Genomic DNA, 57,671 nt, shown 5'->3' with positions numbered 1-57,671 from the left:
GTTTTTTTAAAAAGTTTATTATCTCTATGTAATTCGTCCGGTCATTTATTAATAGTGGACATAGCTTATCTATAAGGAGGTGATTTTATATGTTATCTAAAGAAGACAAATTACGTCGCATCCTAGGGGCCTTGCCAGGCATCTATGATGTTGAAGCTGGAGCTACAGTTCCAAGTTGTGAGCGGTTTTGTCGAAACGTCTGTCAATCACTTTTCCCATTCCAGCAAACTCAATGTATCAATGACTGTTTAGCCTGTCAACAAACGGGAGCACGTCCACCAGCACGTCCACCAAGAAGAAAGAGATAATGTTAGACGATAAAGTAATAAGAGTAGAGAAAGAAGTTTACTTCTCTCTCTACTCTCTTATAATGGGTTTATTTGCAATTTTCATATTTACCATTGTCGCTAATTCTTCTTTGGTAACATCACGGAAACTTCGAAATGCATAGCCTTCATTTTCAGATACTTGATGATGTCTGGCAATGCCTTAACCAACTGACCGTTAGTAGAAACATCATGGAACAATACGACGATAAAATCTTTATTTCTTGCATTCGTAACTACATTTTCGTAGATTTTATCCGCATTATTGACCGCTGTCCCGGCATCCCCCGAAGATACGTTCCAGTCGATGTAATAGTACCCCTTCTTCTTGATATCTTCTGTTAATTTTGGCATAAATTCTTTTCCACCGTATTGAAAAGAACTGTGGTTGGAAGAACCTCCAGGAAATCGAATGATAGATGGAGCGTCAAATCCGAGAATTCTTTTATAAGTGGCTTCGACTTTCGTTAAATCGTTATAATACGTATCAAACGAGGTGTAAATCGAGTAGTCGTGTGAATAAGAATGCGTTAAGACCATATGGGAATCCTGATAAGCCCGTTTAACAAGTTGAGGGTGTTGTTCCATCCGTTGTCCAATCATAAAAAACGTTGCCGGTACTTGATTCTCTTTCAAGACATCAAAAACTTTAGGTGTAAGAGTTGTCGGCCCATCATCAAATGTTAAAAATACTTTTTTAGTAGCAGAGCGTGAGTCCTCTTTAGGAGGAATCGGCTTAACTGATGGGGTTTTCTTTGCCTCCAGCTGTTTCTTTAGTTCTTTTATTTCATTTTCTAACTGCTGGTTCCTCTTATTTAGTTCGTTGTTTTGGCTTTTAAGTTCATTGACTTGATTTTTCAATTGTTCCACTTGTTTCTCGTAACCTTCAATCGCTCCTAGTTTTTCTTCTATTGTGGATTGATGTTGTTGTAATTGATCCTCAAGTTCTATTAATCGATTATCATTTTCCTCTAAGTCTTGTTGTAGCTGCTCTTTTTCATTATTCAATCTTTCAATTTGTAACTTTAAGTCCTCTTTTTCTTCTAATAGACTCGCTACTTTTTCTTCGTATTCTAGTAGTTCATTTTCTAAATCTTCTACTTTGGATGTGGATTGACTTGAACATGCGGCTGCGACTGAAATTATCATCATTATAAGGAGAATACGAAATAAATTCATGATCTTTAGTCCCTTCTTTTGATAGGCTTATACTTTCCTTATACCCTTTTTCAATTTTCTAAAAAAGTAATTTTGAAAGAGTTTTAGATTTAGGCAATAAAATAAGAATATTTTATGTACGACGTAATAGTTTAGATTATGTGACCTTTCTTTTTCTTGTGACTGTCCGTTCATAGAAAGATAGTGCGAATTATAAAAAAGGAAACCGAGGGAAGGAAAGCGCTTACATAATCAAGAATTAATAGAGTGAAACTTTCTTTTTAGTAGAAGGAATGTACATTAGGAGGGATTTATATGGTATATCAAAAGCCAAACACGGATGGTTCTCTAGTAAATTTTAAAAAGCGTTATGACAATTACATTAATGGGGAATGGACAGCCCCTGTGAACGGAGAATACTTTGAAAATATCACACCTGTCACTGGTCAGGCATTTTGTGAAGTCGCTCGTTCATCTGCTGAGGATATCGAATTAGCTCTAGATGCGGCTCACGCTGCAAAGAAAAGCTGGGGGGCTACTTCTCCTGCTGAGCGAGCAACTATTTTAAATAAAATTGCAGATCGCTTAGAAGAAAACTTAGAAATGCTAGCTGTGGCTGAAACGTGGGAAAATGGTAAAGCCGTTCGTGAAACGTTAAATGCTGACCTCCCTCTTGCTATTGACCACTTCCGTTATTTCGCTGGGGTTGTTCGTAGTCAAGAAGGCAGTATTTCACAAATAGACAATAACACGGTGGCTTATCACTTTCATGAGCCTCTAGGTGTCGTTGGACAAATTATTCCGTGGAACTTTCCTATTTTAATGGCCGTTTGGAAACTTGCACCTGCTTTGGCGGCTGGTAATTGCGTCGTATTAAAACCGGCGGAACAAACACCAGCTTCAATTATGGTTGTCATGGAACTCATCGAAGACCTTTTACCTAAAGGTGTTGTTAATATAGTAAATGGTTTTGGCGTTGAAGCGGGCAAGCCGTTAGCTTCTAGCGACCGAATTGCAAAAATTGCATTCACTGGAGAAACGACGACAGGTCGTCTCATTATGCAGTATGCATCTGAAAATATTATCCCTGTTACACTCGAGTTAGGTGGAAAATCGCCGAATATCTTCTTCCCAGACATCATGGAAAAAGATGATGCGTTCTTAAATAAGGCGATTGAAGGTTTTGTAATGTTTGCTTTGAATCAAGGCGAAGTATGTACATGCCCTTCTCGTGCTCTTATTCATGAATCAATTTATGAACCGTTCATGGAGCGTGTACTTCAACGTGTTGAGGCGATCAAAACGGGTAATCCGCTAGATCCAGATACGATGATGGGTGCCCAAGCGTCACAGGAACAATTAGAAAAAATCCTCTCTTATTTAGATATTGGAAAACAAGAAGGTGCCCAGTGTTTAATTGGCGGTGAGCGTAATGTATTAGAGGATGACCTCAAGAATGGTTACTATGTAAAACCAACTGTCTTTAAAGGTGACAATAACATGCGTATTTTCCAGGAGGAGATTTTTGGTCCAGTGGTTTCTGTCACTACATTTAAAGATGAAGATGAAGCTTTATCGGTTGCTAACGATACACTGTACGGTTTAGGGGCTGGTGTTTGGTCTCGTAATATTAACACAGCGTATCGTTTCGGGCGTAACATTCAAGCGGGTCGCGTTTGGACAAACTGCTATCATGCTTACCCTGCTCACGCGGCATTTGGAGGCTATAAAAAATCCGGGATTGGACGAGAAAATCATAAAATGATGCTAAGCCATTACCAACAAACGAAAAATATGCTCGTCAGCTATAGCGAAGACGCACTAGGATTCTTTTAAAATCGAGGGAGGTGTCTTCTATGGTAGAAAGAGTAAAAGCGACGGAAGCAACGGTTGAACTAATAGAAAAGCTAAAAAAGCGCCATGGTGACCTTATGTTTCATCAATCGGGCGGGTGCTGCGACGGGAGCTCGCCGATGTGTTATCCGAACGGGGAGCTTCGTATCGGAAGTTCTGATGTACTGCTTGGTACAATTGGAGGATGTCCCTTCTATATTGCGAAGGACCAATACGAATATTGGAAGCATACTCAATTAATTATTGATGTCGTCGAAGGCCGTGGCGGGATGTTTTCTTTAGAAGGACCTGAAGGAAAGCGCTTTTTAACTCGGTCACGTGTATTTTCATCTGAAGAACGGCAACAATTAGGTATTTAAGCTGGGGTATAAAAAAAGAGGATGGCTCAAGTGTACCTTTATTACACTTTGAGCCATCCTTTTCTTATGACCAAGAAGACATGCCGCCTTTAACATTTGTCAGTTTAGTAAAACCGAGTCGTTTCAATCGTTTACTCGCTTTATTACTTCTCATGCCACTTTGACACAGTAATACGATTTCTTTTTCACGGTCTAATTCGTTATGGCGTTTCTTTATTTTTGATAAAGGAATGTTTTGAAATCCTTCAATGTGATTTAATTCATATTCTAATGCCGAGCGTACGTCGATCAATTGAATGTCTTTTCTCTTTACCAGCATTTTTACTTCCGTATTACTAATTTGTTTCACACCTTTAGCAGGTAGAAAATTTCGGGCCGTTAAAATAATTAAAACTACAACGATAACCCATTTTAGTATATCCAATTAGATCTTCTCCTTTTAACAGAGTTCTGCAAATTTTTTCTCTTTGTTGTCAGAATTGCTTATATAATACCCTGTCACATGAACCCCTTTTTGTTTTAAAAATCGGATACATAGATTTTTCGCTACAACATCATTTGATATAATAATGACCTCACTACCTATGAATGGTTGATAGTATCTTTTAATATAAGCAAATGGTATATTAGTAGCTCCTGTAACCGGATCGTGGCTAGCGATATGGTAGTCACGAATATCTAGTTTTTTTGTTTCTTCCTTAAGGTGCTGAAGATTCGTGCACTTTACTCCTCGTACTGGAACCACACGTCTGTAGAACCATACTAGAATAAAGAGTAACATGAATGCTATCGTAATTGTAACCATTTCATGGTCCTCCTGTGTAACAAAGCTGCGTCTACTATTTTACTATATTATAAGAGGATGTTCAAAAAGTCCGGGAAAAATCTCTTTCGTTAGAAGACCTTCGACTAAGAGCCCCACGTCCTGTGGGAACGTAGAAGTCACCACATCCTTGTGGTAGCTCGTCAGCTTGCTCTTCCGCTCTTCACGTATTAAACCCATACGCTCCAGTAGTCAGATACTGCGCTTCCTCGAACTTCTCGGATCTTTTTGTTCTCCTGTATGAACATATATTATAAGATAAATTCATTTGTTAAGTAAAATATATATATTGGTAGAAATACGCAGCTCCGTTTCAATTTATTATTGTGAGGGATATACTCATTGTCGGATTTTCACTTATTAATTGTCCGTTTTCTTAATTTATTGTCCGATAACTTCTTTTTGTCTATTAGCTACAAATTGTAATCTATTAGAATTGTCATTGAATTCAGAGTGAATAAAAAATACCCATTACCGTTTTAGATAGATAGCCGGATAATGGGTATTTTTTGAGTGCGTAGATCATTTTGTGACAAGCGGGCCGTCCCAAGATAGGATACCACCTCTTACATTTGTTACTGTTGAATAACCTTGCTCAAAAAGAAAGTTTGCTGCTTGCATACTGCGGTTGCCACTTCTGCAGAAAATAACAATCTCTTGGTCTTGCGGTAGCTGCGTGTATTCACTAGCAAGTCGACTTAGTGGAATGTTTGTCATTCCTTCTACATGAGCTTCTTCATATTCATCAATCTCACGGACATCAATAAACACCGCATCATGGTCTGTTTTCATCTTTGTTTTAAGTTCAGTTGTAGTGATTTCTCCAATTTGATTATTTGATGTTCCAAAGAACATAAATATCACTCCTACTCCAATTACCAATGTAAGAACGGCTAACATGGTTTTCTGTTTCATACAAGAACTAGACCTCACAATCGTTGATTTTGTTTCGGCTTAGGAAACTTTATTTATACTTTAGGATAACATGATTTACGATTTGAATGTCTCGTCATGCTTCTAAAAGTCCGAAATCCTTAACTTCCAACGTTGTTTTTAAGAAAAAGATTACTAGATAAATAGGTTGACGTTTCCTTCTTCTGCTTCTGCAAGGTATGTTGCTACACCAGCATACTCGATACCATCGATTAATTCTTCTTTTTGGATTCCCATTACATCCATTGACATTGTACATGCAACCATTTTAATATCCAGCTCTTTCGCCATTTCGATTAACTCATTTAAAGAAACGACATTGTGTTTTTTCATCATATGCTTCATTAACTTCGATCCGGCACCACCGAAGTTCATTTTAGATAAGCCTAGTTTTTCAGGGCCTCTTGGCATCATTTTACCGAACATTTTCTCTAAGAAATTCTTTTTGACGGGGATATGTTCATCTTTACGAAGTACATTCAATCCCCAGAAAGTGAAAAACATCGTTACTGGTTTCCCCATAGCCGCTGCACCAGTTGCGATAATAAAACTAGCTAATGCTTTATCTAAATCACCATCGAATACAATCATTGTTGCTTTCTTTTGTTCCATTTAGATCTCCTCCTAATATACACTCTTATAGGTATTTTCTATATTGTTATATTATACCCTTGCAGGTATTATGTCAACCAAAAAATATAATAGTTATATTCTAATTCCCTGTCTATTTTCCATTAGCGTACGTTTTTTACATATCCTTTGCGTTTACAGTTCTCTCTTGATACTTAATAAATTCAATTTCCCCATTTTCAATATGGTAAACAACAGGAATAATGGGTATGTGTTGACCAAACTCTTTATAAATTGGGTGCCCATTCAATCGTTCCACTTGCTTGAGAAGGTGTGTCTCTGATAGTTGCCCAGTGCACATTTGCGTACTATTCTCATTGATAAATGACTCCCGGATCCCCTTCAGCCATGGTTTTAAAGCTTCTTCGTTATTTCCGTTTACCGCAGCATCAATCCCTCCACAATGAGTGTGGCCGATGATTAGAATTCCTTTTACTTTTAAGTGCTTTAAAGCGTAGTATAAGCTTGCAGAAAAGCTTTCATCGTGTTCATTTACTTGATTACCAATATTACGGTGAATAAATAATTTCCCGAGCGGCATTTGTGTAATGACCGAAGGACTCACTCGTGAATCACTGCAGGCTAACACGAATAATTCCGGTTCTTGCCCCTGAACCATTCTATCGAAGAAATGAGGGTCTACTTTTCTCATTTCTTCAAAAAACAGTTTATTGTTTCGTTTTAATTTCCTCTCCATTTTACTCACTCCTTGATTGTGGCTAGTGCTTCATCAATTGAATGAGACTCGATTTTCCCCTTGTATTTTTCATACCATCCCGCTCGCTTTAAAACATCTCGGACAGGTCCTTTAATATCACACAATAGGATATTCTTCCCAAGACTTTCATAAGTGGTGAATAGTTCGTTTAAATGTTCAATGGCGACAGCATCCATGTCATTTACACCTGAAAAATCAAGAATAACAGTATGAAGTGAAGGTTGCTCTAAGAACTTTCGTTGAATCATGTCTTCGATTTTTGTAATGTTTGCAAAATACATCGGCGAGTCGATTCTTAATATGGAAACATTCTCTTTTTCAACAGCTTCTGGATATCTTTTGATATTACGATAGACATTCGCCTCTTTTACATAACCTAACTCAGCAACATGAGGGTTTGCACTCCTCCATATAAAAACAATAAGAGAGAAAATAATACCAAGGAAAATACCAGTTTCAATTCCTAACGTTAATGTGGCTCCAAATGTAATTAACAAAGTAGCACCGTCTATACGTTTGATCTTAAATAAGTGCTTCGCTTCTTTCACATCGATTAATCCATAGACAGCTACCATAATAATCGCAGCGAGGACGGCAGTCGGCATGTAGTAAAACCAAGATGTAAAGAATAATAGCGTTAAAATGATTAAAATTGCAGTAATAATGGCTGCAAGTCCTGTTCTGGCACCAGCACCGTAATTAACGGCTGAACGTGAAAAACCGCCAGTGACTGGATACCCTGAAAAAGTTGAGGCTGATACGTTAGCAAGCCCTAGACCAATTAATTCACGATTTGCATGCACTTTATATTTCTCTTTTGTAGCAATGACTTTTGCCATAGCGAAACTTTCAACAAACCCGATGATCGCGATTGTGATCGCGATAGGCATTAACGCGCTAATGGCCTCCATACTCCACGCCGGTAAGGAAACAATCGGTAAACCGCCTGGTACTTCACCAATAATACTTACTCCTTTTTCATGAAGGTCAAATATATAAACAAGAAGTGTACTATAAACAACGACCACAAGTGGCGCTGGAATTTTCGGTATCCATTTCTTCATCACGATTAAGATAATAATACTAGTAATACCAATTAAAAACGTATAAAAATTCATGCTATTGATTTGTAAGAACGCTCGATATAATAGTTCAAATACATTTTCAGTTGAGGGAAGGTTAATCCCCAGTAGATGTTTTAATTGGCTGAGACCAATAACGATGGCTGCTGCCGAGGTAAAACCACTAATAACAGCATGAGAAATAAATTCGGTTACAAATCCGAGTTTCAATAACCCAAGAACCAATTGGATGACCCCAACCATTAAAGCAAGTAATAATACAAGTGAAATATACTCACTTGAACCTGGTTCAGCCAGCCCTTGGACACCCGTTAATACAAGAAGTGACACCATCGCAACAGGTCCCACTGCAAGCTGTCTTGAAGAACCGAAAAGAGCATAAACAATAAGCGGTATCGTTGATGCATACAGCCCGATAACAGGTGGCAAACCAGCAAGCATCGCATAGGCCATGCCTTGTGGAATTAACATGATGGCAACAATTAATCCCGCTGATAGATCACCGCGTAAATCATGTTTTTTATACGTCAACATCCACTCAAGCCCTGGAAATAACTTCTTGAGCATTTGGTTTTTCCTCCTTTCTAATGAAGGAGAAGGTGACTCTCTAGCGACCTCACCTTCTCTTTTGCACTAAAAATAGATGCATCTCATTTAATAGGAGCTATTTTTAGTAAAGGTGGCCTAATCGATAGTTTGAGTCACCCTCAATTTAAACCTTATTAAGCTTTCTTAATCCAGAACTTAAAAACATCACCATCTTCGTCTTGGTGGACAAGTTCATTTCCAGAAGCTTTACACCAAGCTGCGATATCAGCTTTTGAGCCTTTATCTGTTGCATGAACTTCTAGGATTTGACCTGCTTCAAGTTCGTCAATTGCTTTTTTTGTACGTACGATTGGCATTGGACAAGCTAACCCTGTTGCGTTTAATACTTTATTACTATTCATAAATAATCTCTCCTTTAAATTTACTGGTAATTAAGTTTAAAAAATGCTTTATTTTTGATTTCTTATAGTTGTTTAGTTGTTTTCTACTTTTCCAGTCCATTCAGACATTCCAGGCTTAACGTTCATTACATTCTCAAAACCGTTATCTGTTAACAGCTTTGCAGCCATTGCACTTCTGCTTCCTGTACGGCATACGACATATACAGTATCATGTTGATTTAATTCACCAAGGCGTTCTTCTAGCTCGCCAAGCGGAATAGATTTAGAGGTAGGAATGCGAGCGAAAGCATGCTCAGCAGGCTCACGAACATCTAATATCGTTACTCCCGCTTCACCAATTTTGCTTTCTAATTCTGTATTTGATGTGACATGAGGAAAGTCAACTTCCTCCTTTGTCTCAGAAGGATCCGCTTTTCGTAAATAATGAAGCAGCACATCCCCCTCTTCGTTCGTACCTAAATATTGATGGCCTGTTGAGTTAGCCCATGCTTTCAAGTCAGCTAACGACCCTTTATCTGTAGCTTGAATTTCAAGTACTTCACCTGAATTTAATTGATCCATTGCTTTTTTTGTACGAACAATTGGCATCGGGCATGCTAACCCTTTTGCATCTAACACTTGATCTACTTTAATTGCCATGTTGTTACCTCCTTTTGAATTATACCCTTACCCCTATACATATATTACAACCGAAACTTATTGTAGTCAACACCTTTTACCTATAGGGGTATATTTGTATTAAAAAATTTTTTCTGACTAATAGAGACTGACCTTCTCCTGATCTGGAGAGAGTATTCTATTTCATAAAAAAAGCTGCAATTTGAAACAAAATGAAGATGGCTCCTACCAGGAACCAGAGATAGACAGCTGGTCATATTGGTGGTTTCGTGAATTGCTTTTTATCCTCTGCTGTCTTCTTTGGCTTCATGCCTCACTGGTGTGTTGCGCACGGATCTTTTTTATCTTTCATGAAGTGGTGCCTCCCTTGCTTAATTAGTGAGTGTGGTGAACCGCACAACGATTTGGTCCAATTTCCAATTCTTGTTTACGCTCTGCGTCAGCTTGCTCAACACCACGGTTGATTGCAATTATATCTTCAAAGTTCGGTGGTTTCACAGAAGAAGCAGATTGTTCTACGTGGTCTAGGAATGTATCTTTAGTCATCGAGAACATTTTTTCATTACGTTCACGAATATTTCCTAATAGATCACCAATATACCCTTTGTCATTCACTTCTTCTACATAGTCAGCGTAGTGACCCGGAAGAACGATAACATCATCAGCAATCGCTGAAACTTTATCATAAATCGTGTGGTATAAATCATCTGCCCACTCACGAACTTTATTACCTAAGTCAGGACGACCTAATCCACTAACGAAAATGGTGTCCCCTGAGAAAAGTAATTTGTCATTAACAAAGAATGACACACTACCAGGCGTATGTCCTGGTGTTTTTACAGCTAGAACTTCTAACTTAATGTTGTTAAATTCAATACGATCGTGGTTTTCTAATGCTTCAAACTCAAAGATTGCTCCTTCACTCTTCATTAAGAAATATTTCGCCCCTAAATTTTCTGCTAATTCATGGCCTCCTGAAATATGATCTGCATGTAGGTGAGAGTCTACAATATGAGTAATAGTTGCGCCTTCTTTTCTTGCTGCTTCAACATATACATCTGTAAAACGGCTTGGGTCAACGATTAGTGCTTGGTCATTAGATGTGACCATGTATGAAAGACAACCTTTTCCAATACGAATAAATTGGTCTACTTTAATTTTTTCATCTTCATAAATCCGAACTTGGTGAAGATGTTCGCTCCATGCTTTCATTCCATCAACTAATGAGTAAACTCTGTCGAAACCTGCTTCAACTATCATTTCTCCTACAAATGCAGATGATCCACCTTTTGCACATAACACAACAATGTCTTTATCTTTTGGTAGGTGATCTACAATCGAGTCAACCCCATCAATTAGTTCAAAATAAGGTACATTAAGATGTGAAAAAGTTTCCCCTTCTATTTTCCAATCTTGGAAATCTGACTCGTTTCGAACATCAAGAATAAATAGTTCTTCTTTTTTTACAATACGATCCATAATTTCTTTTGCAGTAATATCTTTTACATTACTCATTGGTTGCCTCACTCCTCACACTGTTTTATACCCTTGCAGGTATGTCGCTTGGTTATATCTTATACCTAATGGGGTATATATGTCAATAGAATTCATTAAATTCTTTTTAAACCCAACTCCTATTGCTCATAAATGAATTATCACTACTTTCTAAATCTATCCCCAACACCATTTGCGCTCCTTCATCAGCTCTATGAAGGACACTTCCCCTGCTTTTCTACCCTGCCTTGTCCTTCATCACCTCTTTGAAGGTCCATCTGTAATTGAAATATTGGCTATAGTGGATACATTTTTCCTAAATGGAGACCTTAATTTATAAATATATATATTCCAAAAAGATTTCATTATAAATGTAAAATTTATGAGAGATAAAAAAGGATTGGTATGAACCATGGTCTATTTACTATTACTCCTAGGGTTTATCCTTTTAATTAAAGGTGCTGACTATTTTGTTGATGGGTCTTCAGCCATTGCTACGCTATTACGTGTTTCTCCTTTATTAGTTGGTCTGACGATTGTCGCCTTCGGTTCAGGTGCACCCGAAGCCACTGTTAGTATTATTGCCGCTTTAGAGGGTAGTACAGATGTAACAGTTGGGAATGTCGTCGGTAGTAATATTATTAATACAGCTTTAGTGGTTGGTGTAACTGCAGTAATATTTCCTTTAAAAGTTGAAAGTGCCACCATTAGAAAAGAAATTCCTCTGGCTTTCTTGGCTAGCATTGCATTACTTGTTTTAATCAGTGATCAATTTCTGCAAAATGCACCAGAAAATATGATTACAAGAAGTGATGGTATCATCTTTTTATTGTTTTTTTCCATCTTTTTATATTATGTTATTGAAGCCGCGAGAAATAGTCGTGAAACATTAACTGAAGACAATGGAGATACTCAAAAGCCAACATGGGGGAAAAACATCCTCCTGGCGATTGCAGGATTAGCAGCCATTATTATAGGTGGATATTTAGTTGTTGAAAGCAGTACGGAAATTGCAATTCGATTTGGAATGAGTGAAACATTAGTCGGTCTAACAATTGTTGCGATCGGATCTTCACTGCCGGAACTTGCCATATCCATTTCTGCAGCATTAAAAAAACAAAGTCAAATGGCTTTAGGTAATATTGTTGGAAGTTCCATTTTTAATATTTTATTTGTGCTCGGTGTTGCTTCAATTATCACACCGCTCCCCGTCGATCCAAAAATCTTTTTTGATGTCAATGTTATGATCATTCTTACCGTCGTTTTATTCATCTATTCTCGAACAGAATATACCATTGGAAAATTAGAAGGTTTGATCCTGTCACTCGTTTATATTATTTACTTGGTATTAATAATCATTAGAAATTAAACTGGAGTAAGTAACTCTGGTTAAAAAGCAAAAAAGGCTGTCTCATTTTATGAGCAGCCTCTTCAATTTGAAAGATACAGTTAAGACATCCATGTTGTAAAGTTTGTGAAGCTTGTTTTTTTCACTTGTGGAGTTTTCATATCGGGGTATCCAAGATAAATAAACCCTACTATTTCTCCTCGTTCAGACATACCGAAAAAGTCGTTCACTTGTTTCTCATAGCAAATCGCTCCAGTACGCCATATTGCTCCTAGGCCAAGGGCATGCGCAGCAAGTAACATATTTTGTAACGCTGCATGAACTGCGGCATACTCCTCTTGAATCAGTACATTCTTTTTAGAGCTCGGCTCGACCCCAACCGTTATGATAACAGGCGCTCGAAGCGGATTTTTCTTGGCTCGCTCTAGTTTCTTAACCACTTCTGGTGTAGAAGGATCTTCGGAACTCGCTTTTGTAATCTTTTCAAATACTTCTCCTAACTCCGCACGACTATCACCTGTTAGAACGAAGAAGCGCCACGGCTCAGTGCGAAAATGGTTAGGTGCAAACGTTCCTGCTTCTAATATTTGTTCTATCAGTTGATTTGGAACAGGTTCCTCTTTAACAATACCTATACTTCTTCTCGTTTTAATCGCATCAAACAACTCCATGCATTCCACTCCTTCAATTGAGTTATGAGCCCAGAAATACTTCTTCATTTATATGAAAAGCTCCCCAGACGTGTTAAAACATTAGACGTAATTTGATATTTCCAGGGGAAGCGCAAGATCTGACATAGATCGCGAAAGGATTCTTTTTTATAAATGTCCACTTTTGTTCGGCCTTTATATATCGTATTAAGAAATCTACTAAAAATATACCCCAAACGATCTAGTGGACAAATTGATTATATGGATGATTCGTCCAGATTGCCATGATCGTCAGCACCACTAAGAGGATCATCGTGCCTTCATAAATTCGCTGGAAAATAACCATATGTTTTTGTTTCACACCTTTATTATATTGTAGTGACCAATTACATACTACTAAGCTAGCAGTTTAAATTTCAATAGAAAAGCAGTTAAAAAAATACCTTACACTACCCTTATACTTTCTTAGGATAATTTCTCCTAAATTTGTAACGTTTGGGATTTAAACCAACTTTACTATAACATTTCTTAACTTATCTATCTTTCAAAGATAAGTAGATGATTAGTTGGAAAGAAAATCAAATTGTGACAATATTGTTAAAGGTATTGCAAAATAGTTAGAAAATTTGTAAAATTTAAATTAGTTATCGGGGCTATTTATATAGTTTTGATTTCAAAATTTATGAAAAAGGAGGTACAGTGATGGCTGGTATGAATACTGGGAAATTGGCTCATGACCATGCGTTACAAGTTTTAGAGTTGCTAACACATGAGTATTGGACGAGTGAATTGATGGAAAAAGTTAAAAATGAGCTGAGAGTTTCTTATGAAAAGCTTAGTGAGCACTTATGTGCTGGGAAATGTGCTTGCGGAGATCAAAAGTCAGATGTGAACTTTTATCAAACGCTATATGAAGATATGCAAGAAGCATTATCTTCACAATCCATGTCGGTTGTTCCTGTACTTCAAGACCAATTACTTGAGTACTATCAATCTAAGGATCAGTCGCATCGGTGTATTCAATCGTTGTTGAATACTAAACATAAATGGGTGGATGAGATCGACTAAACGAAAGATAACCAGAAATGGCTTAGGCTGTCTCTGGTTTTTCTTTCGTTTAGGTTTGTTTGTATTTGGAATTGGAATTCGCTAAAATCACGTTGAGGTGATCTTTTGGATATTTTGCTCTGGGGATTTATTAGTGTGCTATTTGTATTTAGTTTTATTGGACTCATCTACCCGATCATTCCATCTGTCGTGTTAATTTGGCTAGGTGTTGTTCTCTATTATTTCTTCGGTTCAGCTGCGGTTGTTTCCTGGTGGACTTGGGCAACGCTTGGCGTCTTAACAGTGGTGTTGTTTTTAACCGATTATTTAGCAAATCTCTATTTCGTTCAGCGCTCTGGCGGTTCAAAATGGGGAATTCGCGTAGCAACAGTTGGTGTAATTATTGGTTGCTTTGTCATCCCGCCATTCGGGATCTTGATCGTTCCGTTTATCCTTGTCCTTCTCACAGAACTCATGCAACGAAAAGCGTTAAGTGACGCTTTGAAAGTAGCATTAGGTACACTTATTGCCTTTTTGAGTGGTACATTTGCGAAAGCTCTTTTTCAGTTGGTTATGATTGTAGTGTTCTTAATCGATGTGAATTTTTAGCATATGTTACAGTTTGCGTTATAGTAAGCAACTTCTATTTTGATCCAAATACTTGCCATTATAAGTACTTCTGCCAAAATCTCAGCTTTTGAGAAAACATAATTTCAGCGATTTCACGTGAGATCCACGTGGCCCCCAGTTCTTTCATGGAAAACGTCGCATGCTTGACCATATTATTGCTTAACACGATGATCGTTATGTCATCGTCTAAGTATCTTTCAAAATGGCTTACGTAACCACCGGGATGTGTTCCGCCGTGAGCAATACTCCGTCGGTCGAATTGATTTTTAATGAGCCACGGATAGCCGACAGTTATCCATTTACCGGAATAGCTCGGTTCCTCCATCATGTTTACCGACGCTTCGCTTAAAATATAATTTTCCTTTAACGCACGGTCTAATCTATATAAATCTTCTACGGTGGAATGAACTTCACCACATGCATACAATAAGGACGGGTGAAAGAAAGTGCCTTGTTTTCCTTTAATATGATTTTTAGCTGTATTTTCTAAGTTTTCTCGTTCAAAACACGAATTTTTCATCCCAGCAGGTGCAAATATATTTTCTTTTACATATTGTTCATAAGAAGTTCCTAGTACTTGCTCAATGATTAATCCTAGCATTAGAAATCCAGTATTGTTGTAAGAAAACTTCTTTCCGGGTATGAAGCGCAGCCCTTTGTTATGGACAATATTAATGATTTCTTTCGGTCTATACTCTTTAGTGTTATCAATTGCTTTACCGATCATTAAGTAGTTAGGGATACCTGACGTATGGTTGAGTAAATGATGAATGGTGATGTTTTCATTTTTGTATTGCGGAAAGAATAGACCTATTTTCTGACTTAATGAAAGAATGCCATGCTCAATCAATTGCAGGGTTGCAATGGCGGTCATAGGTTTACTTATTGCAGAAGCAGTAGAAAAACGTGTATCGATCGTGTTTTTAATTTGTTTTTCAAAATCAGCGAAACCATAAGCTTTATGGACTAGGACCTCCCCTTTTCTAGCAACAAGGATACAGCCAGAAAAAAGGGGTTTTTTAGATAGATATTCATCAATTTGCTTAATCATTGGGCACCCCGAACGTTAGTGAATTAGATTTATTTATTGCTTATTTCGACAGTAAATGAATTTTATCCTCCAGTTACAAAGGATGTCAGCAAATTAATTAGTTACGCTCAGCCTAGATTTATACTTTAGAAAAAGCAATCCCGCCTTTTCTCGCCCGAATATTAGAGTTGATCATTTCGTACAAATGGCTTTTGTAATAGTGGGTTTATCTCCATCTCCGCCTTTATAGTTTCCAACAAAAATCTTCGTAGCCATTACGACACATCCTCATAGAAGTTAATAGTACAATGTATTAGAAGATTGTTTTTATATTCCAATTCTTAGGCGCATTAATTACGGTCTGCATAAAAAATCAAGGTTATGGTAACCTTGATTTTTTATAGGTTTATGGGTTTAATTTTTAAATAGTGAGAAACCTTTGTAACTTTTTGATATGGCTCTGTTTTTGTAAATCCGAGTGCATGGTAAAAATCGACAGCCTCTGCAGTATCGGTGTATAGAACGAGTGAATTGAAGAAACCTCCTGCATCCGCAATAAGTCTTACTTCAACCTTTTCGATGATTACCACCCAACTTCATCTTTTTTTGAACCATTGATTCGAACCATGCCCAGGGAAGAAGGTTCTTCATAAAAATTGTCGCTCGGATCCCTTTTCCAACTGGATAGCGAAGTTTTGTTTTTTTCGACCGACAGATATTAGCGATAACTTCGACTACTTCATTCGGGTCATCTGCTCGTTCCCCGGTTTTCTTTGCCACAGAGTAAACTTTTTTCATAAACGCGTCATAGTCGCCATCAATATTTGGGTCAATTTTACTCAAGGATTTTTCCCAAATTTCAGTTTTATACGAACCTGGTTCGACGATGCTCACTTGAATGCCAAAAGGCAGTAATTCTAGCCGAAGGGACTCACTAAACCCAGATAGTGCAAACTTTGATGAAACGTAGGGACCTAAACCAGGAAAACCAACGTGTCCGCTAACGCTTCCAATATTAATGATCTTACCGTTTCGCTTCTCACGCATCATCGGAAGAAATGCTTTTGTTACGGCAATGACACCGAAAAGGTTTGTATCAAACTGTGCCTTCCACTCTTCTAGGTCCAAGAGCTCTGTAATTCCTCCGGCACTAAATCCAGCATTATTGATCAGAATATCTATTTGACCATATTGATTTTCAACATGCTGCCTGACGTGTTCAATTTGATGAGGGTCCGTCACGTCTAATGGCAGTATTTCAATCCGATCTGTTAACTTCTTTTGCTCTGCTTCCTTGAGAAGCTCTGTTTGTTTGGATAGGTCACGCATCGTGGCGATGACTGTATATCCTTGAGATGCTAAGTCAAGTGTGGATAGGTACCCAAAACCACTATTCGTTCCCGTAATTAATACGATTTCTTTATTCATGATCGGCTCTCCCTTACAGTTATGGTCTATAGGTATTCGATATCGTTCCTATCATTGTCCTTTATTTCGTCGAATTTTGTTTTTCTGCGATAATCTCCTTCTACTACCAATAGCTTGTTTGATTAAAATTCTAAATCGAAATAAATACTATTTACAATCAAGACATGTTACGATAGACTATAAACCGTAATAATTACGTTTATAATGGAAGCTACTTCCCTACACCGTGGTTGAGCTTATAGGAGGAATATTAGAAATGAGAGTACCAGTAACAGTTTTAAGTGGATATTTAGGAGCAGGTAAGACAACCTTACTAAATCATATATTACAAAATCGTGAAGGCTTAAAAGTAGCTGTCATCGTTAACGATATGAGCGAAGTAAACGTTGATGCAAAACTAGTTAAAGATGGCGGCTTTGTTCGTACCGAAGAAAAACTTGTTGAAATGCAAAATGGCTGTATTTGCTGTACACTGCGTGAAGACTTAATGAAAGAAGTGGAACAATTAGTCGATGCTGGCGGTATTGACTACATTGTCATCGAGTCTTCAGGAATCAGTGAGCCTATCCCTGTTGCTCAAACGTTCACCTATCTAGATGAAGAAATGGATATTGATTTAACGTCAAAATGCCGTTTAGATACGATGGTTACTGTCGTTGATGCCAACCGTTTCTGGGAAGATTACGCATCAGGTGAAACGTTATTAGACCGTAAACAAGGTACAGATGAAACGGATACGCGTGATATTGCTGATCTCTTAATAGATCAAATGGAATTTGCCAATGTGATTATTTTAAATAAGACCGAAATGTTAGAGGAAAGCGATACAAAAGAACTAATGGACTTCTTACGCAAAATGAATGCCGATGCCAAGATCATTCCTACTTCACATTCCAACGTTCCACTAACAGAAATTTTAAATACAAACCGTTTTGATTTTGATAAATCAAGTCAATCGCCTGGTTGGATTAAAGAATTAAACGAAGAGCATACACCAGAAACTGAAGAATATGGAGTGACTTCGTTTGTTTACCGTCGCCGTAAGCCGTTTCATCCAGAGCGTTTAATGAATTGGCTTGAAAATTGGCCAGTTGATGTCGTTCGAGCCAAAGGCTTCTTCTGGCTTGCATCAAGAAATGATATGGCAGGTCTTCTCTCTCAAGCAGGTTCTGCCGTAACGATTCAAGGTGCCGGTGAATGGGTGGCTGCATACACAGAAACTGAAAAACAAAAAACACTGCAAGAAGAACCAGAATTACTTGAAAAATGGGATCCAGTATTTGGTGACCGTATAATAGAACTTGTTCTTATTGGAATTGATATGAACCACGCTGAAGTAGAGGCTTCACTTGATGAATGCTTGTTAACGGATGAAGAAATGAACATGGATTGGACAACGTTTAACGATCCGATTCCTCGTTTTGTTGAAGCTTAATCTTTAAAATGCCTAAAATGGAGTAACTCATAACGGTTTGTACTGTACGATATCATAGAGACTGTTTCTGTTTTTAATAAATGGGAGCATGTCTCAGTGATTCAGTGTACACACTAACTAATGAGTTACTCTTTTTATATATTTATACGATCTAAAGGTCTATTCACAAGTAAACTTCTTTCGCTAAAAGCATAATCGTTTACCCCAGCCTCTATTCTTTGTAAAATATCAATAACTGATTCGTGACGTATACTAGTAAATAAATTCAATTATAATCAAATGTGGTGAAACAGATGCTTATTTTAGCGATCATAACTTGTCTATTTTGGTTCGCTGTTTTAATCGATGCAACACTAGGAATGAGGAAACTTGAGAAGTTAGAAAACGTAGAAACAAATGACACAATCAAGCTGAACCCGCCGTTAGTTTCCATCATTGTTGCTGCTCGGAATGAAGAAAAGGATATTGAAGGAAGTTTGCAATCGCAACTTCAACAAACGTATAAAAATATAGAATGGATCGTTGTCAATGACCGCTCCACTGACCAAACCGGTGCAATCATTAATCAAATCAGTAATACCGATAACCGAATCCAACCGATTCATATCGAGCACCTAGACGAAGGTTGGCTCGGGAAAAACCATGCTTTATATCAAGGGTATTTAGCTTCAAAGGGAGACTATCTCCTTTTTACAGACGCAGATGTGTATTACAAACCAGATACATTAGAAAAAGCACTCTCTTTTATGATTCCACACCAAGTTGATCATTTGACGCTCGCTCCGAATATGAATGTGAAACGATTTTGGGCGAAGGCATTCGTAACCTTTTTTCTGTTCGGTTTCTCCTATTTTAAACGTCCTTGGAAAGCCAATGATGATAATAGTAAAATAGCTATTGGGATCGGGGCTTTTAACCTGTTAAGAAGAGATGCTTACGAAGAAATAGGTACACATCAAGTGATCCGTGAACGTCCTGATGATGACTTGATGCTTGGCATTCAAATAAAAAGTTCTGGTAAAAAACAACGTTTCGTCTCTGCGTTAGAACATCTAGAAGTAGAATGGTATGCTACATTAAAGGGAGCCTTGATTGGATTAGAAAAAAATGCATTTGCTGGTCTATATTATCGGTATACAATGGTTGTGTTCGCTATTTTAGGTGTTTTTATTTCACAACTCCTTCCTTTTCTTGCTGTATTTTTTACGACTGGTCTTACTAGAATCGTCTATTTGTTCACGATCGCACTATTGTTTCTTTTATATCATCGAACGGCTAATGTTATGGCGAAAAATGCACTTAAGTACTTTTTGGTATTTCCCATTTCAGTACTACTGTTTATTTACTGCATTATCCGTGCAACGATTTTAACAACCGTACGGGGCGGGATTATTTGGAGAGGCACACATTACCCATTAGCGGAGCTACGTAAACCAAAAAAAAAGTAAAACTAAAAAGCGAGGTGTTCCTTCAGTGAAGGACAACCTCGCTTTTTCTTAGGTCACAAGAATGAGTATCATTTAATGATCTTAATTTTTAACAATCACACAATACAATAGCGTATACTAAACTCTTTTACTCGCTTTCGTGACGCATATAAGTTGTTTCGTAGATATATTCAATATCTTGATCTGTCATGTGTGACATTGTTTGCTTCTCCAACCCTTTTACCATTTCAATATAACGGATCATATTCTCACGTTCTTTTCTACTCATTCTTAATTTCCCCTTCCTGTATTATAACAATGTTTTATTTGATTATTATTATATAACAGCACAGAATAAAGTCAACACTGTTTTTTGAATTTTTTTATATTTTATTACAAATAGGAAAAGAGGCTTGACCTATAAAGAAAATCTGTCACTCCTACCGCAAAGTACTGCATACTAAAGTCACACTGCAGCAGTATTTTTCAGTAGGTTACAAACTCCTTTTGAGTCAGCCTCTTCGTTTTTCCGATTTATCCAATTACTCATTTCAATAAATAATTTTGCTTGCCAATATCCAATTTCCATAAAGTTTTCAGCAATATGAACACCTCTGATGAAGAAGCGTGGGTCATATCGCCGTTACCCATATAAATACCGACATGGCCTACTCGACCATCTGTATATAAATCTTGGTTTGTAAAAGAAATTAAATCTCCTCGTTCTAAGTTTTGAACACTTGTCCCGAGACTCGCTTGTTGTCTAAATGTTCGCGAAAATATCAATACCGTTTTGTTGAAACACTAATTGGGTAAAAAAGGAACAATCAAACAAATTAGGTACTTCATCAAGAGTTGCTCAAAATTTATAACATAACCAATATAATGTTCCGGTTGTTATATAACACAATCTCTTGCTTGGTCTTCTGTATTTGTATATCGTTTAGGCACTGGCTGTATTTCTTTTGCAGGTTTCATTTCCTTTGCTTGTTGACGAGGAACAAGTTTGATGACGTCACCTCGGTAAATGGTGTTACCCTGAAGTCCATTGATGTTTTTTAATGCACTGACTGTACAGCGCGAAGAATTAAGTAGCTGTTTAGCTATGGTCCCAAAGCAAAACAACCTTTGAGAAAAGAGTCTCTAAAAAATTATGACATATCTACAAGTGGTAACTTTATAGTAAATGTCGTTCCCGTTCCTACTTTAGTAGAAACAAAAATCTCACCATTGTACTGTTTAACTATTCCATAGCATACCATCAATCCAAGACCTGTTCCTTTTTCTTTCGTTGTATAAAAGGGTTCGCCAATTTTATTTAGTATTTCAGATGGTATGCCTTTTCCATCATCACTAATTGATACAACAACGTTTTGATCACTAATAGAAGTGTCCACAATCATTTTCCCGCCATCATCCATAGCATCTATGCCATTTTCGATTATATTAAAAAAAACTTGTTTCATTTGTGCTTCATTGCACAGTACAAAACAGGTACTTTCTTTTGTATTACAGAAAATTTGAATATTTCTCTTCTGTGCATCTTGTTGAAAGATCTCAGTAGTTTCACGTAAGATTGTACTAATGTCATGTAGCTTGACTTGTTGAGATAAAGGCTTACCTAATGTTAATAATTCATTAGAAATCAATGCAATTCGCTCTAGTTCACTTTCAAAAATTGAATAATGATCTGGGTAATGGATAGAACCTTCCTTCCATAATTGAAGGAAACCTTTAATGGTCGTTAACGGATTATTAATTTCGTGGGCGATCCCTGCTGCTAATTCGCTGATAAAACTTAGCTTTTCTGATTGAATGTGAAGCTGCTGTGCCTCAAAAAGAGAATTGTATTTTTGTATTGTCTTTTCCAGTACTTTTTTAGTAAATGTAATGTCATGAAATTGAATGGCATATTCGTTTTCTGAAGTAGATATTTCTACATTAAACCACTTTAGTGTCCGCTCACATAATAGCTCAAATTGTACATTTTCTCCCGTTTTTATAACTTCTTGAAATTTAATGTATAAGGGGGTATGAGCAAGTGCTCTAGCTTCTTTCCAGATCACTTTGTTCGTCAATGACTCTTTTGATGTTACAAATAACCTTTCTGTTGCTTTATTCAAGTATTTGCATTCACCGTACTCATTTAATATGAAAAAAGGGTCCTGCAAATTGTCAATAAAGGCGTCTAATCTTCTTTCTTTGTCGTCAACCTCATTCATGAATACATTCCTTTCCAATTCATTCCTTTTTTTTCATATTAACGGGCAGTAACTCCAACATATGGACGTTGATATAAAATACGCCCATTGTGGAGATAACTGCCCGTAAAAATAATTGTACTACTCCAAGTTGTAAGATAGATGATAATGTGAATTTAAAATGGTTGATAATATGCTAATGTTATTTACTCCATCTTTCAATTCAACAAAAAAGTACAAACACCTTCATTATAGAACAAAAATAGGACTAAAATAGGAGAAAGCACGTTAAATTAAATAACATGATTTCTCCCGGTTTACACTTCTGTTTTTTCTAGTTTTGATCTATGTTCAACTCTAGCACAACTGGACAGTGGTCACTGCCTAAAATGTGACTATGAACTTGAGCATCGATGATCTTTTCTTTCAATGCTTCAGAAATAATAAAATAATCAATTCTCCAGCCGATGTTTCGCTCACGCACTTTGCTCATATAAGACCACCATGTGTAAGTGTCGGTTTGATCTGGATAACAGTGCCTAAATGTATCGACAAATCCATTTGTAAGTAGTGTTGTCATTTTTTCTCGCTCTTCCTTCGTGAAACCTGAATTTCCATCGTTTGGTTTTGGGTTTTTTAGATCAATTTCTTGATGGGCTACATTTAAATCTCCACAATAGATAACAGGCTTCTTTGCATTGAGTTCGTTCAAGTATAGGCGAAGTTCATCTTCCCATTGAAGTCGGTAAGAAAGTCGCGACAAGTCTCGCTTTGAATTTGGTGTATAAACATTAACTAAATAGAACGTATCAAACTCTAATGTAATGATGCGGCCTTCCTGTTCATCATCATTTTGACCTACTCCATAAGTTACAGATAGTGGTGTCTTCTTCGTAAACACAGCTGTTCCAGAATACCCTTTCTTTTCGGCATAATTCCAATATTGCTCATACCCCTCTAATTCGAGGGTAATTTGCCCTTCTTGACATTTTGTTTCTTGAAGACAAAAAATGTCAGCGTTCATATCTTTAAAATAGTCTAAAAAACCTTTGGTAACACATGCTCTAATTCCATTTACATTCCAAGAAATAAGTTTCATAGCTTCTCCGTCTCCTAGTTGTTTTTCTTTATCTATATATTAGCTTGTAAACAAACAAGCTTCTTTATTAACTGATAGAGTTCCTATTATACAGGAAATTGAAGATTTTGCACGGCTAGAAGCCTCCTTGCTATGTGTGCAGCTAAGAACAAAAAAAGCATAATTTCCAACTTAATCGCGGAAACTATGCTTCATCTTTAAATATCGAGTTTAATTATTATTTAAGTATGTCGTTAAAACGTTTGTAATATGTTCGATGTCTTTTGGCGTCTTAGATTGAATTACATAATGATCACCTTCTAAATGAGCAGAAACATTATGTACACCTTGCTGACTTAAAAAATCCAACACATCATCAACACTTTCATTTTGTGTTAATAATACTTTTTGTCCGACAAAATGACGATTGACGTAAATATCATACATGTCATGAGCATTCTTTACTTGCGTTTCAGCATCAGCTACACGAAAAAAAGGAAAGTTCAAATTCGTATTGTTGTTAAACATGGACTTCACTCCCTATTTTGATGTTGCTGTTAGTATGCAGCACTTACCCCATTTGTATAACAGCTTACTTCTTCCTGTAACTAGATAGTTGGGCGTGAGTATTTTTCTTATAGCTGACTTCTCCCTTTATCTGGATATATTTGGTGCGTAAATTCTTCTTCTGGCTCAGTTTTTCCTGTGTAACTGAAAAAAGTGATGCCAGGTACCTGGCATCACTTTTTTCTTTTTTTATAAACCTTCTTCTTCAAACCGTTTTAAGTCATTTTTATGTCCAATGACGATAAGGATGTCATTTAAATGAATGAGGTCATCTGGTAATGGAGAAACGATAACTTGTTCTTTTCGTTTGAAGGCTAAAATGGTACACCCGTATTTGGCACGGATATCTAGCTGAATAAGAGAACGGTTTGCTACTTTTTCTGTCGCTAAAAGCTCGACAATACTATATTCATCGGATAATTCAATATAATCGATAATTTTTTCTGATACAAGATGTTGCGCTATTCGGATACCCATATCTTTTTCAGGGTGGACAATTCGATCTGCACCTATTTTCTCCAAAACCTTATGGTGATAATCGTTTTGCGCTTTCACCCAAACGTTTTTAACGCCCATTTCTTTCAATAATAATGTACATAGAATACTAGATTGAATGTTTTCACCGATAGCCACAATGACATAGTCAAAATTACGGATCCCTAAACTTTGAAGGGTACTTTCTTCTGTTGCATTCGCGATCACTGTATGGGTTGAAAAATTCGTAAACTCATTGACTTTGTCCTCGTTTGAGTCAATGGCTAGTACATCGTGCCCCATCTTGTAAAGCTCTTTACATACAGATCCCCCAAAACGCCCTAAACCAATAACTGCAAATTGTTTCCTCATGTTCCTCTCCTTTAAACACACAAAACGTATAATATTGTAAATTTACTCCTAGATGTTATTTTTGTCAATGTAAAAAGCAAAAGGAAGTAGCCGCATTGCGACAAACTTCCTTTTTATGAATTAGTGATGTGCGTGATGGTCACCGTGCGCTGAGATGATTTCGAGCTTTTCGTCAATAATCCCTTGTGTTTGGTAAGAAACTACATCTGTTGTCCCTAATAAATAGGCATGATTATAAGGACCTTCTGTCGGCTCTAAATCAAACATTGGTTTTAATAATGTTAAGAAATCATACCATTCATCCGTTATCTCACCTTTTTCTAACCATACCATAGGTGCATGTTTACCTAGGTGAGCAAAAGGTGCTGCAAGAATAGCAAGTTCAGGCGATGCAGTGGATGCTATCATAAGGCCGTGCCCAGGCTGATTAACACCCCAGCCAAAGTTTGTTGTGCGATCTTTAAATTTTGCAAATTCAATTGAAAGTTCGACCGGTGTTTCACCTGAGATTGTAGTAACAGTTCCATATTCCTCTAACTGGGTGATAACCTCTTGTGAAATAACTTCTTCGGAACCAAGTACATAAATTTCTGCGTTACCATTTCGTCGCTCTAACGCTTCAATCGTTTCTTGAGGAAGCTCTGAATGCGTAACATAAAGTACCGGTTCTGACATATGAGAAATCCAGCTTCCAGCAGGTATAGAATGGAGCATTGCTTCCTCATCCATCGAGCTGATAATTACCCCATTTGGCGTGCCGTGGGTCAGTTCAGCATAAATTTGATCAATCTCATTTGCAAATGCTGCTGCTTCAGTTTCCGTTGTTTGATCCACTTTATAATCAACTAGCTTGTCTAACTCTCCGTCATTAACCGTTCCCATGACCATTACTTGAGTACCAGCAACATTTCCTTTCGGTTGCAAGCGGTTGATTTCAGTAATCACTCTGTCTGAAATAACGCCATTTTCTGTATAAAATAACGGACCATCATTTGGATGGTGAACAAGGTTTAAACTAGCAAGTGATAATTGCCAGCTTTCAAGCGGGGCTAAAATGACTGTACCTGGCTGATTTTCCTCATGCGTTGCAGGCCAAATCATTTGTGACGTCATAATTGATAATTCGAGTGGATCATCCGAAGGTAGCCGTGTGATATTTTTTGTATTAAAATGTACCAAGTTTTCGGATGCTTTGTCATTAAAATGGGTTGGCGCAGTAAGCGTGTCACTGTGAGGGCCACCACCGTGTTCTGTCTCATCATGTTCATGACCGTGATCCTGTTCCTCGTCCATTTCTACGTCTTCTTGAACTTCTGTTTCATCAGGCGTTGGACTGGCTTGATCGTGATCGTCATGATTAGCGCAAGCTCCTAAAACAGTGATGAGTGCCGCAATCGTAACAACAGATAGTGTTCTTTTAATCTTTTTCATAGATTGTCCTCCTATGTACTATAAGTCGGTTCTTTTATAATGTACTAAAGAAATTTGAAGAAAGTTTGCAGAAAGTATTATTCGCAATTATTAGAAAAAACAGTAAGGGGACTTGTCCCATTCAGCATTTTACTTTATAAAAAAATGAAAAAGAGGTGCTTAATGCACCTCATTTATGAATAGTTTTTCTACTTTATAACTACATTATTCGGTAATAGGCAATTGATCTAAAAATTGTTCCACAACTGCTTTCGAATCGAGTCTAGTGGCGACATACGGCGGTTGGTTTCGTTTCATCGCTTCAAGAGGGAGTCCTAACCATAACAAGCGCTTGTCAATTATTACAAACGGAAAAGGAATTTCTTCTCCTACCCACTCAAAAGGTTGATTGATTTTTTGTTCATTGCTTGAAAGAATTGTTATTTTTACGTGGCTTGGGATCGTTTTGAATTGCTCGCTCCATACGTTTGGTAAAACCGTATCGTTTGGTAACGATAGGACAATCGATTCACTTGCCCTTTGAATATCACGAAAAACATGTTCTAACTTCAAGGCATGAACCCATTGAAGACGTGGGTGTTGATTTTTAATCCACGTCCCGATTTCTTGTGGTGTAATTAGCTGCTGGTGATCTGTCTGGTATTCGACCAGTTGTCTCAATGTTTTTCCTCGGAATACGCGTTGTTTTATAAAAGCAGTATTACTTACATGAATGAATTTCCCTTTTGTGCGGGTGATCGCAACATTTATGAGGCGTTCACTATCCTTTCCAATCAAAAGCATCCCTGCTCGTTCTTCAGGAAACGTATCAACCGAATCAAAAATCATAACATCCCGCTCACTTCCTTGGAAACGATGCACGGTGGCAGAAATAATATCAGCGACAGCCTGCTCTTTCTCATAAATATCCTTAAGTAAGAGTTCCATCATTTGTGCTTGAGCCCGATAAGGAGTAACATAACCAATCGATTTCGCCTCATCAATAAATGCTTCATGAATGAGTTGGAACGAGAGGAGTAACTGCCACAGATTAAACCGAGATTTTGAGTTCTTCTCTTGCAGCCCGTACTCGCCAGTGTAACTTGTGTCAACTAATATAGAAGCTTGCTTCGGAAACGGTTGTTGGCTCACGATCTTTTCGCGTTGTTTAACAACGGATGGATGATCACCTACATGGCCCTGATAAATATATTGGTTTGTAAAAGCTGAAATCTCCGGATGCATTCGGCGTTGTTCTTTTAAAAGATACAAATGTGGATGAAGTGTACCTTCATTTACAACATCAACAATGCCAGCACGGTGAAAAATATCTTCCTTTAACCACTGATCAACCAATTTATGCCTAGCTGCAGCAATGGGTGGTAACTGTTTAAAATCTCCACATACGACAACTCGCTTTCCTAGAGAAGTGGCAAAAGCAGTTTGTGGGATATGAGCCATACTTGCTTCATCGACGATAACAACATCATATTCTTTTTCATAAATTGTGGCATCTGTAGCGGCTTTCGCTAATGTCGTACAAACAATAGATGCTTGTTTTACATATTGAATTTCTTTTTGACGAATTTTCTCCAACACTCTCGCAATCTTCGTTTCAATTTCAAGTAATTGGTCTGTATCTCTTTTACTAAAAGACCTGGCTAAATCTTGTTTTAATCCTCGCCGTTCCGTTAAAAGAGTTTCTCGTTCCTCCGCTAATTGAGGCTCACGCTTTTCGATGAGTTGAGTGGTCGTTAATGATTCATAAGCTTGAAGTAAGTCCCCGACTTGTGAACCATACCGAAGGATTTCTCCTTCCTCAAATCTATTTTTCTTTTGAATAAAAGTTGCGATCTCACTCGAAAGGACATCAACAGCCTGATTACTGTGTGACAAAATCAATACGTTTCTTGCGTTAAAATACATATTAGCAGCAACTCGCGCTAATGTGTAGGTTTTACCGGTTCCAGGAGGTCCCCAGACGAAGGTTACCGGATTTGCTTTCGTTCGTAAATACAACTCATGGGCAGCCGTCTTCGTTGGTTCGGCCGGCTGTTTCGCTTCCATTGTCGGATCCATCAACCTTTTTACTCGCGCTCTTTTCTTTTTGTTCTTCTTGATCTCTTCTAGACGTTCGATCAACTCATCGAGCAGTTCCCACGGATCATATAATATAGCGGCTTCTGGTATAAGGTCTCCGATCGTTTGCTCAACGGATAGTAAGATGCTTTTCCCTTCGGATGAGAGAATTCTGCCGTCTTGTTTCACGTTTCCCCATTCTAAACGGACGTTTGAACCGACCGGAACGCGTAAAGGGGATGTCGTTTCAAAATAATAGGTACAAAAATCATCACTTGATAATAGATGGCCTTTTACAACTCGATACTTATTGCTTCCATACTTTTTTAAGTGTTGAATTTCGATCTGAAGTGCTTTCTGCCATTCTTTTAAATAAGTTACCGTACTCGTCATTGATCTCTTCCTTTATGTGGTTGTCCATGAATTTATTAAGTGCAGTGAGAAGAGACTTTTTTAGATTGATTGCTCTTTTCAAATTAAAAGTTAATCTAGAAAATGGTTGAAAACGCAGTCTCTTGGCTTCAAAAATATAATCGTAACATAATTAATGAGCTTTCACTAGACATCCTGATTCAGCAACGACACTACGAAAAAAGCAGTTGAATTTATGCTTTGTCCCATTTATTTGAAAACTGTCACTATTCTTATTTTGTATAGTTTTTGCATATGTTTTGTGTTATTTCCATATAATAATTAACGTCTCCTAACTCACACATCACGAACTGGCCCGGGCTGATACTTAGGGTTAGGGGACGACCAATATATGTATTATTTTTAAATGAAACAGATCTGTGTTATTCCGGCAGAAAAAAATTAATTAAAAAACGCGTTCCTTATGAAGCGGTAGACGCGTTTTCTTATAATGGTTAGATTTTTTTACTTTCATTGACATGCGCGTCGAGATCTTGTTGGAAATCTCCTTTATACTCCACTAAATCAATATGACATCCTGGTCCGATCCGAATGTTCTGACCGCGGACAATTTTTGCGGTCGTATATTCAAGATCTATATCATCGCCTTCAATTAATTCTGCATTTAACTCACGACTCAGGGATTTGATCAGTTTATCTAACCCAAAAAAGCTACTCGCTTTTTTAACAACAATCGTTTCACAACCGATTTCTTTTACTCGAGAACGTCCGTGTAAGCCTATCGTTATTTGATCAGCATTTAATAAGCCTTCAATTGAAAATCCGCCATCTAATTGGACTTTTTCTGCTTGACAATCTCCTCCAACTTTTACGGTTCCTTGAAGGAAGAATTGTTCCCCAGTCATACCTTTTCCTATAGTAGCAGCGCCCTTCACTTCAATCATTTGAAAATCAACCTTGCCTTCAATTGACGATGTGCCGGACACTTCAATTCGATTCCCTTGTACATCACCGTAAATCTTAGTGCTGCCTTTGACTAAAATAGTCTCGCCAATCAAATTTCCTGTCACGTTACTAGAGCCGTTCGATTGGAAGTCACTACATTGTATGTCTCCATTGATCTTTCCATTTCCATTGATTTTAACTTGTTGAAAATGCCCTCCTGCCGTACTGCCGTTGCCTGATATCGTCAAGTCTCCCGTGTATGTTTCATTCATTTTGTGATCACTCCTTGATTTTTTAATGTGCTGGTTTATTTCAATAAGACATATTACAATTGATACTTCTTAATTTCTTTTACTGTACAATCAGGCCTTTCTTGTTTTTTAAATGTTGTACTGTATTCTACAACGTCGATCGTACAATGCGGTCCAATGATGACATTTTTACCTCGAACAACCTTGGCTGTCGTATGCTCTAAATAAATGTGATCCCCTTCAATGACCTTAGCTTCAAGACGGTGGCTTCCTTTGAAAACGTTAATCAATTTACTGTCTACTCTAATAGTTCCACCGCCAATTTCATTTACTCGACTCGTTTCGTGCTGCAAGTTAATTGAAAGTCGGCCGACATTTAATAATCCATCTACCGTCACTCCGCCTTTTACGGTCATTTTTTCAAGTTCCACATTTCCCTTAACGTTTAGCCACCCTCTTATATCAGCACTTTCTCCTGTAAGATCTTCGGTAACATCGAGGTTTCCGAAAATTTTAATCCGTTTGCCATTTAGGCTTCCACGAATTGAGGTTGATCCGAATAAATGATATTTTTCTATTTTAGCTTCACCAGTAATTTGGCTATCGCCGAACACTCTCATGCGATCACACTTAAAGTCACTCGTAATATTCCCTTGCCCCATAATGATTACTTTGTAAAATTCTCCACCATAAGAGCTGCCTTCACCATAAATCTTTATATTTGGTTTACTAGCTTGTTCCATCCTCTACCCCCCAATTAATAACTTGTCTTTTAATTTCTCCTGAATTTTTTCGACCTTAATTTGTATAGCAATCTTTGCCGATTTTTCTAAGAACACTTCATCGTCTTGTGCTGTCAACAATAAAACAAAGGTAACACCCATTTTTCGAATAACAAAAAGGGTCATCTGTTGGTGTTGTGTCCTTAGAAAATAGTCATTCAAAGTTTGCAGAATTTGCCTTCCTTCCATTAAGCTTATTTCTCCGCTTCGTAATGCTTCATCTAAAATATAGACAGAAAGAATAGCTTCGTATAAAAAAATTTCAGTTCTTCCTGTCTGTTCTTCATATAAGTCAATAGCAGTTATCGAAACAATGTTACGTTCTATTAACTGCTCTCTCGTTAATGTTATATCTGACGGCCCATCAGTAAACATTTGGGCCAGCTCATCTAAGGATAGGCCTGCTTTCATATTAATAATCTTATCAATTCGTTCAAGAATACGTTCTTTTGGAAAGAAGGTTTCCTGTCCAGTAAATGTTGATTTTCGGATAAACCAATCTTCTGGAACTAATTTCTTGCGCTTCCATCGGTATAATTGACCGTAGGAAATGCCCGTTAGTTTTAATAAATCTTTTTTTGAAATCAGTTCTTCCTCCATTATGATCACCTCTAAACCTTTAACTTAACAATAATGTAACATAACACTGTTACGCTGTAAATCCCTTTCAGTCTACTACTTATTTTTATAGAATGAATATTGAACGACTCCTCTCATACACTTCAATAGAACTGTTTTACTAGCGGAAAAGTTATGAATTGTTTGTCTTTAGGAAGGAACTGGACCTTTGATTTTTGTGGCATTTAGGCTTATAATTACTCTTTGGGAAGGAGGTAATGATATGGCAGATGTACAACAATATGTGTTCTTTGATTTTGAAATGCTTTGTTCTAATCGTGGTATGCCTTTTGAAGACATGGAGGCAATTCGTTTAGGTGCTGTTAAATATGACTTAGCTTCTGAGAATATCGTTTATTTCGATGAGTATATTCGTCCACAAAACTTTAGACCACTCTCTTCTTTTTGTAAAAAGTTAACAGGGATTTACGATCAAGATCTAGTTGATGCAAAGGATTTTCCGACAGTTTTTGAAGAGTTTCTGACGTGGGTTGGCGGAATTAAACGGACACGGTTCTTCTCTTGGTCTCCAAGTGATATTTCGAGGTTAAAACTAGATGCGGATAGGCATGATATTTCTTCGAGAACGGTTAAAAAAATTGTCCAACGTTATGTAGATTTCCAAGCTATTTTTACGAAACGGGTAACCAAAGAAAATGTTTCAGTCGAACGTGGTCTAGATTTTTATGGACTAACTTTCAGTGGCCAACAACATAATCCAATGCATGACGCCTTTAACACGCTTCAAATCTATTTAAGGTTTGTAAACGATCCAAAAGCAAGTGATTTAATCATGTTAAAACAATTTATTTTCCAAGAGGCTGAATATCTTCCGCGAAGCCGAAAAAAATTAAATCAAGAAATTAGTAAGCAATTAGAAAAAGATGTTCATTCCTTTTTAATGGAGTTAAAAGAAATTTATAAAATGAAAGACGCTTCTAAATTAACAAAACGAGCACGACGACTTTCTCAAAAGTATGAAAACATCCTAATTAATCGATCTGGTCTGTTCGAAAAAGATGTAATGGATAATATTCGATTGTTAGTCGATTTTCATCATGAACTTCAATTATCGTTTGAAGAACATATGAGTCATGCTTCGAGAATTATGATTTTACCAGAAAGTATTATTCAACCAATGAATGAGCTTTCACTGAAGCGAGGATGCTAAGCCATCTAGCTTCATACATAAGTACGCTATCTATACCATATCCTTATCTGCACAATTCTTCCAATCCATTCACACTTAATATATTACCATTAATGGGATGGAACACTCCAGCTATACTCCACTATCGCGATGCATCCATAAAAACGGGTTGATCCGTACTCCATTTCACTAAAATAGCTCCGTTTAACGGTTTATTTCTATCTTCCCCCATTTTTCAAATCCTATTTAAGGCAAATCCTAGCTATGTATGAAAGCTTCCCCTAGCATAGATCTAAACATAAAAGCTGAACATAACTAATGTTTGAAACATCATCAAACAAATTACGGAGGGGGATTTCAATCATGAACATGTTCGGAAAAAGACGTAATAACAATCGTAATGGTTTAATGCTGTCTTTAGTAGGCTTAGGTGTAGGTGCTGCAGCTTATGGAATGATGCGCGGCCGAAATAATAATAATAACAACAATATGAACATGAACAACATGATGGATACTGTAGGTCGTGCGATCCGACAAGTTCGTGACTAACGTTTGAACGGCTTGAACAGCTTATCTAAGATAGGCTGTTCATTTTTAATGTAAAACTAATGATCTGAGGTGAATGAAATGAAAAAAGAACAACACCTTGAAAATGAGCCTCAAATTGCTACTGGAATTGATGATGATGAAGAATTAAGCCAAAAAGCAACTAAAGAGGAAATTGAGCGAGGAGACTATACACGGGTTGTCTCTTTAAGATACGATGAAGATCCAAGATTATAATGAGATAATAATCATAAACGAGGGGACTCACGACTCACCCTCGTTTTTAGTGTTGATAATTCTTGTTTTCATTAAAACTTCTAATCAGGAACATGCTCCAACGAACAAAGGAATACTTAACTTTCATTGTAAGTATTGTATGGTACTCTTACACTCCAAGAGTTTTTCACCAAATTCCGTTAAAAATTCCACTGAAAAGCTTGATCATTTTACCTAAAAAGAATTATGATAAAACAAATACATAATGAATTTTTAGTAAGAAACCCGTTAGAAGAAGTTACATTTCGGTTAAGGAGGAAATTAAATGAACATACCAAAATACCCTGAAGGCTTTGATGAATGTGATCGTAGCAAACGATTATCAGAAGAAGATTTAGATAAGAAGATCAATGGAGAAATTGAAAATATGATCCAGTATATGACTCGTAATGATACAGAAAACTATTCAAAAGCATTTGAAGATGTTTTAATTATGATCGACCGAATTTATGAAGATGACCAAACATATTACGAGATTTCCGTCGCAAAACAGCACAGCCGAGCGATTGTAAGGTAAAATTTCATTTTAGATGTGCCTTACTTTTTGTATTTTCGAGCAGTAAAAACTGACTTCCTAGAAACCGTTAACACTCAAGTTGATTAGTCCACAATAAACAATGTGAAAATCAGCATGGAGAGCTAACACTAGGAAGTCTTCTTTATTTTACATCCGGTTTAATTGTACTCACTTTGAACTTTTCATTTTCTAATATCTCAATATGCTTCTCTGTTGTTGAAGCAATGGCCTTTGTATGTTCGACCAATTGAATGACCGTTCGATGTGCTTGTTTCGCCCCTCTAATAAGCAAAGGTACTCCAATAAAATCAATACCAAACCGTCTTGAGAATAAACCACCAAAGGTCATAGCAACTGGAACGGTTGGTGAACAATTAGAGAAAACGATTTGATCAATTTCTTTCCCATCGTCTTGCAACAGAGAAATGAAGGAATGAAGAGCTGGTATCACAGCAGTTGATTTTCCTCTGCCTACTGTATACACCTTATGTCCATTTTCATCTTTCCCATGATAAATAAACCTTCCGAAATCTCCTGGTGTCAATCTATTGAAAATATCAATTCCTAATATTTCCTCTCTTGTTGGTTCTCGATCTTTCGGCAGTTTATCGAGATGGTAAGCAGCCGCTAATGCCGAAGAGTGTGTTCCTGCAAAGCAATTATAAACATAAAGCAAAGCAACGCTCCTCCTTCATGTAAATTGATCAGATATTATCTCATCTTGAATACGATAGGATTGTCATATACCTTGTAAAGTGCCTAAGTTTAAAAGAAATTATACTTAGGAAATAACAGATGTAATCGGGTCTCTCATTTCCAAAATGCACTACTTAACAAATTGCATACACGGTAAATTAAATCGATAAACTAAGTTTGATAAGTCATTTTCAAAATAAATTATAGGGTGGGAAAACAGATGTCACAATCGAAAAGTCAAGAAGACCGCCAGTTTAGAAAGCGAAAAGAAGCACAAAATCCCCATGGAAAAATAAGATCATTAAAAGAAATCGCAGCCGAAACACCACCTAAAGAATAAACAGTTCTTAACTAATGACCGACATTTAATTCAACAACTAAAGCTTGATTTTAGACCGTCGATATTTTCTTACAAAGAAAAAACAGGCGGTCTCCCGTCTGTTCCAATTGTCATTCGTTTTTCTCCTTCGACTTGTTAAGCTTGGCTAACATTATTTTTAAATTATGAAAAGCAAATTGATCTGCTGCTTTTTCATGAGGAATATTTCGATACCTTTTCTTTTCTTCATGTGTATGACCGTACTTCATCTCTTCTATAAAACGCTCGTAAAAATACTCGCCCCGATTAAAATAATCAAATAAACGATCCCTTTTATCTCGCCCTTTTCCTCCAAGCAATCCGTGACAGAGATGTCCAACTTCATGTAAACAAATAAAAGCCGCGTACTCATAACAAGAAACGGACGATGTTTTCATGTCTAATAGATACTCTTTATTTTTATAATCTTCAGCAATTGCCATAATGTTCATATAAATGACTGGTTTGAAGTCTCCTTCATCATCGATTTCTAATTGTCCTGGATAGTTAATCGGAGCATCTGAAATGTAAAATGTAACATCATCAATAATGCTTTGATAAATCGAAGTCTCTAACCATCTGATCGTAGCACGAATTCCGTTTAACGCCTCAATGATGTGTTGTTTCTCAATTTTATATTTCTCACGGATCGCATCTTCTGTTTCAAACATAAAGTCTAATGCTTCTATCTTTTTAAATGCCCGACACCTCCCCTTTAATCAACCCGTAAAGCTAGTTTAGAAAATTCTATTCACAGCTTGATTAAGTTATGTTAAATGGAACAGATCTTCTTCTTAAGGAAAATTTCTTGTTAACTCAGATGCATAAATTGAAAAAAATTACAAAATCTATAAAAAAATTTACAGAAGGAAACAAATATGGATAATCGATCGGCTACACAAAATGCACGGTATTATCGAGCATATGTAAGTTCTTTCAATACGAATGTAATACACCCTAAAAATCCATGGGTCCCTGTTTGGTGGTCTGCGGCTTTTCCTGGCATGGGGCATTTAATGCACGGTGCGTATATTAAAGGGTTTGTTCTTTTTATCTGGGAATTTGTTGTAAACGTTAATTCTCATATTAATGAAAGTATGGTTTACTCATTTACTGGTCAGTTTGACTTAGCTAAAGAGGTCATTGATACGAGGTGGGTTTTACTGTATATACCTGTGTACATTGCTTCCATTTGGGATAGTTACCGAAAGACGATTGATATTAACAAACTTTACGTATTAGCTAATAAAGACAAGGCTCCTATTACTCCCTTTAACCTTGGTCCTATGGGATTAAACTTTTTAGATAGACGACAGCCGTGGTTAGCGATGGTTTGGTCGATGCTCATGCCTGGCATGGGCCACCTTTACTTGAAGAGGATGCCGACTGGTTTCTTTCTTTTGTTTTGTTGGATGTTATGTACATACTTTTCTAACATTCTCCCTGCTTTTCATTTTTCGTTATTGGGAGAGTTTGCACTCGCTACTGCAATTCTCAACCCGCAATGGGCATTGTTTATGCCATCTCTTTATGGTTTTGCCATTTATGAATCCTATTCATTGGCTGTAGAATACAACAAATTGTATAAGATGGAGCAATCGGAATACTTGAAAAAAGAATACCAAACACTGCAGTTACATTGGATGGATAGAAAAGGGTGAAAATTTGTATGCTGGTCATATCCTCATTTGAACAATCTGCATCTTTAGAAATCGCGATAGCGAACCTAGAACAAAATGGGATCTCAAAGGACAGAATTTTAGCTGTGCCCTTTGATAAACGACGAGAAGACCGAAAATTATTTGATAGTATCCATCGTTCTGATGGGGTAAGTTTATTTGACGTATCTGCAGCTCTAGGAACCGCTTTTTCGGTATTAGGTGCGAGTTTTGGCTTTGTCTTATATTGGGGTCCGATTATTTGGGGGTTAATCGGCTTTGCAGTTGGTGCCTTTTTAGGGTTTATCATTGATTATTTTTTCACTAAAAGACATTCTAAAAATCGTAAAGAAATCAAATCACCCGTAACAGAGGTGGTTTTAATTGTTGAATGTGAATCCGCTCAAAGTCATTTGGTAGAAGATATTCTTTGGACTAATCTCGCTTTAGGTGTCTCTCAAGTACCAAAGTTAAACAACAACTTATAGGTAAAGGAGAAAACAATGAACCAAGAACACGTGATTGATACGCTTAATGAGTTTTTACAAGGACAATACATGGGTATTCACGCCTATGAACATTTAATTGAAAGATTAGAGGACGACCAAGTCAAAAAGCAGTTTCAAATGATCCAGCAAAACCATAAGGAGCATGCAATGCAAGTAGCCGAGCGCATTCAAAACTTAGGTGGAACACCCGTGGATAATGAGGGGGTAATCGGTTCTATTCAAGGGTTCATGAGCCAATTTACATTACCAGAATCGACCGAAGACATTATCGATTCCGCAATTAAGGGAGAAAGTGATTACGGTATCGGCATGTCAGAAAAAATCGTTAGAGGAGATCTAGACCCTGAAAGCTATCAGCTCATAGAACAGATCTTCGATGAAGACCGTAAACATGTGGAATTTTTAAGAGATTTACAACACTAAGTCGAGTTTTAATCGTAGCGAATCGGTAAAAGGTGTACTTGCTTACTTACACACAAAGAAAAAAGAAGCAGAGGATCTTAATGCGTTGCCCTCTGCTTCCTCTACACGTTATTACGAGTAAAGTTATGCGGTTTGAACTTCAGAATTGATTTCTACTGTTGCTTTTTGAATTCGTCGATTCCGAACTTCCTCTATGGAAATTCGAAAATTTTCGTATACCATCGTCTCTCCCTTTTTTGGAAGATAACCGAGCGTATCTGAAATCCAACCACCCAAAGTATTTGAACTTGTATCTGGTAGCGTAACCTTAATAGATTCACAGAATTCCTCTACTGAAATTCGTCCGTCTAGTCGCAGTTTTCCATCTTCGAGTACTTCAATTAATTGTTCGTTTTCATCATGTTCATCCCAGATCTCGCCAACAATTTCTTCTAAAATATCTTCAATTGAAATGATACCTGCTGTACCCCCATATTCATCAAGAACTACAGCTAAATGAACTTTGCTTTTTTGTAATTCCTTTAGGAGATGAGAGATTTTAACCGAACCTATAACAAAGTGCGGTTTTCGAATGATGTCACTTAATAAAAACGACGGTTCCTGCACGTATTTTGTAAAAAAGTCACGGTGAGAGATAATTCCGATAATATTATCAATCGAACCATCATAGACAGGGACACGTGAATATTTTTCATTAATAAACACATCTTTTATTTCATCAATTGGTGTATCCATCGACACCGAAATAACATCCGGTCTAGGTGTAAGAATGTCCTTAACGACAATATCATCAAATTCAATTGCATTATGAAGAAGTTCCCGTTCTTGAGTGTGAAATGTCCCTTCCTCTTCTCCAATTTCGACTAAGGCCTTTACATCCTCTTCTGTAACACTTGGCTCTTCTCCTTTATCTCCCATTAGTTTATTAACCCCTAATTTGAGTTGCACAAAAAGCCATGTAATTGGATAGAAGATTTTCATGACTGCCCTCAAAGTGGCAGAGATTGCAAGTAAATATTTTTCTGCATACTGCTTTGCTAACGATTTGGGTAAGATTTCACCAAACACTAAAACTAATACGGTTATAACAACCGTCGTAACAAGTAGTGTGCTGCCGTTACTGCCAAACATGTCAGTTGCAATCTTAGTCGCAATCGTCGCCATCGCTATGTTAACAATGTTGTTCCCAATTAAGATGGTTGATAAGCTTTGGTCGAAATTTTCTGCCATTTTTAATGAGCGTATCGCTTTTACATTATTTTGCTCAGCTTGATTTCGTAACCTCACTTTGTTTACGCTTGTAATCGCAGTTTCCGACGCAGAAAAATATCCAGATAACAATAACAATGCCCCTAATAAGATTATCGAGTCATAGGGTATACTGTCCAAAATTCCATCACTCTCCTGAAATGTATTACTACTAATATATATTAATCATGCAATAATTAGCAATGTTTTTTACATAAAGATTAAATGATTTTCATAAATATGAACATTTGTTCAGTCTTGTTTCCACTTACATATTTTTATTTAAGAGATAGCAACCTAAAACGAAGGAGGTGTTACAAAAATGGATAAAGATAAACAAGGCAGTCAAAACATGCCGGACTTTGATAAGCTTTCGGACCGAATGATTGCCGAGCCCACAGACAGCCCAACATTTGTTATGAAAACAAATCTTGACCCAAAAGATCCTACCGAAGATAATCCGTACTTCAATGAAAAAAACAAACAACAAACGGAAGAGTTTTGTGATTACTTTGGTGAAGAATAATTGATTGCTATCCTTAAGCTGGGGAGTTACCCTAGCTTTTTTACATGTTGTATTAAAATGAGTGATAATCTTGCTGTAATAGACAGCTGTTTAGCTATCCCCTTCCAGATAACCTCATCTTACATCGATGAATTTTGTCATAAAAATAATGATTGCCAATATGTAACAACTCAAACTATACTCGATGTATAAGCATAAAGAATATACTAGAGGAGAAAATGTTATGAAGTTTAAACCGGGAGCTATTATAACCACCTTTTTACCATCGGTTATAATGATCGTATTATCCGTTTTATCTTTTTCAGCTGTTCATGCGAATTTTAAAGGTTTATTTATCCTTTCATTAATTTTAATTTTCCCAATCTTGTATGCCCTTCAAGGAGTTGCTTGCGCTTTTGGAAAAAGTTCTTTACTAGTATCGCTGCTCGTTACGACGTTAACGTTTGTATTGATACTTATTATTTATTTAAATTCATCTGCTCTCATATACATTTTAATTTATAACATATCTGGATTCATTAGTTACGGCATTGTAAAGTTTTTTCGCAGTAACATTAACTAAGGGTCTTACATGCAATCCAATAAAAACGTTAAAAAGCCAACATGGTTGTTGGCTTTTTAACGTTTTTTTACTCTGTAAAAAGTTCCTGATGTGGTACTGACGAGTTCCCCATCTTCATTAAAAATGTCACATTCAGCAAACGTAACATTGTAACCATTCTTAGAAAAATGGGCCTTAGCAATTAATTTCCCGCTTGTAACAGCCTTCATGTGAGTCGTTTTTAATTCAAGTGAAACATATGGGTCTTCCTTAAAATGTGAATGCAAATGACCAATGGCTGTATCCGCCAAATACGTAAAAATCCCACCATGAACAGTACCTAATGGATTAAACATCGCTTCACTTACTGGACACTCAATTGCACATTCCCTTTTCTCATCGTCATATGAAAATTCAAAATTAAAAAATTGAAAAAGGAACACTTTCTCATACGCCAGTTCAGTTTTTTCAACCGCTCTTTCCGCCTGTTTTAGTATCGCTTCTTTGTCCAACTTTTCTTCCCCCTATAGATCAATTCAACTCACTTCTTCTATGTTTTACATTCTAGATTGAAAAGGGAAATTCCTTCTCACTTTAAGATACAACTCTATTAAATAAGTAACTAACTTGATTGAGTTGCTGGTAAATACACTTTGGAGGAAGCTTAAGAATACGTGACACCCTCTCCCTTGAAGGTGGGTGTTTTCTGGCTGATATCTTAATAATAAAATAAAAAGAGACTGCTTAGATAGTCACTGAACCTGAATTTGATAACACTAATTCAGTTCAGGAATATGCTTTCAGTCAGTCTCTTTATTATAAAGTTAGGGTTTTAAAACGACTTTAATACAGTCATCTTGATGGTCGTTAAATATTTTATAGGCTTGGCTGGCATCATCTAGTGAAACCTTATGGGTAATTATTTCTTTTGGATCATATTCACCGTTGACAATTTGATCATATAGCATCGGCATATATGGTATTACTGGGGCTTGTCCCATCTTTAACGTGATATTTCTTGCAAAAAAAGCTCCTAACGGGAACAGGTTATAATTTGACCCGTATACACCTGTAAGATGTACCGTTCCATTTTTTCTTACCGCCTTAGTTGCAATTTGAATAGGTCCTAAAGTTCCTCCTTGAAGCTTTAGCTTTTGTTCAATGAATTCAAGCGGCGACTTTTTACCGTCCATACCAACACAATCAATTACAACATCTGCCCCGCCTTTTGTAATTTCTTTTAGATGTTCTCCCATATCCGGGAACTTGGTGAAATCAAATACTTCGACATTGTTCATTTTTTTAGCGTGATTTAATCGATAATCCAAATAATCGATGGCAATTACCCGCTTTGCCCCTTTCATCCACGCATATTTCTGTGTCATTAATCCAACAGGCCCGCACCCGAGAACAATGACCGTATCACCCTTTTTTACACCACTATAATCGACGCTCCAATAAGCAGTCGGTAAAACATCTGATAAAAATAACAACGACTCGTCCTCTAATTCACAGGACTCTGGAATGACATATGGCGTAAAATTCCCAAACGGCACTTTTAAATATTCAGCTTGTCCTCCAGGATGATCTCCAAACTTTTCAGTGTACCCGAAGTACCCGCCCGAGTCGTAATGTGGATTGGAGTTATCACATTGACTCGTCAAATCATGTTCACAGTAAATACAGTGCCCGCATGCAACGTTAAAAGGCACAACAACTCGATCCCCTTTTTTCACTTTTGTCACTTCAGGACCGACTTCTTCAACGATACCCATTGGCTCATGCCCAATAATATACCCATCCGGTAACGGCATATTGCCTTGATATAAATGAAGATCTGAACCACAAATCGCGGTGGATGTAATCTTCACAATAATATCATCTTTCTTTTCTATCGTTGCATCAGGAACATCTTTGACAACAACATTGTTAGGTCCTTGATAAGTTACAGCTTTCATCATTTCACCATCCCAATTTTTTAACCCGTCTATAATCTTTCGTTTACTTACTGTCATTACTGTTAAACTTTATGTGCATATACGTAAAGTGTACCCATTTCTACTTTTTGAAATTTGGTTAAAGATTAGTAACTTTTGGGATAAAAAGTGGGTTATTACTTTCCTATAACAATAAAAAACCCCATTTTAATAAAATGAGGTCTTGTCCTAATTTCTTATAGTACTGTGTCCGAAAAGTTTTACTTCTTCAAGTAGTCAGCCTCGCGTTTTTCCAAGAATGCATGAATACCTTCTTGACCTTCCTGACTGATTGCTCGCTCAGATAATGAAGTGGCTTCAATTGCCATTTGAGACTCTAATGTTTCTTGCAACGAATGAGCAAATAATTTCTTAGTTGCTCCGAAAGCATGGACAGGTCCTTGCGCTAGGTTTTCTGCTAGCTGCATAACAACATTCATTAACTCAGCTTCAGAAACGACATCGTTTACAATTCCCCACTCGTTCGCTTCTTGAGCATTTAACATACGGTTCGTATACATTAATTCTAGCGCTCGCTTCATTCCGACGATACGAGGTAGAAAGTAACTTCCAGAACCATCAGGTGTTAAGCCAATTTTATTATAAGCCATGATAAACTTGGAGTTGTCAGATGCGTAAACGAGGTCACACGCACACGCTAAACTCATACCTGCACCTGCTGCAATCCCATTGACAGCTCCAATGAACGGCTTGTTCATTCTAGCAAAATAAGAAATCGCTTGGTGCAAATAAGCAGTAACCGTTTTTAAATGCGCACCAATATCTTCTCCTTCTTTAGCAAAGCTTTTTAAATCTCCCCCAACAGAGAACTTATTTCCTGCTCCAGTAATAACAACTGTACGAATTTCATCATTTTCTGAACAATGAATTGCTGCTTCCATTAATTCTTTAGCCATTTGAAGATCTAAGGCATTTCCGGCTTCCGGTCGGTTTAAAGTTACGACTCCGACATGATTTTTTACAGTTAATACGACACGTTGGTTTTCCATTTTTGTTCCTCCCTGTAAAAGTTACTTACCATTTAATTCTAACAAACTTTGTATACAAAAATAAGAATTTTACAAATTTATTTTCAATCATATCTATTTTTTTATTTGAGACCCTTTGCTTACTGAGAATAGCCCTAATCGGCTTAAGCCCAGAGCATTGTCTAAGCGTTTTTGAATAGGGGACAGCTATTTTATGTGTGGAGAACATTTTTAACGGACTCACAGGCCGTTATTTATGCTAAAATCAACATTTTTGAACTTTAGAGGACTCCAAGGCCCTTATTTAATCTAATTTTACTTCAAAACAGCTATTTTATAGCGAATAAGGGCTTCTCAGTCCGCTTAGCTACTCAAAACACAATTTCGCCTTGTATAAGGGCCTCTCAGTCCTCTTAACCTTTCGCTTCTTCTGGAAGTGTCGAGTCTGTTGTTATTTTATTTATTAGTTTGTGCAGTTTTTTCGGTTGTCAAAGAGCTGTGTCCCATTGGCTTTGATAATCGAAGTTTAAAGGTATCCCCATAAATGTTATTAACATGTGCGGCGATGTCTCTCGTCATTACCTGAGTTGGTGAAATTTATATTTAATACATTAAGCCACACTTCGAAAGTTAAACTCATTGTATCTCGAGTACAAGGAAAATGATAATGTAATTATTAGAAGAATAATTCAATAATTATAAAAATTACCAAAACAAATTGTTATAAATTTCCTTTTAAAGAAACTTGCATTACACTATTCGAAACTGCTATTATAAGTACAATTATTTTTGCTCCATTCAACATAAAGAACAATGCTTACATAATAAGTACACAGTTTCAAACGTGTTATTGGACAAAAATAGTAATACTATCGTGGTATATAACCACTATGGAGGCATATACACATGGCGGAAGGAAAAGTAAAATGGTTTAATGCAGAAAAAGGTTTTGGATTTATCGAAGTTGAAGGTGGCGACGATGTATTCGTACACTTCTCAGCGATCCAAGGTGATGGGTTTAAGTCATTAGAAGAAGGTCAAACTGTTACGTTTGATATTGAAGAAGGCGCTCGTGGACCACAAGCTGCTAACGTTCAAAAATAAGTAAAGCAGGACTCCTTTTGGGGTCCTTTCCTATTTCCCCCAAGCATATGAACACAGAACCTTTAGAAGTGCTCTAACCTTTGTGGTTCCAAGTATGGACCTACTCAGGCTGTTGCAGCTTCAATAACAAAAGGCTAAATCCATGCGACGATGAATTCAGCCTTTTGGTATACATGAGTTTTAAAAAATAAGATGTGCTATTAATACGATAATAGGGAGCGTAATTAGCGTTCTCTCAATAAAAATAATAACTAAATCGCTAAAATTAACAGGTAATTTTGAGGCCAGTAATAATCCCCCAACTTCAGACATGAATATCAACTGCGTAACCGAAACACAGGCAATAACAAAACGTGTAAAATCACTTTCAATTCCACTTCCGATAACAGCCGGTAAAAACATATCCGCAAAACCTATGACCATCGTTTGTGCTGCTTGAGCGGCTTCAGGTACCTGCATTAAATTTAGAAGCGGCACGAATGGAGCACCGAGAATGGAAAATAGTGTTGTATATTCAGCAATAATTACTGCAATTGTTCCGAATGCCATAACAACTGGTAAAACACCAAACCACATATCAAGAACGTTCTTAAGTCCACCTTGAACATGAGAGGAAAAGCGATTCGTACTAGACGTTGCTCTTTGGATTGCTTTCTTTAATGCAAGAGCAAATAGATTTTGACCTTTTAATTCACTATCTTCTATGCGTTGGTTATTTTCTACGTAATACGTATCTGGTTTTCGCGATAACGGCGGAATTCTCGGAATAATAATGGCAGCAATAAAGCCAGCGACCGCAATGGTGAAGTAATACTGTAAAAATAAATGCTCTAACTCCATATAAGCTAATATGACGATACTAAACGTAATGGAAACGACTGAAAATGTCGTTCCGATTACTGCTGCTTCCCTCTTCGTATAGTAGCCTTCTTCGTATTGTGTATTCGTTAGCAATACTCCGATTGTCCCGTCTCCCATCCATGAAGTTAAGCAGTCGATCGAAGAACGTCCTGGAAGGGTAAAAACGGGTCTCATTATTCTATTTAATAAAATTCCAAAAAACTCTAACAATCCAAAATTTAAAAGCAGCGGTAAAAACAGACCTGCAAATAAAAATACTGTAAACAGCAAAGGAATTAATACAAATAACAATAATCCCCCCGTGTCTTCAGACCAAACCCATTGCGGGCCAACCTCGAACAACGTCATCGCTGCTAAAATAAAACCGATCACTCGAATGACAAACCATGTTAGATGGACATCAAACAAAGCTCTCAAAAGTTCACTTTTCATCAGCCTTTTTGGTTTAAATAAAGTCACCCAACCCGTGAGAAGTGCAACAAAAAATAAGATAAGTGTTACTAATGCAGGAAGTACATTGATTAACAACCCTTCAAGTTGTTTCGCTAAAAATGCAACTGGGATTGTAATTGCTGCGTCTTCTCCAAATGGTAAAGGTGTCATAAAAAGAAATATACCGAGCAACGATGGTATTATAAAAAGCAAATAACCTTTTAACGGCAAGGTTTTTGCGTTTGATTTCTTCTTCTGCATTCCATTGTCACTAGATGTCAAAACTAGCCCCTCCTGATGTATAAAAATAAAGTCGAACTAATATTATAATAGTCTTTTGCCCAGAAGGGAAGTAATTAATGCAACCGCGACGTCACCCGTTTTATTTTTTATATCTAAAATAGGATTTACCTCCACAAATTCTGCGGATGTAATTAAATTTGATTCAGCTAACATTTCAAGTGCGAGATGACTTTCACGATAGGAAACCCCCCCGATAACAGGTGTCCCTACACCTGGTGCATCTGTCGGATCAATTCCATCGAGATCGAGACTTAAATGTACACCGTCGGCTCTTTCAGATAAATATTCAATTGTTTCTTCAATGACTTTTGTCATACCAAGGCGGTCAATCTCATGCATCGTATATACTTTGATTCCTTTTTCTTTGATTAAAGCTCTTTCGCCTTCATCAATCGATCTAGCTCCAATAATGACAATGTTCTCCGGTTTAACTTTAGGACCATACCCGCCGATCTTAGTAAGTGAAGGGTGCCCGATCCCTAAATTAACAGCAAGCGGCATACCGTGTATGTTTCCTGATGGAGAAGTATCGGCAGTATTCAAATCCGCATGAGCATCATACCAGATAACACCAAGATTTTGATAACGCTTACTTAAACCAGCAATTGAACCGATACTCATACTATGGTCACCGCCTAATAGCAGTGGAAAACTTCCTTCTTCTTGGATTTTTTCTACTTCCTTTTGAAGCTCTTCACTCACTCGTATCACTTCATGTAAGTTCGTCAAGTTCACAGGAACCGATTCTTTGACTCGTGACCTGTCAATCTGTAAATCTCCGTAATCTCTTACTTCATAGCCAATCTCTTCAACTTCTTCTATTAATCCAGCATATCGTAATGCGCTTGGCCCCATATCAACGCCACGGCGCTTTTGTCCTAAATCCATGGGTACTCCAATAATCGATACTTTTTTAAATGTTGTGTTCATAAAAAGGTTCACCTCTCCCAACTTTTTGGCTCTTTTTATTTTATTAATGCAAAAATCGTGCCAGCTCTTGCTAATGTCAGATTATGCATAATACTATGAATATAGAATAAACTTTGCTTTATACATAATATACATCAATGTATATTTTTGCGCATTGCAAAAAAACTGATCATGCAATAGCAAAAATATTTTGCACCAAAGGATATTATGTTCCCCTTACACCTTTTGTTAAAAGTGCTCAAATTCTAACCAAAAAAGCAGCTGCTCTTTTCGTCGATGCAGCTGCTTTTGAAGTTATTCATTTTATTTACTCATTAGTACTGTCAATATTATTCCCACTTAAGCTCAACCGGAAGTACTTTTTTTATTTCTTCAAAATGAGATTGTCTTTGATCCTCAGTCATCCATAAGTGGATGTTACCATGATCTTCACGGCTGCGAATGAGACGTCCCATTCCTTGTCGAAGGCGGAGTAACATATAAGGTGTATCAATATTTGTCATTGGATCTTCCACATGCTTTCGTTTCGCTTGAAAAACAGGGTCATGCGGCGGAAACGGTAGTGATGAAATAATGACCTGTGTTAAAGACTCTCCTGGAACATCTAAGCCTTCCCATAGGTGATACGCACAAAGAACAGTTGATGGATTTTGCTGAAAATGTCGTACAGATACACTTATTTCCTGGTCTCCTTCATAAACGATATCAAAACTCCAGGATTGTTGGTCCGACCATTTGCGGAAACGATTCATTTCTTCTACCGATGTAAATAGTATGAGTGAGTGGCCTTCATTATTAGTTAAAGCTGCCCCAATTCTTTCCCACTTTATCTTTTCACTTTCTTCGATATGACCCGTTAGTTTCATTTGACTTTCATAATCGAATGGAGACGCGACTGTAAAGGAAGAGTAGTTCGTTATCCCCAAGCTATTGGCGATGTAGGAAAAGTCACCGTTCTTCGATAATGTAGCCGATGAAAAGATAAATGGGATACCTTGAGAGAATACTTCTTTCTGTAAGATATCTTCTACCAGTCGTGGCATAATAACGAATGACGTTTCAAACTCAGTTTCTTCCAACCAAAAAATACCTTCGCCTTCTTTTAATAAAGTTGTTAATCCGTAAGAGAAAAACTCTAAATATTCTTCAATGATCTTAACGTGATAGTCTTCGAGGGTGAATAATTCAGAGTCAAACACAAGTTGTTCTAACAATTCTTGAACATACTGGTCCATTTTCGCAGCTAAATCGAGCATCACTTTTGAGCGCGGTACATCAAGTCGGTTAGAACCTTCTACTGTTTTTGCTGAATCGCGTAAAACGTCAAACCATTCGTCGTGTAATACTAAAATCTCTTCAATGAGTACGAGTGATTCTTCACGAACATTTTGGTTCATATAAGCGGTTAATACCGTCGTTAATGTTTCCGAGTGAAAGCGATAAGTTAGGGCTTTCTGCGCTGAAAATTCGAGCAAGTGTCCTTCATCAAATACGACGCAACTAGCCTCAGGCAACAGTGGGAGTTGACCTTCGCGCTTTCGTGATTCCTTTGTCCACACGTGCTCCATATAAAAGTCATGGGAACAGATAATTAAGTCAGTCGACTCACGGTAAAAGTTACGGTGAAGGGTTTGTCCGCATCGGTGACGCCACTCACAGGTTGAACATTGCTGCAAGGGATCCCAGCCTACTTGCTCCCACTTCGGATTAGATAGCCATGGATAATCTTTCCGGTCGCCATAACGATCAAATAAAGCCATTGAAGAACTTGTATCGTAAACAAAACTTGGGATTTCCTCGTGCACACGTAAAATATCTTCGTCTTCAGTACGGTTTGCGAGAGGATCTAACTTTTTCATACAAACGTATTGTTCACGTGACTTCGCCAATCGAACATCAATCGTTAACCCTAACGCTTTTTCTAATTTTTCGATGTCCCCACCTTTTTTAACGAGCTGTTCAATAAGAGTTTCATCAGCACAGGAAATAATGGCTGGTTTTCTCATATATCTTGCGTAGCAGATGGAATATAACAAATAAACAAAGGTTTTCCCTGTTCCTACACCCGCTTCAGCAAAGCTGACACTTTTATTTTTGAAGGCTTGTTCAATTTGGAAGGCCATATAAATTTGTTCATCTCGTAATTCATATCCTTGTTCAGGTAAGATATCGTAAAAAACATCACCGACATAGTCCCCGAGGCGATCAAAAAATAATTCAGTTTTTGAAATTGAAAATGGCAGCTTTTGTGTCATGCTAAATCTCCGTTCTAAATAATAAATAGTATGTATGATTTTAATTGCATTGTTCTGTTGTTGCATATAAGTTTTCGTTGTAACTGCAATTTTTTTACAATATGAACAAGTCTACCGGAAATAGACCATATTCAAGACCAACATCTATCATACCGAAACGTCTAATCACTTGTAAATGAGTAAAGGAAAATCCCTTAAAATAAATTGGTTATTCGAACAGGAACAAAAGACACCGCACTCACTTCCCTTAAGAAATGGACACGATGTCTAAAAATTACAGCCTATGGCACGGTTTTTTATAATGAATTTGTAATATTGGTTAGTTTATCAGAAGCAATAGCAACCTGTTCAGCTGCTCCATTAATGTCCTTGAAAATAGTAGCTAAATGTTTCATTTCATCAGCAATTAGTAGATTTTGTTTTTTCATATTAACCATCGATTGTACGATTTCATCAAAAAATTGGTTGGTCATACTGGACTCCGTTGTTCCTTTATTAATTTGCTCTGTGTTTTTAGTAATGGATTTGGACATATTGGATGTATATTGATTTATTTCACTTACTAGAACAGAAACGCCAGATACTGCATTTTTCGTATCTTCCGCTAATTTTCGAACTTCATTGGCAACAACAGCAAACCCTTTACCTTGCTCACCTGCACGTGCTGCTTCAATCGCGGCATTTAAGGCGAGCAGATTGGTCTGATCAGCGATGGATGTGACCATTCTTGAGATTTCCTCAATTTTTTTTGAGGCTGTCATTAAGTCATTCATTTCGTTGGCGATAGTTTTCATGTTATCTTCGGTTTCAGTGATGACTTTAACGAGATATTCCAATCGACTTTTTCCATCTTTAGATTTTTCTTCTGTTGAGATCGCAATTTGTGAACTTGCTTCAGTGAGATCATTAATCCCATTTGTTTTAGCGGTCATTTCTTGTAAAGAAGAGCTTGTTTCTTCGCTTATGGCTGCTAATTCTTGTGCGCTCGTACTAACTTGAATTTCCATTTCTTTCTTTTGGATGGCTGCCTCATTTCGAATCCGTTCATTTTCAAGTTCATAGGCTTCTAACACAATTTGTTGCTCTAAATTGAGAATTTTTGTAATCGCCATAATAACTTCGCTGTTTTCTTTTATATCATTGACTTGATTACTAACGATATTGACTAATGATTGTAATAGATCTTGAAAGGCGCACATATACCATTTAGGGTCTAAACCGATCCGAACATGTACATGTGCAATAATATTTCTTTGCTGGATAAAAGAGTCATCAATTTGCCCGCTGAACATTTCATAAATATGTTTATGAAGCGTCTTTTTTAACCGATCCACATGACTATTGTCGTTAATAATACGCATGAGTGATTGTTCTTTTCCTAAATTCTTATAGAATTGTTCAACAATGTGATCCAAATGTTCCTTAATCACAGGTTGTAAGGCACGAATAATCGTTAAGTCCTTTGTTGTTAAATGGATCATTTCAATTTGTTTTAATAAGTCTTTGTTTCGATCGATCCTAATATATACATCAGATTGATGTTGAGTTAACGTTTCGAATATACTCTGTGTTTTTTCTTTCTTTTTGACCGACAATAAGTTTCTCATAAATCCCCCAAGTTGTTTTATATATTTATTTTTCCTAGTCGTGGATCAGTCCCACTTAGACCCTCTTGCTTCTGATAAGTACTTATCAAGTTCTTTCTCAGGTAATGGTTTACTAAAAAGATAACCTTGTACATCATCACAATCTTTCATTCTTAGTATTTCGTATTGTTCCTCTGTTTCAACACCTTCAGCAATAACGGTAAGGTCTAAACTATGACATACAGAAATGATCGACTCTATAAGTGTTAAATCAAATTTGCTTTCTTTCATATCCCATATAAACGACTTATCAATCTTGATAATATCAATTGGCATTTCTTTTAAATAATTTAGAGAAGAATAGCCGGTGCCAAAGTCATCAATGGCTAGCTTAACTCCCATATTTTTTAGAGCTGAAAGCACTTTTATTGTAAATTCTTTGTGTTTCATCGCTACCGTTTCAGTAATTTCAAGTTCTAGATAATGTGCAGGTAAGTCCACTGCGGTCAGTATATCGTTAACATTTTTTACAAAGTCCCCTTGCAGTAATTGAACCATCGATACGTTAACAGAAATTCGGATTTCTATATTTTGATCGAGTAACATTTTTGCTTTTTCACACGCTGTACGAAGGACCCATTCTCCAATTGGAACGATCAACCCTGTTTTTTCAGCTATTGGTATAAAGTTCATCGGAGAAACAATACCGAGCGTAGGATGGTTCCAGCGAATGAGTGCTTCAACCCCATATGTTTGACCTGAAAGTATATTTACTTTAGGTTGATAAAATAAACTAAGTTCATTTTGTTCTATTGCTTTTCTTAGCCCGTTTTCAAGTTCTAGTGTTTCAATAACTTCTAGTTGTTGATGTTCTTCATAAAAAAGAAACTGATTGCCACCATTTTGCTTTGCTTTATACATTGAGATATCTGCTTGCTTTAATAACTCTTCGGAATTATTACTTTGATGAGGATAAAGACTTATACCAATACTCGTTGATATAAAAATTTCTTGTTGTTCCACTTTAAACGGATTAGAGAACAACTTTAATATTTCAGCAGCTACTCGTTCTACTTCATCAACATGTTTATATGGAACAATAAATATAAATTCATCGCCACCTTGACGGGATACAACCATTTCATCTTCGATTATATTCTTTAATCGGTCAGCTACCTTTTTAAGGAGAATGTCTCCAAAAGAATGTCCGTATGTATCATTAATCAGTTTAAAACGGTCAAAATCGAGAAACATAACGGCGAGCTGTTCAAGGTCTTTCATCTTTTTTGATAAGGTTAGATTAAAGTTTAATCGGTTTGGTAGTTCTGTTAACGAATCAAAGTGCGCTAATCGTCGATAGTCTTCTTGGCTGAGACGAAGATCTTCTTCAACCTTTTTCCGAGCGCTAATATCATTACGAATAGCTACATACTGATAAGGTTTTCCTTCCCCATCTAAAAACGGAACAATCGTTGTATCGACCCAATATAACGTTCCATCTTTTGCTTTATTTTGAATTTCCCCTTGCCAAATCTCACCTTTTTGAATGGTTTCCCACATTTCTTTGAAAAAAGCTTTTGAATGGTAACCGGAGTTAATTATTCGGTGTGTTGAACCAACAAGCTCTTCTTTCTCATATTGAGAGATTGCACAAAATTTTTCATTTACGTATGTGATTACGCCTTTAACATCAGTAACCACTAAAATCGATGATTTATCAAGAGCATATTTTATATCTGACAACTCTTTGCGTATTTCATCTTGAGCAGGTATTAGCATCCTCTCCACAAAGTTCCCCCCACATGCTGGCATCTATATGTACATTCGTAGCTTTACCAATCTATTTGTCTTTTTTTAAAACTTATGTAATTTTTTGTAGTTTCCTTTAGTACATTAGTATGATATCAATATTATTTTTAAGGAACAATCTTTTTTTCTTCTTTATAGATTTTATTGAATGCTTAAATAAAAATCTTTTTGATCTTTTTGGTCATATAAACCCAAGACTTTTTACCTATTAGAGTATTTAAGCCGTAACGAAAGTATCACTAACATATGCCACTTGCTATTTATCATTCTCTAAACCTTTAGAATTAGGTAATTGGTACTGTTTTAAAAATATAATGAAATTTTCATAACAGTTTGCTTTTAAATCTTATATAAAACTTACATTTTTTAGGAGTTTATTACTGATGAAGACTAAGATCATCAAAGGATCTTAGTCTTCATCTTTTATTGGCCTATAGTAAAAAGTTAAGATAGTTTTCCGATCTTAGTTCCATAAATTTACTATGATACTAACTGATCACGACCATTTTCTTTAGCTCGATATAATTTTTCATCAGCAACCTTTACAGCATGCAACGGTTATATTTTCATTATCATACTTCCTAAGAATTGAAGATAATTGAACTAATATAGCATCACCTGCAAGATGTCCGTATGTATCATTCAACTGTTTAAAATGATCAATATCGACCATAGCTATATAGGGTTCGGATGAGGATGCACTAGCCTTTCCTTCCACTAGGTTAAAAAACTTATTTTTATTTAACAGTTGGGTCAATTGATCGTGTGTTGCCAAAAACTCTAACTGTTGTTTCAAAATTTCTCTTTTATGTTCTAATAAAATAAACGAATACAGTATAAAAGAAGCTCCGATAAATGACCCATAGCGAATAAAGAAAATACTTTTGAAAACCTCTAACCCATTTGGCATGATGAATACGATGGGAAAATCAGAAATGAACCAACAAACGGTAACAATTAGTACTTTTGGTAGGATAGAAGTATGTACATTACCCCTCTTATAGAAAGCTAGGGCAAAAAGAGTCGGTAAAACCAAACCGAAGATAATTCCAGGCATGGCCCCGTCACCTCCCATAAAAAATCGCCACGTAGACACAATAATTAATACAGGAAGTGTTACTTTCCAACCTCTCAGTAGAGCTAAAAAGATAAGTGGGATTAATCTTAAATCTAGGCGATATTCACCAAATTGGATAGGTAAATAAAACATCGAAATAACCGCACCAGAGAATATCATAACGACACACATATATACCAGGTGTGGTCTTAACCGGTCTTTATAATTCATTAAAGTACTCATGACGAGATGTGTTAATAAGATGATAGCTAAATTGGATAAGATCGATTGAAACATTGTTTGCTCCTTTTAATCGTGGCCACAATTTATTTTTGTATTGTTATATAATTACAAGAATAAAGTCTTGTAATTTAAGAGTTAAGTGAACTTTTTAAAATTGATGCTACTATAGTCACTTATACCCATAATATATTAATCTATTTTCCAGAAATTATCAATCAACTCTTACTCTATTATATAATCCGAATGAAATATTAATTTAGGAATAAACACCTTTAACAAAAGAACATAAAAAAAGACCAAGCGACGAGGTTAATGTACTGCCATTTGGTCATAATGATTTATTAACTTGTATATCGTATTACTCTCTTACTATAGTTCCTTATAAATCGGCAAATGAATCATAATCGTTGTTCCTTCTCCAACTTCACTTTCAATTTCAATTAATCCTTTATGTTCTTCAATAATTTTAAAGCAAACCATAAGACCTAGTCCTGTACCATGATCTTTACTAGAGTAAAACGGCTCACCGAGTCTTTCCATTTTTTCTTTAGGGATGCCACATCCTTGATCCGTAACTTCTATTTTTACAAAGGGATCACTGTTTTTCATTTTTATTTTAAGTTTACCACCTGTTGGCATGGACTCTATCGCATTTTTCAAGATGTTAATTAACACCTGTTTAATTTTATGTTCATTACAAAGGATAGCATCTATACCTCGATCAATTTCACATTCGATTTCGATTTGATTTAATAGTGCTTCTGTATCGATGATAGCCAATGTGTCTTTTAAAATTTGTACAGGATCTTTTTCTAAAAATAGATTAGCTTGTGGTTTAGCTAATGATAAAAATTCGGTTACAATAACTTCAATCCGCTCTAATTCGGATAACATTAAATCAGCATATTCTTTTTGGATCCGGTCACTAAACAGTTGGATAAAACCTTTAATCGATGTAAGTGGATTTCGTATTTCATGTGCCACCGCAGCTGACAACTGACCGATGACCGATAGTTTATCCGACCTTTTTAATAGTTCGTCCGTTCTTTTCCGGTCACTAATATCCCTTGAAACCGATGTAAAGCCGATTAAATTACCCGCACCATCTCGTAATGGTGAATACGTAATACTGACGTCAATAATGGAACCATCTTTCTTTTTTCGTTTTGTCTCTATTCCGATAATATCTTTACCCGCTTTTATTTTCTCAATAATTTCGTTCATTTCTTCACGTTGTGCGTCTGGAAGAACTGGATATTTCTTTCCAATGATTTCTTCAAGCTTCCAACCATAAATACTTTCAATCGCTGGGTTGACATGCAGGACCTCTCCGTCTAATGACAACGTACCAATACAATCGGCACTATGATAGATTAAAGATTCCAAAAATTCCTTCGTTTGCTTGAGTTTTTCCTGTGATTTTATTTTTTCTGTTATATCTTCTACAATCCCGTACACACCGATCACGTTTTCCTGAACGATAATAGGTACGTTTGTAACTTTTAAGTACACATTTCTGCCGGTTTGATGTCTAATGGTCGTTTCGAATTCTTGGGATATCCCCTTAAGTGATTGGTTAAAGTGCTCCTTTGCTCTTTCTAAATCACTTTGATTTACAAATTGATAGGTGGCATTTTTTATTTCCGAAAATTCATACCCTAAAATCTGTTCGAGTGAATGATTGCAACTCACCACTTCTCCATTTAGATCCATTATACAAATACCGTTCGGGTTATGATCAAACAACGATTTAAATTGTTGTTCGTTCCTCTCTAACAGTCGTTCGGTTTTCTTTCGTTCAGTTATATCACGCCCAATAACAACGATTCCTTTATTAAGTATGTGGTCCTCACTTATAAGAGGTACTTTTATGATATCGTATACTAACTCATCCCCATTGGTTTGCGGGAATTTCAGCTCCCTTCTTACAGGTGAATTAAGCTCTAATACCAATTGGTCGGTTTCTTCTACTTGAGAAAGAAAATATTGATATTGTTGATACAGTGGCTTTGATTCGTCACCAACTTGGCTAAATTGAAAAGTTGGAAGTTTTTCTTTTGCCGTTTGATTTCCTTCAAGCCAACGACCTTTCTCATCTTTAAAGACGATTAAATCAGGGATAAGGTCCATTACGAACTTAAATCGTTTTTCCGTTTCATGAAGTAATCTTTTTTCTCCTTCTTTTCTTTCTAGAGCTAATCCTACTAACTTAGCACACATCTCAATCATTTCTAATTCTAGTTGTGTCGGAACTGACGAATAGGGATGGTAGATAGCAAAAGACCCCACCACTTCCTCATCAATAAAAATAGGAATAGACCAACAGGAGTGAAGTCCGTAACTTACGGTGTGGGTGCGAACCCCCTCCCATAATGGGTCTGTTAAAATGTCTTGCGTTATGATAGGTTCTTTTCGTACCATCGCTGTTCCACAAGAGCCTTTTTCACCAACTTCCTCATCATAGAACGGTGCAATAAACTCGTGTGGAAGATTGGGTGCAACGATTTTACTAATCTTTTTATCTTGATTTATGAGTAAGATCGACGAATAGGCTTTTCTGACAAAATAAGCTTCAACCATCGTGGATAAACGGTGCAGGATCTCCTGCAATGATTCACGTTTAACGATCATATTGAGAACAGTTTGATTTAATTCTAACAATAAATCACGCTGCTTTTGCCACGTAATATCTTCTAACGTAATCAAAATAAGGCTTGCCTCATTTTCGGATAAAAAACGACAATGCAACTTCAGCCATTGTTTATGTAAGGTTTTTACTTCAAGCAATCGAGGGGATTGTTTCATTTCTTGTAAATGAACAGTAGAATGATGAATGAGTTCATGATAACGGTCTTGAAAAAAATCATAAAAGGAAGCGCTCTCTAAATTCTTTCCTTTATTCAAAATGTCATTTGCTAAGTCATTCGCACCCACTATAATACCATCAAGCGTGATTGCAATGATTGGTACTGGACTATGGGTACAAAAATAAGTAATGTTTTCATAGGATCTTTCTAGTTGCTCCATAAACAGTTTCCTCCAATTCCTCAAACTTCATCATTCTATATAAACTCCAATAAATTACAGACCATTTATTATATTTTATTATAAAATGATTTTCTATTAAACTCCTTAATTATAATCTAGTCATATTTTCTTAATATTATAGAAATAAAATTTATAATAATGACCTATACCCTCATTCCTAAAAAATGAAACCAGGCAACTTTACCCTATTGCAGTGGTAAAGGTGCCTGGTACCTTTCAATGATTATTTATAATTTATGTTTGCTAATACGTTCATTTTTGTCGCAGGCATTTTTTCTGTTGCTTGACCGATCTTAATATTCTGGAATTGCATATAGTTCTTCTTAACCCCAGCTGCTAAATCAATCATTATGCATTGATTAGCGATGTGAGCAATGACTTGATCATAGTGTTGTGTTTCGATGAGTTGCTTTCCAATTGTGTCTAATCTTTTGTTTGTTATGGTTTTCTCACGAGCTGAAATATCTTCACTCAAAAAGTTGTTCAATCGCTCCAACTCTGCTTCATATTTTCGTTGTAACAGATGAAGATACTCGGTACGAACGCGAGCGGCAAGCCCCTCATCATATCGGTGCATATAAATGAGTGCCTTAAACCCATTTTGTTTACCGCTGTCAAATTGCCAATAGATCGGACGTTTTTTATACACTTGGACATGGTCATTATAGAAGTCTTTAATAAAATACCGTCGAATGGCTTGTCTAGAAGATTCTGTTCCTTTTTTATTAAGTGCTCCTGCTATCCATTCGAGGTTTTGTTCAAGTTGCCTTTCACCAAACGTTATACTGAGAAAATCAACAAAACGTGTGGCGATATCATCAACAAAATACTCATCGTCTGTCACTGGAATAACGTTATCTTTATCCACATTAAAGGTTTCATACCGGCTTAGCGAGAATGTTCCCCCTCCAAAAACAAGGCCGTCTTCATCTAAAGAATATCTTCCGAACATACAACCGACTGCATAAGAGATGAAAGATTTTACATCGCGTTCGCGCTCAGCAATCCGAATAGAGAGTTCTTCTTCCTTTACAACTGGAGAATATTCCCCTTCTAGACGATACAACTGAATGAAAATTTCATTTAGCTTTTCTTCGTTTGCTTTCAAGCGCTCAAATTGTGCAGTCGTATAATTTGTCCAGTTTGTATATGTTCCTTCAAGCGTACCTTGATTGTGCTGTAAAAATGGATGCTTCCTAAAATCAACTGAGGTCTCAAACGAATCCCAATCTTCTTTTACTATTTCGATGTTTTCTCTGACGATTGCAATGACTTGTTCCTTCACACCATCAGGTGGACGGATAAACGGAACGCGTACAACGTCGTTTAATTTAACGTGCAGGCCTGAATTTAATAATCTAAATACTTCATTTGCAACAACGGAATTTAACAGCCCCAGTAGAAAGATTCGATTATCTTCATCCTCCACTAACAAGGCGGGCCCTGCCATATCAAAAAGTGTATTGCTTGAGAGTACCCGTGCATTAAACGCACGTGTCGTTAAATCCGTATAGGTAATACCATCTTTAAACCAATATTCC

57 protein-coding genes and 1 pseudogene (1 of these 58 only partly in view) are annotated in these 57,671 nt (G+C 36.8%); 19 read left to right on the top strand and 39 right to left on the bottom strand.

Features of this window, described 5'->3' with window-relative positions:
* The first annotated feature begins 89 nt into the window (after positions 1-89).
* On the top strand, positions 90-308 hold the full coding sequence (locus tag N7Z68_RS09225) for a hypothetical protein (RefSeq protein WP_275118190.1): 219 nt from the start codon (positions 90-92) through the stop codon (positions 306-308).
* Between the two features lie 99 nt (positions 309-407).
* Here the strand turns inward: N7Z68_RS09225 and N7Z68_RS09220 are convergent, their stop codons facing one another.
* Positions 408-1,505: a polysaccharide deacetylase family protein gene (locus N7Z68_RS09220; RefSeq protein ID WP_275118189.1), complete on the bottom strand. Its 1,098-nt coding sequence runs from the start codon at positions 1,503-1,505 to the stop codon at positions 408-410.
* Between the two features lie 294 nt (positions 1,506-1,799).
* Here N7Z68_RS09220 and adh point away from each other — a divergent pair, with 294 nt between their 5' ends.
* Together adh and N7Z68_RS09210 are read left to right on the top strand one after the other, a co-directional pair.
* The gene (gene adh / locus N7Z68_RS09215) at positions 1,800-3,320 is read left to right on the top strand and encodes an aldehyde dehydrogenase (protein ID WP_275118188.1); all 1,521 of its coding nucleotides are present in this window, start codon (positions 1,800-1,802) and stop codon (positions 3,318-3,320) included.
* A 20-nt stretch (positions 3,321-3,340) separates the two neighbouring features.
* Positions 3,341-3,697: a DUF779 domain-containing protein gene (locus N7Z68_RS09210; protein WP_275118187.1), complete on the top strand. Its 357-nt coding sequence runs from the start codon at positions 3,341-3,343 to the stop codon at positions 3,695-3,697.
* A 64-nt stretch (positions 3,698-3,761) separates the two neighbouring features.
* On the opposite strand, the gene N7Z68_RS09205 is transcribed toward N7Z68_RS09210, so the two are convergent.
* From N7Z68_RS09205 to N7Z68_RS09165, 9 genes are all read right to left on the bottom strand, one after another.
* On the bottom strand, positions 3,762-4,121 hold the full coding sequence (locus N7Z68_RS09205; protein WP_275118186.1) for a rhodanese-like domain-containing protein: 360 nt from the start codon (positions 4,119-4,121) through the stop codon (positions 3,762-3,764).
* Between the two features lie 15 nt (positions 4,122-4,136).
* Positions 4,137-4,502, bottom strand: a complete 366-nt coding sequence (locus N7Z68_RS09200; protein ID WP_275118185.1) for a sulfurtransferase — start codon at positions 4,500-4,502, stop codon at positions 4,137-4,139.
* A gap of 540 nt (positions 4,503-5,042) precedes the next feature.
* Complete coding sequence (locus N7Z68_RS09195) at positions 5,043-5,435, bottom strand: rhodanese-like domain-containing protein (protein ID WP_275118184.1); 393 nt, start codon at positions 5,433-5,435, stop codon at positions 5,043-5,045.
* Between the two features lie 153 nt (positions 5,436-5,588).
* Positions 5,589-6,065, bottom strand: a complete 477-nt coding sequence (locus N7Z68_RS09190) for a DsrE/DsrF/DrsH-like family protein (RefSeq protein ID WP_216828574.1) — start codon at positions 6,063-6,065, stop codon at positions 5,589-5,591.
* 136 nt (positions 6,066-6,201) lie between these two features.
* Entirely contained in the window at positions 6,202-6,780 is a 579-nt protein-coding gene (locus N7Z68_RS09185; RefSeq protein WP_275118183.1) for a carbonic anhydrase, read from the bottom strand.
* A gap of 5 nt (positions 6,781-6,785) precedes the next feature.
* Entirely contained in the window at positions 6,786-8,450 is a 1,665-nt protein-coding gene (locus tag N7Z68_RS09180; protein WP_275118182.1) for a SulP family inorganic anion transporter, read from the bottom strand.
* Between the two features lie 155 nt (positions 8,451-8,605).
* Entirely contained in the window at positions 8,606-8,833 is a 228-nt protein-coding gene (locus N7Z68_RS09175) for a sulfurtransferase TusA family protein (RefSeq protein WP_275118181.1), read from the bottom strand.
* A gap of 72 nt (positions 8,834-8,905) precedes the next feature.
* The gene (locus N7Z68_RS09170; RefSeq protein WP_275118180.1) at positions 8,906-9,472 is read right to left on the bottom strand and encodes a sulfurtransferase TusA family protein; all 567 of its coding nucleotides are present in this window, start codon (positions 9,470-9,472) and stop codon (positions 8,906-8,908) included.
* 354 nt (positions 9,473-9,826) lie between these two features.
* Positions 9,827-10,966 (bottom strand): MBL fold metallo-hydrolase, encoded by a 1,140-nt coding sequence (locus N7Z68_RS09165; RefSeq protein ID WP_275118179.1) that lies wholly within the window; start codon positions 10,964-10,966, stop codon positions 9,827-9,829.
* Positions 10,967-11,357: 391 nt separating this feature from the next.
* On the opposite strand from N7Z68_RS09165, the gene N7Z68_RS09160 reads away from it, so the two are divergent.
* A complete protein-coding gene (locus N7Z68_RS09160) occupies positions 11,358-12,314 on the top strand; it encodes a calcium/sodium antiporter (RefSeq protein WP_275118178.1) in 957 nt (318 codons plus the stop codon).
* A gap of 80 nt (positions 12,315-12,394) precedes the next feature.
* Here N7Z68_RS09160 and N7Z68_RS09155 read toward each other — a convergent pair whose 3' ends face one another.
* A complete protein-coding gene (locus tag N7Z68_RS09155; protein WP_275118177.1) occupies positions 12,395-12,964 on the bottom strand; it encodes a nitroreductase family protein in 570 nt (189 codons plus the stop codon).
* Positions 12,965-13,645: 681 nt separating this feature from the next.
* Here N7Z68_RS09155 and N7Z68_RS09150 point away from each other — a divergent pair.
* Together N7Z68_RS09150 and N7Z68_RS09145 are read left to right on the top strand one after the other, a co-directional pair.
* Entirely contained in the window at positions 13,646-14,011 is a 366-nt protein-coding gene (locus N7Z68_RS09150) for a hypothetical protein (RefSeq protein WP_275118176.1), read from the top strand.
* A 105-nt stretch (positions 14,012-14,116) separates the two neighbouring features.
* Positions 14,117-14,599, top strand: coding sequence for a DUF456 domain-containing protein (locus N7Z68_RS09145; RefSeq protein ID WP_502550503.1), 483 nt, complete (start codon positions 14,117-14,119; stop codon positions 14,597-14,599).
* 58 nt (positions 14,600-14,657) lie between these two features.
* On the opposite strand, the gene N7Z68_RS09140 is transcribed toward N7Z68_RS09145, so the two are convergent.
* The 3 genes from N7Z68_RS09140 to N7Z68_RS09130 form a co-directional block, all read right to left on the bottom strand.
* Complete coding sequence (locus N7Z68_RS09140; protein WP_275118174.1) at positions 14,658-15,671, bottom strand: serine hydrolase domain-containing protein; 1,014 nt, start codon at positions 15,669-15,671, stop codon at positions 14,658-14,660.
* Positions 15,672-16,048: 377 nt separating this feature from the next.
* Positions 16,049-16,240: a hypothetical protein gene (locus N7Z68_RS09135; RefSeq protein ID WP_275118173.1), complete on the bottom strand. Its 192-nt coding sequence runs from the start codon at positions 16,238-16,240 to the stop codon at positions 16,049-16,051.
* Positions 16,218-17,078, bottom strand: coding sequence for an SDR family oxidoreductase (locus N7Z68_RS09130; RefSeq protein ID WP_275118172.1), 861 nt, complete (start codon positions 17,076-17,078; stop codon positions 16,218-16,220). The genes N7Z68_RS09135 and N7Z68_RS09130 overlap by 23 nt, the downstream gene beginning before the upstream one ends.
* A 256-nt stretch (positions 17,079-17,334) precedes the next feature.
* On the opposite strand from N7Z68_RS09130, the gene N7Z68_RS09125 reads away from it, so the two are divergent.
* Complete coding sequence (locus tag N7Z68_RS09125; RefSeq protein ID WP_275118171.1) at positions 17,335-18,513, top strand: GTP-binding protein; 1,179 nt, start codon at positions 17,335-17,337, stop codon at positions 18,511-18,513.
* A 293-nt stretch (positions 18,514-18,806) separates the two neighbouring features.
* On the top strand, positions 18,807-19,961 hold the full coding sequence (locus tag N7Z68_RS09120; protein WP_275118170.1) for a glycosyltransferase family 2 protein: 1,155 nt from the start codon (positions 18,807-18,809) through the stop codon (positions 19,959-19,961).
* Positions 19,962-20,088: 127 nt separating this feature from the next.
* Here N7Z68_RS09120 and N7Z68_RS09115 read toward each other — a convergent pair whose 3' ends face one another.
* From N7Z68_RS09115 to N7Z68_RS09065, 11 genes and pseudogenes are all read right to left on the bottom strand, one after another.
* Positions 20,089-20,229, bottom strand: a complete 141-nt coding sequence (locus N7Z68_RS09115; protein WP_275118169.1) for a BH0509 family protein — start codon at positions 20,227-20,229, stop codon at positions 20,089-20,091.
* 257 nt (positions 20,230-20,486) lie between these two features.
* Positions 20,487-20,729, bottom strand: a pseudogene (locus N7Z68_RS09110) (NlpC/P60 family protein); the annotation flags it as partial.
* A 362-nt stretch (positions 20,730-21,091) separates the two neighbouring features.
* Entirely contained in the window at positions 21,092-22,162 is a 1,071-nt protein-coding gene (locus N7Z68_RS09105; RefSeq protein WP_275118167.1) for a two-component system sensor histidine kinase NtrB, read from the bottom strand.
* Positions 22,163-22,475: 313 nt separating this feature from the next.
* Positions 22,476-23,240 carry an exodeoxyribonuclease III gene (locus N7Z68_RS09100; RefSeq protein WP_275118166.1) on the bottom strand — a complete coding sequence of 255 codons (765 nt, stop codon included), beginning with the start codon at positions 23,238-23,240 and terminating at the stop codon, positions 22,476-22,478.
* A gap of 210 nt (positions 23,241-23,450) precedes the next feature.
* Positions 23,451-23,747 (bottom strand): hypothetical protein, encoded by a 297-nt coding sequence (locus tag N7Z68_RS09095; RefSeq protein ID WP_275118165.1) that lies wholly within the window; start codon positions 23,745-23,747, stop codon positions 23,451-23,453.
* A gap of 228 nt (positions 23,748-23,975) precedes the next feature.
* The gene (locus tag N7Z68_RS09090) at positions 23,976-24,632 is read right to left on the bottom strand and encodes a potassium channel family protein (protein WP_275118164.1); all 657 of its coding nucleotides are present in this window, start codon (positions 24,630-24,632) and stop codon (positions 23,976-23,978) included.
* Positions 24,633-24,752: 120 nt separating this feature from the next.
* Complete coding sequence (locus tag N7Z68_RS09085) at positions 24,753-26,063, bottom strand: cell wall-binding repeat-containing protein (protein ID WP_275118163.1); 1,311 nt, start codon at positions 26,061-26,063, stop codon at positions 24,753-24,755.
* Between the two features lie 204 nt (positions 26,064-26,267).
* Positions 26,268-28,514, bottom strand: a complete 2,247-nt coding sequence (locus N7Z68_RS09080) for an AAA domain-containing protein (protein WP_275118162.1) — start codon at positions 28,512-28,514, stop codon at positions 26,268-26,270.
* Between the two features lie 473 nt (positions 28,515-28,987).
* The gene (locus N7Z68_RS09075; protein ID WP_275118161.1) at positions 28,988-29,710 is read right to left on the bottom strand and encodes a bactofilin family protein; all 723 of its coding nucleotides are present in this window, start codon (positions 29,708-29,710) and stop codon (positions 28,988-28,990) included.
* Positions 29,711-29,763: 53 nt separating this feature from the next.
* Entirely contained in the window at positions 29,764-30,432 is a 669-nt protein-coding gene (locus tag N7Z68_RS09070; RefSeq protein ID WP_275118160.1) for a cytoplasmic protein, read from the bottom strand.
* Between the two features lie 3 nt (positions 30,433-30,435).
* On the bottom strand, positions 30,436-31,071 hold the full coding sequence (locus N7Z68_RS09065) for a YhbD family protein (protein WP_275118159.1): 636 nt from the start codon (positions 31,069-31,071) through the stop codon (positions 30,436-30,438).
* 241 nt (positions 31,072-31,312) lie between these two features.
* Between N7Z68_RS09065 and N7Z68_RS09060 the strand changes: the two genes are divergently transcribed.
* The 4 genes from N7Z68_RS09060 to N7Z68_RS09045 all read left to right on the top strand — a co-directional run bounded on the left by N7Z68_RS09060 (position 31,313) and on the right by N7Z68_RS09045 (position 33,578).
* Entirely contained in the window at positions 31,313-32,260 is a 948-nt protein-coding gene (locus tag N7Z68_RS09060) for a 3'-5' exonuclease (protein WP_275118158.1), read from the top strand.
* 342 nt (positions 32,261-32,602) lie between these two features.
* The gene (locus N7Z68_RS09055) at positions 32,603-32,788 is read left to right on the top strand and encodes a DUF3918 domain-containing protein (protein ID WP_275118157.1); all 186 of its coding nucleotides are present in this window, start codon (positions 32,603-32,605) and stop codon (positions 32,786-32,788) included.
* Positions 32,789-32,866: 78 nt separating this feature from the next.
* Positions 32,867-33,022, top strand: a complete 156-nt coding sequence (locus tag N7Z68_RS09050; protein WP_275118156.1) for a hypothetical protein — start codon at positions 32,867-32,869, stop codon at positions 33,020-33,022.
* 304 nt (positions 33,023-33,326) lie between these two features.
* On the top strand, positions 33,327-33,578 hold the full coding sequence (locus tag N7Z68_RS09045) for a hypothetical protein (RefSeq protein WP_275118155.1): 252 nt from the start codon (positions 33,327-33,329) through the stop codon (positions 33,576-33,578).
* Between the two features lie 142 nt (positions 33,579-33,720).
* Here the strand turns inward: N7Z68_RS09045 and N7Z68_RS09040 are convergent, their stop codons facing one another.
* Positions 33,721-34,254: a DUF3189 family protein gene (locus N7Z68_RS09040; protein ID WP_275118154.1), complete on the bottom strand. Its 534-nt coding sequence runs from the start codon at positions 34,252-34,254 to the stop codon at positions 33,721-33,723.
* Positions 34,255-34,494: 240 nt separating this feature from the next.
* On the opposite strand from N7Z68_RS09040, the gene N7Z68_RS09035 reads away from it, so the two are divergent.
* Positions 34,495-34,614: a DUF6254 family protein gene (locus tag N7Z68_RS09035; protein ID WP_275118153.1), complete on the top strand. Its 120-nt coding sequence runs from the start codon at positions 34,495-34,497 to the stop codon at positions 34,612-34,614.
* Between the two features lie 110 nt (positions 34,615-34,724).
* Here N7Z68_RS09035 and N7Z68_RS09030 read toward each other — a convergent pair whose 3' ends face one another.
* Entirely contained in the window at positions 34,725-35,303 is a 579-nt protein-coding gene (locus tag N7Z68_RS09030; RefSeq protein ID WP_275118152.1) for a hypothetical protein, read from the bottom strand.
* Between the two features lie 207 nt (positions 35,304-35,510).
* Here N7Z68_RS09030 and N7Z68_RS09025 point away from each other — a divergent pair, with 207 nt between their 5' ends.
* From N7Z68_RS09025 to N7Z68_RS09015, 3 genes are read left to right on the top strand one after another with little or no spacing between them, the layout of a single operon-like run.
* Positions 35,511-36,293 (top strand): hypothetical protein, encoded by a 783-nt coding sequence (locus tag N7Z68_RS09025; RefSeq protein ID WP_275118151.1) that lies wholly within the window; start codon positions 35,511-35,513, stop codon positions 36,291-36,293.
* Between the two features lie 8 nt (positions 36,294-36,301).
* On the top strand, positions 36,302-36,778 hold the full coding sequence (locus N7Z68_RS09020; protein ID WP_275118150.1) for a hypothetical protein: 477 nt from the start codon (positions 36,302-36,304) through the stop codon (positions 36,776-36,778).
* A 15-nt stretch (positions 36,779-36,793) separates the two neighbouring features.
* The gene (locus N7Z68_RS09015) at positions 36,794-37,222 is read left to right on the top strand and encodes a ferritin-like domain-containing protein (RefSeq protein ID WP_275118149.1); all 429 of its coding nucleotides are present in this window, start codon (positions 36,794-36,796) and stop codon (positions 37,220-37,222) included.
* A 123-nt stretch (positions 37,223-37,345) separates the two neighbouring features.
* On the opposite strand, the gene N7Z68_RS09010 is transcribed toward N7Z68_RS09015, so the two are convergent.
* Complete coding sequence (locus N7Z68_RS09010) at positions 37,346-38,611, bottom strand: hemolysin family protein (RefSeq protein WP_275118148.1); 1,266 nt, start codon at positions 38,609-38,611, stop codon at positions 37,346-37,348.
* 181 nt (positions 38,612-38,792) lie between these two features.
* On the opposite strand from N7Z68_RS09010, the gene N7Z68_RS09005 reads away from it, so the two are divergent.
* Positions 38,793-38,996, top strand: coding sequence for a hypothetical protein (locus tag N7Z68_RS09005; RefSeq protein WP_275118147.1), 204 nt, complete (start codon positions 38,793-38,795; stop codon positions 38,994-38,996).
* 223 nt (positions 38,997-39,219) lie between these two features.
* Positions 39,220-39,558: a hypothetical protein gene (locus N7Z68_RS09000; RefSeq protein ID WP_275118146.1), complete on the top strand. Its 339-nt coding sequence runs from the start codon at positions 39,220-39,222 to the stop codon at positions 39,556-39,558.
* A gap of 56 nt (positions 39,559-39,614) precedes the next feature.
* Here N7Z68_RS09000 and N7Z68_RS08995 read toward each other — a convergent pair whose 3' ends face one another.
* The 3 genes from N7Z68_RS08995 to N7Z68_RS08985 form a co-directional block, all read right to left on the bottom strand.
* Positions 39,615-40,049 (bottom strand): PaaI family thioesterase, encoded by a 435-nt coding sequence (locus N7Z68_RS08995; protein WP_275118145.1) that lies wholly within the window; start codon positions 40,047-40,049, stop codon positions 39,615-39,617.
* Between the two features lie 312 nt (positions 40,050-40,361).
* Positions 40,362-41,495, bottom strand: a complete 1,134-nt coding sequence (locus N7Z68_RS08990; protein WP_275118334.1) for a zinc-dependent alcohol dehydrogenase — start codon at positions 41,493-41,495, stop codon at positions 40,362-40,364.
* A 239-nt stretch (positions 41,496-41,734) separates the two neighbouring features.
* Positions 41,735-42,523 carry an enoyl-CoA hydratase/isomerase family protein gene (locus N7Z68_RS08985; protein ID WP_275118144.1) on the bottom strand — a complete coding sequence of 263 codons (789 nt, stop codon included), beginning with the start codon at positions 42,521-42,523 and terminating at the stop codon, positions 41,735-41,737.
* An 885-nt stretch (positions 42,524-43,408) separates the two neighbouring features.
* On the opposite strand from N7Z68_RS08985, the gene cspD reads away from it, so the two are divergent.
* Positions 43,409-43,606 (top strand): cold-shock protein CspD, encoded by a 198-nt coding sequence (cspD, locus tag N7Z68_RS08980; protein WP_275118143.1) that lies wholly within the window; start codon positions 43,409-43,411, stop codon positions 43,604-43,606.
* A gap of 180 nt (positions 43,607-43,786) precedes the next feature.
* Here cspD and N7Z68_RS08975 read toward each other — a convergent pair whose 3' ends face one another.
* The 8 genes from N7Z68_RS08975 to pglX all read right to left on the bottom strand — a co-directional run.
* A complete protein-coding gene (locus tag N7Z68_RS08975; protein ID WP_275118333.1) occupies positions 43,787-45,160 on the bottom strand; it encodes a YjiH family protein in 1,374 nt (457 codons plus the stop codon).
* A gap of 63 nt (positions 45,161-45,223) precedes the next feature.
* Entirely contained in the window at positions 45,224-46,132 is a 909-nt protein-coding gene (gene rocF / locus N7Z68_RS08970; RefSeq protein ID WP_275118142.1) for an arginase, read from the bottom strand.
* A 329-nt stretch (positions 46,133-46,461) separates the two neighbouring features.
* Positions 46,462-48,387: an ATP-dependent DNA helicase gene (locus N7Z68_RS08965; RefSeq protein WP_275118141.1), complete on the bottom strand. Its 1,926-nt coding sequence runs from the start codon at positions 48,385-48,387 to the stop codon at positions 46,462-46,464.
* Between the two features lie 296 nt (positions 48,388-48,683).
* Positions 48,684-49,994 (bottom strand): globin-coupled sensor protein, encoded by a 1,311-nt coding sequence (locus N7Z68_RS08960; protein ID WP_275118140.1) that lies wholly within the window; start codon positions 49,992-49,994, stop codon positions 48,684-48,686.
* A gap of 45 nt (positions 49,995-50,039) precedes the next feature.
* On the bottom strand, positions 50,040-51,752 hold the full coding sequence (locus tag N7Z68_RS08955) for an EAL domain-containing protein (RefSeq protein ID WP_275118332.1): 1,713 nt from the start codon (positions 51,750-51,752) through the stop codon (positions 50,040-50,042).
* Positions 51,753-52,314: 562 nt separating this feature from the next.
* Entirely contained in the window at positions 52,315-53,136 is an 822-nt protein-coding gene (locus N7Z68_RS08950) for a diguanylate cyclase (protein ID WP_275118139.1), read from the bottom strand.
* A gap of 315 nt (positions 53,137-53,451) precedes the next feature.
* Positions 53,452-56,109: a PAS domain S-box protein gene (locus N7Z68_RS08945; RefSeq protein WP_275118138.1), complete on the bottom strand. Its 2,658-nt coding sequence runs from the start codon at positions 56,107-56,109 to the stop codon at positions 53,452-53,454.
* 244 nt (positions 56,110-56,353) lie between these two features.
* Positions 56,354-57,671: the 3' portion of a BREX-1 system adenine-specific DNA-methyltransferase PglX gene (gene pglX, locus N7Z68_RS08940; protein ID WP_275118137.1), read on the bottom strand. The gene runs 2,204 nt beyond the window's last position; 1,318 of the gene's 3,522 nt are visible here — the last part of the coding sequence; its start codon lies off the right edge, out of view; the stop codon is at positions 56,354-56,356.

Source organism: Alkalihalobacterium chitinilyticum, assembly GCF_029028005.1.
In the GTDB taxonomy this organism is placed as follows: Bacteria; Bacillota; Bacilli; order Bacillales; family Bacillaceae_F; genus Alkalihalobacterium; species Alkalihalobacterium chitinilyticum.
This window is presented reverse-complemented; position numbering and strand designations above follow the sequence as displayed.

What these genes read in the sequence shown, in the direction of transcription:
- N7Z68_RS09020 (WP_275118150.1), top strand. Translation starts at nt 36,302, where the DNA reads ATGCTGGTCATATCCTCATTTGAACAATCTGCATCTTTAGAAATCGCG.
- N7Z68_RS09065 (WP_275118159.1), bottom strand. Translation starts at nt 31,071, where the DNA reads ATGGAGGAAGAACTGATTTCAAAAAAAGATTTATTAAAACTAACGGGC.
- adh (WP_275118188.1), top strand. Translation starts at nt 1,800, where the DNA reads ATGGTATATCAAAAGCCAAACACGGATGGTTCTCTAGTAAATTTTAAA.
- N7Z68_RS09165 (WP_275118179.1), bottom strand. Translation starts at nt 10,966, where the DNA reads ATGAGTAATGTAAAAGATATTACTGCAAAAGAAATTATGGATCGTATT.
- N7Z68_RS09190 (WP_216828574.1), bottom strand. Translation starts at nt 6,065, where the DNA reads ATGGAACAAAAGAAAGCAACAATGATTGTATTCGATGGTGATTTAGAT.
- N7Z68_RS09000 (WP_275118146.1), top strand. Translation starts at nt 39,220, where the DNA reads ATGAAGTTTAAACCGGGAGCTATTATAACCACCTTTTTACCATCGGTT.
- N7Z68_RS09035 (WP_275118153.1), top strand. Translation starts at nt 34,495, where the DNA reads ATGTCACAATCGAAAAGTCAAGAAGACCGCCAGTTTAGAAAGCGAAAA.
- N7Z68_RS08985 (WP_275118144.1), bottom strand. Translation starts at nt 42,523, where the DNA reads ATGGAAAACCAACGTGTCGTATTAACTGTAAAAAATCATGTCGGAGTC.
- N7Z68_RS09225 (WP_275118190.1), top strand. Translation starts at nt 90, where the DNA reads ATGTTATCTAAAGAAGACAAATTACGTCGCATCCTAGGGGCCTTGCCA.
- N7Z68_RS09005 (WP_275118147.1), top strand. Translation starts at nt 38,793, where the DNA reads ATGGATAAAGATAAACAAGGCAGTCAAAACATGCCGGACTTTGATAAG.
- N7Z68_RS09155 (WP_275118177.1), bottom strand. Translation starts at nt 12,964, where the DNA reads ATGGAGTTGTTTGATGCGATTAAAACGAGAAGAAGTATAGGTATTGTT.
- N7Z68_RS08955 (WP_275118332.1), bottom strand. Translation starts at nt 51,752, where the DNA reads ATGCTAATACCTGCTCAAGATGAAATACGCAAAGAGTTGTCAGATATA.
- N7Z68_RS09125 (WP_275118171.1), top strand. Translation starts at nt 17,335, where the DNA reads ATGAGAGTACCAGTAACAGTTTTAAGTGGATATTTAGGAGCAGGTAAG.
- N7Z68_RS09175 (WP_275118181.1), bottom strand. Translation starts at nt 8,833, where the DNA reads ATGAATAGTAATAAAGTATTAAACGCAACAGGGTTAGCTTGTCCAATG.
- N7Z68_RS09030 (WP_275118152.1), bottom strand. Translation starts at nt 35,303, where the DNA reads ATGTTTGAAACAGAAGATGCGATCCGTGAGAAATATAAAATTGAGAAA.
- N7Z68_RS09160 (WP_275118178.1), top strand. Translation starts at nt 11,358, where the DNA reads ATGGTCTATTTACTATTACTCCTAGGGTTTATCCTTTTAATTAAAGGT.
- N7Z68_RS09085 (WP_275118163.1), bottom strand. Translation starts at nt 26,063, where the DNA reads ATGAAAAAGATTAAAAGAACACTATCTGTTGTTACGATTGCGGCACTC.
- N7Z68_RS09210 (WP_275118187.1), top strand. Translation starts at nt 3,341, where the DNA reads ATGGTAGAAAGAGTAAAAGCGACGGAAGCAACGGTTGAACTAATAGAA.
- N7Z68_RS09015 (WP_275118149.1), top strand. Translation starts at nt 36,794, where the DNA reads ATGAACCAAGAACACGTGATTGATACGCTTAATGAGTTTTTACAAGGA.
- N7Z68_RS09180 (WP_275118182.1), bottom strand. Translation starts at nt 8,450, where the DNA reads ATGCTCAAGAAGTTATTTCCAGGGCTTGAGTGGATGTTGACGTATAAA.
- N7Z68_RS09150 (WP_275118176.1), top strand. Translation starts at nt 13,646, where the DNA reads ATGGCTGGTATGAATACTGGGAAATTGGCTCATGACCATGCGTTACAA.
- rocF (WP_275118142.1), bottom strand. Translation starts at nt 46,132, where the DNA reads ATGAACACAACATTTAAAAAAGTATCGATTATTGGAGTACCCATGGAT.
- N7Z68_RS09070 (WP_275118160.1), bottom strand. Translation starts at nt 30,432, where the DNA reads ATGGAACAAGCTAGTAAACCAAATATAAAGATTTATGGTGAAGGCAGC.
- N7Z68_RS08965 (WP_275118141.1), bottom strand. Translation starts at nt 48,387, where the DNA reads ATGACACAAAAGCTGCCATTTTCAATTTCAAAAACTGAATTATTTTTT.
- N7Z68_RS09060 (WP_275118158.1), top strand. Translation starts at nt 31,313, where the DNA reads ATGGCAGATGTACAACAATATGTGTTCTTTGATTTTGAAATGCTTTGT.
- N7Z68_RS09100 (WP_275118166.1), bottom strand. Translation starts at nt 23,240, where the DNA reads ATGAAACTTATTTCTTGGAATGTAAATGGAATTAGAGCATGTGTTACC.
- N7Z68_RS09080 (WP_275118162.1), bottom strand. Translation starts at nt 28,514, where the DNA reads ATGACGAGTACGGTAACTTATTTAAAAGAATGGCAGAAAGCACTTCAG.
- N7Z68_RS09050 (WP_275118156.1), top strand. Translation starts at nt 32,867, where the DNA reads ATGAAAAAAGAACAACACCTTGAAAATGAGCCTCAAATTGCTACTGGA.
- N7Z68_RS09090 (WP_275118164.1), bottom strand. Translation starts at nt 24,632, where the DNA reads ATGAGGAAACAATTTGCAGTTATTGGTTTAGGGCGTTTTGGGGGATCT.
- N7Z68_RS09055 (WP_275118157.1), top strand. Translation starts at nt 32,603, where the DNA reads ATGAACATGTTCGGAAAAAGACGTAATAACAATCGTAATGGTTTAATG.
- N7Z68_RS09130 (WP_275118172.1), bottom strand. Translation starts at nt 17,078, where the DNA reads ATGAATAAAGAAATCGTATTAATTACGGGAACGAATAGTGGTTTTGGG.
- N7Z68_RS09220 (WP_275118189.1), bottom strand. Translation starts at nt 1,505, where the DNA reads ATGAATTTATTTCGTATTCTCCTTATAATGATGATAATTTCAGTCGCA.
- N7Z68_RS08945 (WP_275118138.1), bottom strand. Translation starts at nt 56,109, where the DNA reads ATGGAGCAACTAGAAAGATCCTATGAAAACATTACTTATTTTTGTACC.
- N7Z68_RS09170 (WP_275118180.1), bottom strand. Translation starts at nt 9,472, where the DNA reads ATGGCAATTAAAGTAGATCAAGTGTTAGATGCAAAAGGGTTAGCATGC.
- N7Z68_RS09200 (WP_275118185.1), bottom strand. Translation starts at nt 4,502, where the DNA reads ATGGTTACAATTACGATAGCATTCATGTTACTCTTTATTCTAGTATGG.
- N7Z68_RS09025 (WP_275118151.1), top strand. Translation starts at nt 35,511, where the DNA reads ATGGATAATCGATCGGCTACACAAAATGCACGGTATTATCGAGCATAT.
- N7Z68_RS09105 (WP_275118167.1), bottom strand. Translation starts at nt 22,162, where the DNA reads ATGAATGAGGTTGACGACAAAGAAAGAAGATTAGACGCCTTTATTGAC.
- N7Z68_RS09115 (WP_275118169.1), bottom strand. Translation starts at nt 20,229, where the DNA reads ATGAGTAGAAAAGAACGTGAGAATATGATCCGTTATATTGAAATGGTA.
- N7Z68_RS08950 (WP_275118139.1), bottom strand. Translation starts at nt 53,136, where the DNA reads ATGTTTCAATCGATCTTATCCAATTTAGCTATCATCTTATTAACACAT.
- N7Z68_RS09120 (WP_275118170.1), top strand. Translation starts at nt 18,807, where the DNA reads ATGCTTATTTTAGCGATCATAACTTGTCTATTTTGGTTCGCTGTTTTA.
- N7Z68_RS09140 (WP_275118174.1), bottom strand. Translation starts at nt 15,671, where the DNA reads ATGATTAAGCAAATTGATGAATATCTATCTAAAAAACCCCTTTTTTCT.
- N7Z68_RS09095 (WP_275118165.1), bottom strand. Translation starts at nt 23,747, where the DNA reads ATGTTTAACAACAATACGAATTTGAACTTTCCTTTTTTTCGTGTAGCT.
- N7Z68_RS08990 (WP_275118334.1), bottom strand. Translation starts at nt 41,495, where the DNA reads ATGAAAGCTGTAACTTATCAAGGACCTAACAATGTTGTTGTCAAAGAT.
- N7Z68_RS08960 (WP_275118140.1), bottom strand. Translation starts at nt 49,994, where the DNA reads ATGAGAAACTTATTGTCGGTCAAAAAGAAAGAAAAAACACAGAGTATA.
- N7Z68_RS09195 (WP_275118184.1), bottom strand. Translation starts at nt 5,435, where the DNA reads ATGAAACAGAAAACCATGTTAGCCGTTCTTACATTGGTAATTGGAGTA.
- cspD (WP_275118143.1), top strand. Translation starts at nt 43,409, where the DNA reads ATGGCGGAAGGAAAAGTAAAATGGTTTAATGCAGAAAAAGGTTTTGGA.
- N7Z68_RS08975 (WP_275118333.1), bottom strand. Translation starts at nt 45,160, where the DNA reads ATGCAGAAGAAGAAATCAAACGCAAAAACCTTGCCGTTAAAAGGTTAT.
- N7Z68_RS09075 (WP_275118161.1), bottom strand. Translation starts at nt 29,710, where the DNA reads ATGAATGAAACATACACGGGAGACTTGACGATATCAGGCAACGGCAGT.
- N7Z68_RS09045 (WP_275118155.1), top strand. Translation starts at nt 33,327, where the DNA reads ATGAACATACCAAAATACCCTGAAGGCTTTGATGAATGTGATCGTAGC.
- N7Z68_RS09185 (WP_275118183.1), bottom strand. Translation starts at nt 6,780, where the DNA reads ATGGAGAGGAAATTAAAACGAAACAATAAACTGTTTTTTGAAGAAATG.